This is a genomic window from Micromonospora sp. NPDC005305, from assembly GCF_040607315.1.
GTDB lineage: Bacteria > Actinomycetota > Actinomycetes > Mycobacteriales > Micromonosporaceae > Micromonospora.
Window position 1 is genome coordinate 1 of the sequence record NZ_JBEXGL010000026.1, and the last position, 56785, is coordinate 56785.

At 74.0% G+C, this 56785-nt stretch carries 56 protein-coding genes and 1 riboswitch (1 of these 57 cut by a window edge); of the genes, 50 read left to right on the forward strand and 6 right to left on the reverse strand.

Features of this window, described 5'->3' with window-relative positions; all coding sequences use genetic code 11:
• Positions 1 to 885 precede the first annotated feature (885 nt).
• The 9 genes from ABZS80_RS28850 to ABZS80_RS28890 all read left to right on the forward strand — a co-directional run bounded on the left by ABZS80_RS28850 (position 886) and on the right by ABZS80_RS28890 (position 9476).
• The gene (locus tag ABZS80_RS28850; protein ID WP_355060841.1) at positions 886 to 1503 is read left to right on the forward strand and encodes a hypothetical protein; all 618 of its coding nucleotides are present in this window, start codon (positions 886 to 888) and stop codon (positions 1501 to 1503) included.
• A 147-nt stretch (positions 1504 to 1650) separates the two neighbouring features.
• A complete protein-coding gene (locus ABZS80_RS28855; protein WP_355060728.1) occupies positions 1651 to 2112 on the forward strand; it encodes a DUF948 domain-containing protein in 462 nt (153 codons plus the stop codon).
• Positions 2113 to 2143: 31 nt separating this feature from the next.
• Complete coding sequence (locus tag ABZS80_RS28860) at positions 2144 to 2449, forward strand: hypothetical protein (protein WP_355060730.1); 306 nt, start codon at positions 2144 to 2146, stop codon at positions 2447 to 2449.
• Complete coding sequence (gene alaS, locus ABZS80_RS28865) at positions 2446 to 5124, forward strand: alanine--tRNA ligase (protein ID WP_355060732.1); 2679 nt, start codon at positions 2446 to 2448, stop codon at positions 5122 to 5124. Before ABZS80_RS28860 ends, alaS begins: the two co-directional genes overlap by 4 nt.
• Before the next feature lie 74 nt (positions 5125 to 5198).
• On the forward strand, positions 5199 to 5660 hold the full coding sequence (gene ruvX / locus ABZS80_RS28870) for a Holliday junction resolvase RuvX (protein WP_355060734.1): 462 nt from the start codon (positions 5199 to 5201) through the stop codon (positions 5658 to 5660).
• Positions 5657 to 6877 (forward strand): endolytic transglycosylase MltG, encoded by a 1221-nt coding sequence (mltG, locus tag ABZS80_RS28875; RefSeq protein WP_355060736.1) that lies wholly within the window; start codon positions 5657 to 5659, stop codon positions 6875 to 6877. The genes ruvX and mltG overlap by 4 nt, the downstream gene beginning before the upstream one ends.
• Positions 6877 to 7692, forward strand: coding sequence for a shikimate dehydrogenase (locus ABZS80_RS28880; RefSeq protein WP_355060738.1), 816 nt, complete (start codon positions 6877 to 6879; stop codon positions 7690 to 7692). The genes mltG and ABZS80_RS28880 overlap by 1 nt, the downstream gene beginning before the upstream one ends.
• Positions 7693 to 7791: 99 nt before the next feature.
• Entirely contained in the window at positions 7792 to 8970 is a 1179-nt protein-coding gene (aroC, locus tag ABZS80_RS28885; protein WP_355060740.1) for a chorismate synthase, read from the forward strand.
• Complete coding sequence (locus ABZS80_RS28890; protein ID WP_355060742.1) at positions 8967 to 9476, forward strand: shikimate kinase; 510 nt, start codon at positions 8967 to 8969, stop codon at positions 9474 to 9476. The genes aroC and ABZS80_RS28890 overlap by 4 nt, the downstream gene beginning before the upstream one ends.
• On the opposite strand, the gene ABZS80_RS28895 is transcribed toward ABZS80_RS28890, so the two are convergent.
• Together ABZS80_RS28895 and ABZS80_RS28900 are read right to left on the reverse strand one after the other, a co-directional pair.
• Positions 9466 to 10239, reverse strand: coding sequence for a cytochrome c oxidase assembly protein (locus tag ABZS80_RS28895; protein WP_355060744.1), 774 nt, complete (start codon positions 10237 to 10239; stop codon positions 9466 to 9468). The genes ABZS80_RS28890 and ABZS80_RS28895 overlap by 11 nt on opposite strands.
• Positions 10236 to 10760, reverse strand: a complete 525-nt coding sequence (locus ABZS80_RS28900; RefSeq protein WP_355060746.1) for a DUF2243 domain-containing protein — start codon at positions 10758 to 10760, stop codon at positions 10236 to 10238. The genes ABZS80_RS28895 and ABZS80_RS28900 overlap by 4 nt, the downstream gene beginning before the upstream one ends.
• 138 nt (positions 10761 to 10898) lie before the next feature.
• Here ABZS80_RS28900 and aroB point away from each other — a divergent pair, with 138 nt between their 5' ends.
• From aroB to nusB, 4 genes are read left to right on the forward strand one after another with little or no spacing between them, the layout of a single operon-like run.
• Positions 10899 to 11975, forward strand: coding sequence for a 3-dehydroquinate synthase (gene aroB / locus ABZS80_RS28905; RefSeq protein ID WP_355060748.1), 1077 nt, complete (start codon positions 10899 to 10901; stop codon positions 11973 to 11975).
• The gene (gene aroQ / locus ABZS80_RS28910) at positions 11972 to 12433 is read left to right on the forward strand and encodes a type II 3-dehydroquinate dehydratase (protein WP_355060750.1); all 462 of its coding nucleotides are present in this window, start codon (positions 11972 to 11974) and stop codon (positions 12431 to 12433) included. The genes aroB and aroQ overlap by 4 nt, the downstream gene beginning before the upstream one ends.
• Before the next feature lie 44 nt (positions 12434 to 12477).
• The gene (gene efp / locus ABZS80_RS28915) at positions 12478 to 13035 is read left to right on the forward strand and encodes an elongation factor P (protein ID WP_151461581.1); all 558 of its coding nucleotides are present in this window, start codon (positions 12478 to 12480) and stop codon (positions 13033 to 13035) included.
• Between the two features lie 23 nt (positions 13036 to 13058).
• Entirely contained in the window at positions 13059 to 13469 is a 411-nt protein-coding gene (gene nusB, locus ABZS80_RS28920) for a transcription antitermination factor NusB (RefSeq protein ID WP_210406048.1), read from the forward strand.
• Positions 13470 to 13526: 57 nt separating this feature from the next.
• Here the strand turns inward: nusB and ABZS80_RS28925 are convergent, their stop codons facing one another.
• A complete protein-coding gene (locus ABZS80_RS28925; RefSeq protein ID WP_013285505.1) occupies positions 13527 to 14015 on the reverse strand; it encodes a helix-turn-helix domain-containing protein in 489 nt (162 codons plus the stop codon).
• A 285-nt stretch (positions 14016 to 14300) separates the two neighbouring features.
• Here ABZS80_RS28925 and pyrR point away from each other — a divergent pair, with 285 nt between their 5' ends.
• From pyrR to ABZS80_RS29025, 20 genes are all read left to right on the forward strand, one after another.
• A complete protein-coding gene (pyrR, locus tag ABZS80_RS28930; RefSeq protein WP_151461582.1) occupies positions 14301 to 14882 on the forward strand; it encodes a bifunctional pyr operon transcriptional regulator/uracil phosphoribosyltransferase PyrR in 582 nt (193 codons plus the stop codon).
• Positions 14879 to 15805 (forward strand): aspartate carbamoyltransferase catalytic subunit, encoded by a 927-nt coding sequence (locus ABZS80_RS28935; protein ID WP_151461583.1) that lies wholly within the window; start codon positions 14879 to 14881, stop codon positions 15803 to 15805. The genes pyrR and ABZS80_RS28935 overlap by 4 nt, the downstream gene beginning before the upstream one ends.
• The gene (locus tag ABZS80_RS28940) at positions 15802 to 17133 is read left to right on the forward strand and encodes a dihydroorotase (RefSeq protein ID WP_355060753.1); all 1332 of its coding nucleotides are present in this window, start codon (positions 15802 to 15804) and stop codon (positions 17131 to 17133) included. The genes ABZS80_RS28935 and ABZS80_RS28940 overlap by 4 nt, the downstream gene beginning before the upstream one ends.
• Positions 17130 to 18302, forward strand: coding sequence for a glutamine-hydrolyzing carbamoyl-phosphate synthase small subunit (carA, locus tag ABZS80_RS28945; protein WP_355060755.1), 1173 nt, complete (start codon positions 17130 to 17132; stop codon positions 18300 to 18302). Before ABZS80_RS28940 ends, carA begins: the two co-directional genes overlap by 4 nt.
• Positions 18295 to 21642: a carbamoyl-phosphate synthase large subunit gene (gene carB / locus ABZS80_RS28950; protein ID WP_355060757.1), complete on the forward strand. Its 3348-nt coding sequence runs from the start codon at positions 18295 to 18297 to the stop codon at positions 21640 to 21642. Before carA ends, carB begins: the two co-directional genes overlap by 8 nt.
• A gap of 97 nt (positions 21643 to 21739) precedes the next feature.
• Entirely contained in the window at positions 21740 to 22756 is a 1017-nt protein-coding gene (locus ABZS80_RS28955; RefSeq protein WP_355060759.1) for a quinone-dependent dihydroorotate dehydrogenase, read from the forward strand.
• 91 nt (positions 22757 to 22847) lie between these two features.
• Entirely contained in the window at positions 22848 to 24122 is a 1275-nt protein-coding gene (locus ABZS80_RS28960; RefSeq protein WP_355060761.1) for an adenosylmethionine--8-amino-7-oxononanoate transaminase, read from the forward strand.
• A gap of 161 nt (positions 24123 to 24283) precedes the next feature.
• Positions 24284 to 25123 carry an orotidine-5'-phosphate decarboxylase gene (gene pyrF, locus ABZS80_RS28965; RefSeq protein ID WP_355060763.1) on the forward strand — a complete coding sequence of 280 codons (840 nt, stop codon included), beginning with the start codon at positions 24284 to 24286 and terminating at the stop codon, positions 25121 to 25123.
• Between the two features lie 175 nt (positions 25124 to 25298).
• Entirely contained in the window at positions 25299 to 25616 is a 318-nt protein-coding gene (gene mihF / locus ABZS80_RS28970) for an integration host factor, actinobacterial type (protein WP_013285515.1), read from the forward strand.
• A 25-nt stretch (positions 25617 to 25641) separates the two neighbouring features.
• Positions 25642 to 26175, forward strand: a complete 534-nt coding sequence (locus ABZS80_RS28975) for a guanylate kinase (protein ID WP_355060764.1) — start codon at positions 25642 to 25644, stop codon at positions 26173 to 26175.
• 63 nt (positions 26176 to 26238) lie between these two features.
• Positions 26239 to 26502, forward strand: coding sequence for a DNA-directed RNA polymerase subunit omega (gene rpoZ, locus ABZS80_RS28980; RefSeq protein ID WP_007075826.1), 264 nt, complete (start codon positions 26239 to 26241; stop codon positions 26500 to 26502).
• A gap of 15 nt (positions 26503 to 26517) precedes the next feature.
• On the forward strand, positions 26518 to 27726 hold the full coding sequence (gene coaBC, locus ABZS80_RS28985; protein WP_355060766.1) for a bifunctional phosphopantothenoylcysteine decarboxylase/phosphopantothenate--cysteine ligase CoaBC: 1209 nt from the start codon (positions 26518 to 26520) through the stop codon (positions 27724 to 27726).
• Positions 27727 to 27809: 83 nt separating this feature from the next.
• Positions 27810 to 29015 carry a methionine adenosyltransferase gene (metK, locus tag ABZS80_RS28990; protein WP_151461592.1) on the forward strand — a complete coding sequence of 402 codons (1206 nt, stop codon included), beginning with the start codon at positions 27810 to 27812 and terminating at the stop codon, positions 29013 to 29015.
• 59 nt (positions 29016 to 29074) lie between these two features.
• Positions 29075 to 31006: a primosomal protein N' gene (locus ABZS80_RS28995; protein WP_355060769.1), complete on the forward strand. Its 1932-nt coding sequence runs from the start codon at positions 29075 to 29077 to the stop codon at positions 31004 to 31006.
• 226 nt (positions 31007 to 31232) lie between these two features.
• Positions 31233 to 32216: an AAA family ATPase gene (locus ABZS80_RS29000; protein WP_355060771.1), complete on the forward strand. Its 984-nt coding sequence runs from the start codon at positions 31233 to 31235 to the stop codon at positions 32214 to 32216.
• Positions 32217 to 32299: 83 nt separating this feature from the next.
• Positions 32300 to 33574, forward strand: a complete 1275-nt coding sequence (locus tag ABZS80_RS29005; protein ID WP_355060773.1) for a cytochrome P450 — start codon at positions 32300 to 32302, stop codon at positions 33572 to 33574.
• A gap of 42 nt (positions 33575 to 33616) precedes the next feature.
• Positions 33617 to 34177, forward strand: a complete 561-nt coding sequence (gene def, locus ABZS80_RS29010; protein ID WP_355060775.1) for a peptide deformylase — start codon at positions 33617 to 33619, stop codon at positions 34175 to 34177.
• A gap of 5 nt (positions 34178 to 34182) precedes the next feature.
• On the forward strand, positions 34183 to 35109 hold the full coding sequence (gene fmt, locus ABZS80_RS29015) for a methionyl-tRNA formyltransferase (RefSeq protein ID WP_355060843.1): 927 nt from the start codon (positions 34183 to 34185) through the stop codon (positions 35107 to 35109).
• On the forward strand, positions 35106 to 36554 hold the full coding sequence (locus tag ABZS80_RS29020; protein ID WP_355060777.1) for a transcription antitermination factor NusB: 1449 nt from the start codon (positions 35106 to 35108) through the stop codon (positions 36552 to 36554). The genes fmt and ABZS80_RS29020 overlap by 4 nt, the downstream gene beginning before the upstream one ends.
• A gap of 219 nt (positions 36555 to 36773) precedes the next feature.
• Positions 36774 to 38495, forward strand: a complete 1722-nt coding sequence (locus ABZS80_RS29025) for a M28 family peptidase (protein ID WP_355060779.1) — start codon at positions 36774 to 36776, stop codon at positions 38493 to 38495.
• A gap of 43 nt (positions 38496 to 38538) precedes the next feature.
• Here the strand turns inward: ABZS80_RS29025 and ABZS80_RS29030 are convergent, their stop codons facing one another.
• The gene (locus ABZS80_RS29030) at positions 38539 to 39429 is read right to left on the reverse strand and encodes a septum formation family protein (protein ID WP_355060781.1); all 891 of its coding nucleotides are present in this window, start codon (positions 39427 to 39429) and stop codon (positions 38539 to 38541) included.
• 87 nt (positions 39430 to 39516) lie between these two features.
• The gene (locus tag ABZS80_RS29035; RefSeq protein ID WP_355060783.1) at positions 39517 to 40404 is read right to left on the reverse strand and encodes a septum formation family protein; all 888 of its coding nucleotides are present in this window, start codon (positions 40402 to 40404) and stop codon (positions 39517 to 39519) included.
• 259 nt (positions 40405 to 40663) lie between these two features.
• Here ABZS80_RS29035 and rpe point away from each other — a divergent pair, with 259 nt between their 5' ends.
• The 7 genes from rpe (at position 40664) to ribH (ending at position 46861) form a co-directional block, all read left to right on the forward strand.
• Positions 40664 to 41344 carry a ribulose-phosphate 3-epimerase gene (gene rpe, locus ABZS80_RS29040; protein ID WP_151461600.1) on the forward strand — a complete coding sequence of 227 codons (681 nt, stop codon included), beginning with the start codon at positions 40664 to 40666 and terminating at the stop codon, positions 41342 to 41344.
• A 2-nt stretch (positions 41345 to 41346) separates the two neighbouring features.
• Complete coding sequence (locus ABZS80_RS29045) at positions 41347 to 42303, forward strand: response regulator (protein ID WP_151461601.1); 957 nt, start codon at positions 41347 to 41349, stop codon at positions 42301 to 42303.
• An 82-nt stretch (positions 42304 to 42385) separates the two neighbouring features.
• Positions 42386 to 42557, forward strand: a riboswitch (FMN riboswitch).
• A gap of 169 nt (positions 42558 to 42726) precedes the next feature.
• The gene (gene ribD, locus ABZS80_RS29050) at positions 42727 to 43788 is read left to right on the forward strand and encodes a bifunctional diaminohydroxyphosphoribosylaminopyrimidine deaminase/5-amino-6-(5-phosphoribosylamino)uracil reductase RibD (RefSeq protein WP_355060786.1); all 1062 of its coding nucleotides are present in this window, start codon (positions 42727 to 42729) and stop codon (positions 43786 to 43788) included.
• A 1-nt stretch (position 43789) separates the two neighbouring features.
• Positions 43790 to 44401: a riboflavin synthase gene (locus ABZS80_RS29055; protein ID WP_355060788.1), complete on the forward strand. Its 612-nt coding sequence runs from the start codon at positions 43790 to 43792 to the stop codon at positions 44399 to 44401.
• Entirely contained in the window at positions 44398 to 45096 is a 699-nt protein-coding gene (gene pnuC, locus ABZS80_RS29060; RefSeq protein ID WP_355060790.1) for a nicotinamide riboside transporter PnuC, read from the forward strand. Before ABZS80_RS29055 ends, pnuC begins: the two co-directional genes overlap by 4 nt.
• Complete coding sequence (locus tag ABZS80_RS29065) at positions 45093 to 46361, forward strand: bifunctional 3,4-dihydroxy-2-butanone-4-phosphate synthase/GTP cyclohydrolase II (RefSeq protein ID WP_355060792.1); 1269 nt, start codon at positions 45093 to 45095, stop codon at positions 46359 to 46361. Before pnuC ends, ABZS80_RS29065 begins: the two co-directional genes overlap by 4 nt.
• Positions 46362 to 46363: 2 nt before the next feature.
• A complete protein-coding gene (ribH, locus tag ABZS80_RS29070) occupies positions 46364 to 46861 on the forward strand; it encodes a 6,7-dimethyl-8-ribityllumazine synthase (protein ID WP_355060794.1) in 498 nt (165 codons plus the stop codon).
• A gap of 348 nt (positions 46862 to 47209) precedes the next feature.
• Here the strand turns inward: ribH and ABZS80_RS29075 are convergent, their stop codons facing one another.
• Positions 47210 to 47977: a helix-turn-helix domain-containing protein gene (locus tag ABZS80_RS29075; protein ID WP_355060796.1), complete on the reverse strand. Its 768-nt coding sequence runs from the start codon at positions 47975 to 47977 to the stop codon at positions 47210 to 47212.
• 90 nt (positions 47978 to 48067) lie between these two features.
• On the opposite strand from ABZS80_RS29075, the gene ABZS80_RS29080 reads away from it, so the two are divergent.
• The 10 genes from ABZS80_RS29080 to pheT form a co-directional block, all read left to right on the forward strand.
• Positions 48068 to 48331, forward strand: coding sequence for a phosphoribosyl-ATP diphosphatase (locus ABZS80_RS29080; RefSeq protein WP_091263821.1), 264 nt, complete (start codon positions 48068 to 48070; stop codon positions 48329 to 48331).
• Positions 48332 to 48375: 44 nt separating this feature from the next.
• Positions 48376 to 49221, forward strand: coding sequence for an ATP phosphoribosyltransferase (gene hisG / locus ABZS80_RS29085; RefSeq protein WP_151461607.1), 846 nt, complete (start codon positions 48376 to 48378; stop codon positions 49219 to 49221).
• Positions 49218 to 50180: a DMT family transporter gene (locus ABZS80_RS29090; RefSeq protein WP_355060799.1), complete on the forward strand. Its 963-nt coding sequence runs from the start codon at positions 49218 to 49220 to the stop codon at positions 50178 to 50180. The genes hisG and ABZS80_RS29090 overlap by 4 nt, the downstream gene beginning before the upstream one ends.
• The gene (locus ABZS80_RS29095) at positions 50177 to 50650 is read left to right on the forward strand and encodes a PH domain-containing protein (protein ID WP_355060801.1); all 474 of its coding nucleotides are present in this window, start codon (positions 50177 to 50179) and stop codon (positions 50648 to 50650) included. Before ABZS80_RS29090 ends, ABZS80_RS29095 begins: the two co-directional genes overlap by 4 nt.
• Before the next feature lie 317 nt (positions 50651 to 50967).
• The gene (gene infC, locus ABZS80_RS29100; protein ID WP_151461609.1) at positions 50968 to 51618 is read left to right on the forward strand and encodes a translation initiation factor IF-3; all 651 of its coding nucleotides are present in this window, start codon (positions 50968 to 50970) and stop codon (positions 51616 to 51618) included.
• A 19-nt stretch (positions 51619 to 51637) separates the two neighbouring features.
• Entirely contained in the window at positions 51638 to 51832 is a 195-nt protein-coding gene (gene rpmI / locus ABZS80_RS29105; protein WP_151461610.1) for a 50S ribosomal protein L35, read from the forward strand.
• Between the two features lie 32 nt (positions 51833 to 51864).
• Positions 51865 to 52257 (forward strand): 50S ribosomal protein L20, encoded by a 393-nt coding sequence (gene rplT / locus ABZS80_RS29110; RefSeq protein WP_091263835.1) that lies wholly within the window; start codon positions 51865 to 51867, stop codon positions 52255 to 52257.
• Between the two features lie 32 nt (positions 52258 to 52289).
• The gene (locus ABZS80_RS29115; protein WP_355060803.1) at positions 52290 to 53174 is read left to right on the forward strand and encodes an RNA methyltransferase; all 885 of its coding nucleotides are present in this window, start codon (positions 52290 to 52292) and stop codon (positions 53172 to 53174) included.
• A gap of 171 nt (positions 53175 to 53345) precedes the next feature.
• The gene (gene pheS / locus ABZS80_RS29120) at positions 53346 to 54419 is read left to right on the forward strand and encodes a phenylalanine--tRNA ligase subunit alpha (protein ID WP_355060805.1); all 1074 of its coding nucleotides are present in this window, start codon (positions 53346 to 53348) and stop codon (positions 54417 to 54419) included.
• Between the two features lie 40 nt (positions 54420 to 54459).
• Positions 54460 to 56785 carry the 5' portion of a phenylalanine--tRNA ligase subunit beta gene (gene pheT, locus ABZS80_RS29125; RefSeq protein ID WP_355060807.1) on the forward strand. The gene runs 224 nt beyond the window's last position, so 2326 of the gene's 2550 nt are visible here — the first part of the coding sequence; its start codon is at positions 54460 to 54462; the stop codon falls past the right edge of the window.

Genomic DNA, 56785 nt, shown 5'->3' on the forward strand with positions numbered 1-56785 from the left:
GGCCGCGTCGGCGCGGCGGTGCCGCCCCTGCAGCCCGACCAGGCCGGCCCCGCTCGGGGCCCGGCCCGGCCCGGCGGCCCGGCCGCTCCCACCGACGGCGCCCGTGGCGCCGCCCGGCCGGACAGCGACCGCACCGGCGGCCTGCCGGCCGCTGGTCCCCGACCTGGCGGACGCCCGCCCACCGACGATCCCGCCCGCACCGGCGGTTTCCCGGCCGGTGGGGACCCGATCCGCACCGGCGGTTTCCCGGCCGGCGGGGACCCGACCCGCACCGGCGGTGTGCCGGTCGGCGGACGAGGCCGGGGCGGCGATCCCGGCCGCACCGGCGGTGTCCCCGCCGGTGACCCCGCACGGACCGGTGGCTTCCCCGCCGGGGGCGCCCCGGAGCGGTCCGGGCCCGACGCCGGCCGTCGCCCCGTTCCGCCGGGACGTCCCGGGGCGGGTCCGGCCGGCGGCGACGCGCGTGTTCCCGCCCGGGGCGCGGCCCGCCCGGACGGCGGAGTCCCCGCTGGCGAGCCGCGCGCCGCGGCCGGTGGCCCCCCGGTGGCCCGGGCCGCCGCCTCGGTGGCCCGCCCCGTGGCGCCGGACGAGCGGCCGGCCGGCCGGGCGAACCCGCCCGCGCCGGCGTCCACCCGGCCCGAAACCGGTGGCCCGAATGCCGTGCCGCCGGGACCGGGCGCGCCGGCGGTGGCCCGGGCGGCGGCGGTCGTACCCCCGGGGGAGCCCGCGGTGGCGCGGGCCGCCGCGGTCGTGCCCCCAGCGGAGGCGCGACCGGGACCGGAGGACGGCGCCGGACCGGCGCTGCGCCGGGCCGAGGCCGCGCCGGGGGACGCCGACGACGCGGTGGGCGGCCTGCGGGGCGCCCGCTCGGAACTGCGCCGGCAGATGCGCGAGCGGCAGCGGCTGCGGCTGGGCATCCTCGCCCTGGTCAGCGTGGTGCTGCTCGGCGCGCTGCCGCTCTACTTCGGGCTGCGCACGCTGAGCCACGACCCGGTCTTCGACACCCTCGACGCGTTGAGCGTGCCGTCCTGGGCGGCGACGAAGACGGTCGACAACGTCAGCGGCAGCCGGTGGTGCCTCCAGGACTGCCGGCTGCGGGAACGCACCGTCGAGTCGCAGAAGGCCTGGAAGGAGACCGCGCAGGCCTACGAGGCGGCGCTGTCCCGGGACGGCTGGCAGCGGTGGAAGGTGAGCCGCTGCCCGGAGCAGAAGGTCAAGGGCACCTACACCTGCTGGCGCCGGGACGAGCTCACCCTCGACCTCTGGGTGCGCGAGCCCACCTGCGTGCCGCCGCCCGTGGAGGGCGAGCCTGCGCCGTCTCCGCCGCCCGCGCCCGCAGCGGGGAAGTGCACCGGCTCGTTGGTGTCGGTGAAGGTGCGCAACGCGATCGACGACGAGCGGACCGGACCGCAGCCGACCACCGATCCGTCACTCACCGGCGAGGACCCGTACCCGACCCTCACCGACGACCCGCTCGGCGAGTCGGCACCCTCACCGTCGTGAGCCAGTTTCCATCACGGACGGTAGGGTCTGGGGCTGGCGGGCCCGCCTGCGCCCATTGACCCCGGCGGGTCAGCGTGGTGCGAAGTGGGTAGGACGGTCGCGCGTCACGGGGCGTCGGGCCCCGGACACTGCTCGAGGAGGACAGGCGTGAGTTTTGGAGAGGTCGCGGCGCTGATCGCGGCGATCGCGTTCGCGATGCTCGTGTTGATCCTGACGCTGCCCATCCTGCGGCTGCGGCACACCGTGGACGCCGCCACCCGCATGATCAACGACCTCAACGACCGCACCGCGCCGCTGCTCGGTGACGTGAACACCACGGTGAAGAACGTCAACACGGCGCTGGAGCAGGTGCAGACCTCCCTCGACGGGGTCAACCTCCAGCTGGCCAAGGTGGACACCATGACCACCCACGCGCAGAACGTCACCGCCAATGTGGCGAACCTGGCCGCCGTGGTCTCCGCCGCCGCCGCGAACCCGCTGGTCAAGGTCGCCGCGTTCGGCTACGGCGTGCGCAAGGCCGCCGCCGCGCGCCGGCACGCCGAGACCGAGCGCGAGGTGCGCGACACCATCAAGCAGCAGCGCCGGGCCGCCAGGCGCGGCAACGGCTGACCCGGCCGGCGAACAGCGGGAGGATGAGAGCATGAGGCGGTTGTTCTGGCTGGGCATCGGCCTGGCCGTGGGCGTGCTGGTGGTCCGCAAGGCCACCCGGACCGCGCAGGCGTACACGCCGGCGGGGATCGCCAGCGGGCTGTCCGAGTCGGCCGGCGGCCTCGTCGAGTCGGTCCGCGGCTTCGTGGACGACGTCCGGGCCGGGATGGCCGAGCGCGAGCACGAGATCCACGAGGCCTTCGCCCGCGGCGAGGCGTACGACGACCAGTTCGCCGAGCTGCGGGAGGACCCGCGGATCGGCGACCGAGAGATTTTCCCGGAGGAACACCAGCGATGAAGACGGCGGAGATCAAGCGGCGGTATCTCGCCCACTTCGAGGCCAACGGCCACGCCGTGGTGCCGTCCGCTCCGCTGCCCGCCATCAGCGACCCGAACCTGCTGTTCGTCAACGCCGGCATGGTGCAGTTCGTCCCCTACTTCCTGGGCCAGCAGAAGCCGCCGTACCAGCGGGCGGTCAGCGTGCAGAAGTGCATCCGGACGCCGGACATCGACGAGGTCGGCAAGACCAGCCGGCACGGCACGTTCTTCCAGATGAACGGCAACTTCTCCTTCGGCGACTACTTCAAGGACGGCGCCATCCCGCTGGCCTGGGACCTGGTCACCAAGCCGGTCGAGGCGGGCGGTTTCGGGCTGGACCCGGAGCGGATCTGGCCGACGGTCTACCTGGACGACGACGAGGCGTACCAGATCTGGCGGTCGGTCGGCGTGCCTGCCGAGCGGATCGTGCGCCGGGGCAAGGCCGACAACTTCTGGTCGATGGGCATCCCCGGCCCGTGCGGCCCCTGCTCCGAGCTGTTCTACGACCGCGGCCCGGAGTACGGCCGCGAGGGCGGTCCGGCGGTCGACGAGGACCGCTACATGGAGTTCTGGAACCTCGTCTTCATGCAGTTCGAGCGGGGGCCGGGCACCGGCAAGGAGGACTACCCGATCCTCGGCGAGCTGCCGGCGAAGAACATCGACACGGGCATGGGCCTGGAGCGGATGGCCTCCATCCTCCAGGGTGTCGACAACCTCTACGAGATCGACGAGGTCCGGCCGATCCTGGCCCGGGCCGCCGAGCTGACCGGCAAGCGCTACGGCGCGCACTCCGGCCACGTGGCCAGCGAGTCGCACCCGGACGACGTGCGGCTGCGGGTGATCGCCGACCACGTGCGTACGGCGTTGATGCTGATCGGCGACGGGGTGACCCCGTCGAACGAGGGCCGCGGCTACGTGCTGCGCCGGATCATGCGCCGGGCCATCCGCGCGGTCCGCCTCCTCGGCTACCAGGACCGGGCGCTGCCCGAGCTGCTGCCGGTGGCGCGGGACTGCATGGCCCCGTCCTACCCGGAGCTGGCCGAGGACTTCGGCCGGATCTCCCAGTACGCGTACGCCGAGGAGGACGCCTTCCTGGCCACCCTGCGGGCGGGCACCACGATCCTGGACACCGCCATCGCGGAGACCAAGTCGGCCGGGCAGGCGTCGATCTCCGGCGACAAGGCGTTCCAGCTGCACGACACGTACGGCTTCCCGATCGACCTGACCCTGGAGATCGCGGCGGAGCAGGGCCTGCAGGTCGACGCGGAGGGTTTCCGCCGGCTGATGGCCGACCAGCGCAGCCGGGCCAAGGCCGACGCCCAGGCGCGCAAGACCGGGCACACCGACGTGTCGGCGTACCGGTCGGTGCTCGACGGCGGCGGGGCGGTGGAGTTCACCGGCTACACCGAGCTGACCCGGGAGTCCCGGGTGCGCGCGCTGCTGGCCGGCGGCGCCGAGGTGGCCGCGGCGGTCGAGGGTGACACGATCGAGCTGGTGCTGGACACCACCCCGTTCTACGCGGAGGGCGGCGGCCAGCAGCCCGACCAGGGTCTGATCACGGTCGGCGGCGGCCAGCTCGAGGTCTTCGACGTGCAGCAGCCGGTGCCGGGGTTGATCGTGCACCGGGCCAAGGTGCGCCGCGGTGAGGTGCGCGCGGGTGAGACCGGCTACGCCGAGATCGACGTGTCGCGGCGGCGGGCCATCTCCCGTTCGCACACGGCCACCCACCTCGTGCACCAGACCATGCGCAACTTCCTCGGCGAGTCGGCCACCCAGGCGGGTTCGCTGAACGCGCCGGGCCGGCTCCGGTTCGACTTCAACACCCCGACCGGGGTGGCGCCGAGCGTGCTGCACGACGTGGAGCAGCAGGTCAACGAGGTGCTCCTGGCCGACCTGGAGGTGCACGCCTTCATCACCACGCAGGAGGAGGCACGCCGGATCGGCGCCATGGCGCTGTTCGGCGAGAAGTACGGCGAGCGGGTCCGGGTCGTCGAGGTCGGCGACTACGCCCGCGAGCTGTGCGGGGGCACGCACGTGGCCCGCTCGGCCCAGCTCGGCCTCGTCAAGATCCTCTCCGAGGCGTCGGTGGGTTCGGGCGTGCGCCGGATCGAGGCGCTGGTGGGCATGGACGCCTTCGGCTTCCTGGCCCGCGAGCACCTGCTGGTCTCCCGGCTGGCCGAGCTGTTCCGGGTGCCGGGCGACCAGGTCGCCGACCGGGTGGAGCAGACGGTCACCCAGCTGCGCGACGCGGAGAAGGAGCTGGAGAAGCTCCGCGCCCAGCTCGTGCTGGGTGGGGCCGCGGCCCTGGCGGCGCAGGCGAAGGACGTCCGCGGCGTCGCGTACGTGGGCACCGAGGCGCCCGAGGGCGCGGCCGGCAACGACGTGCGAACCCTGGCGCAGGAGATCCGGGGCCGGATCGACCCGGCCCGCCCGGCCGTGGTCGCGGTGGCCGCCCGGGCCAACGGGAAGGCGTCCCTCGTGGTGGCCGTGAACCAGGCCGCCCGCGGCCGGGGCCTGACCGCGAAGGACCTGGTGAAGGCGGCCTTCTCCGGCCGGGGCGGCGGCAGCGACGACCTCGCGCAGGGCGGCGGCCTGCCCGCCGCGGAGGCGCCGAACCTGCTGGCCACCGTGGAGAAGGCGATCGCCGACGTCTGATGTGCGCACCGATGGAAGCCAGGGCGGACCGCCGGGTCCGCCCTGGCCCGTACCGGGGGAAGGGTGTCCGGTAGATGGCTGAACTGTCCCGTGGTGTCCGGCTCGGCGTCGACGTCGGCCAGGTCCGCGTCGGGGTGGCTCGCTCCGATCCGCACGGCGTCCTGGCCACACCGCTGGTCACCCTGGCCCGCGACCTGACGACCGGGCCGGACGCGGTGCCCACCGACATCGCCGAGCTGGTCCGGCTGGCGGGCGAGCACGAGGCGGTCGAGGTCGTCGTCGGCCTGCCGGTCAACCTCGCCGGAAAGCATGGCCCCGCGGCGGCGAACGTCTCGGCGTACGCTGCCCGGTTGGCCGATGTAATGGGGTCGATTCCGGTGACGCTGACGGACGAGAGGATGTCGACCGTGGTCGCGAGTCGTAGGCTGGCCGAACGGGGCGTCCGGGGAAAGCGCCAACGGGCGGTGGTCGACCAGGCCGCCGCGGTGGAGATTCTGCAGAGCTGGCTGGACGCGCAGCGGAGGCGGACACAATGATCGACGATCTTGATCTGGGGTTCGACGAGGCGGATAGGGGGGAGAAGGGCCGGCACCGGCGCAGCGCCGTGCGCAAGCGCAACGGCGGTTCGGGTGGCGGCCGGGGCAAGACCATCTTCGCCCTGCTGATGGCGATCGTGCTGCTGGGCGGCATCGGCGGCGGCGCGTACGTCGGCTTCGACCGGATCCGCAACCACTTCGTCACCCCGGACTACGACGGCCCGGGCACGGGCGAGGTGCTGGTCGAGGTGAAGGCCGGCGACACCCTCACCGACATGGGGATCACCCTCTACGACGCCGGCGTGGTGAAGAGCACCAAGGCGTTCATCGAGGCCGCCGACGCGAACTCGCGCAGCAAGAACATCCAGGTCGGCCGGTACAAGGTCCGCAAGCAGATGAAGGCCGCGGACGTGATCACGCTGATGCTCGACCCGAAGAGCCGGGTGGTCAACGGGGTGACCATCCCCGAGGGCACGATCAGCCTGAACATCTACCAGATCCTCTCCAAGCAGACCAAGATCCCGGTCAAGGACTTCCAGACCGCCGCGAAGGATCCGGTCAAGCTGGGCGTGCCCGCCTTCTGGTTCAACCGGCAGGACGGCAAGAAGGGCCCGAAGAGCATCGAGGGTTTCCTCTACCCGTCCACCTACGAGATCCCGCCGAAGGCGACCGCCGAGCAGATCCTGTCGATGATGGTGGATCAGTTCATGACGGTGGCCCAGCAGCTCGACTTCGTCGACCGGACGCAGAAGGAGCGCAAGATCTCGCCGTACGAGGCGTTGATCACCGCCTCGATCGCCGAGGCCGAGTCGGTCAACGCGGTCGACCTGCCGAAGGTGTCGCGGGTGATCTACAACCGGGTCTACGCCGGCAAGATCGGCTGCAAGTGCCTGGGCATCGACAGCGGCATCAACTACTACTTCCGGCTGCAGGGCAAGGACCCGAAGGACTCCGACGACCTGCTGCAGAGCGAGATCAACGACCTGAAGAACCCGTACAACACGCACAACGTGGCCGGCCTGCCGATCACCCCGATCAGCAACCCGGGTGAGGCCGCGCTCAAGGGCGCCCTGGAGCCGCCGCCCGGCGACTGGATCTTCTTCATGACGATCGACCAGAAGGGCACGATGGGCTACGGCTCGAACGACGCCGACTTCCGTCAGCTGCAGAAGAAGATGTGCGACAACAAGGTGCTCACCGGGGAGAACTGCACCTGATGAAGGCCGCCGTCGTCGGCCGGCCGATCGCCCACTCGCTCTCCCCGGTGATCCACAACGCCGGGTACGCGGCGGCCGGGCTGACCGGGTGGTCGTACACCCGGATCGAGTGCGCGGCCGACGAACTGGCCGGCCTGGTCGCGGGCCTCGGCCCGGAGTGGGCCGGCCTGTCGGTCACCATGCCGGGCAAGGAGGCCGCGCTCGCGGTGGCCGGCGAGGCCTCGGCGGTCGCCGCCGCGGTCGGCGCCGCCAACACGCTGGTGCGCTGGCCGGACGGCACCTGGTACGCCGACAACACCGACGTCGCCGGCATGGTGGACGTGCTCACCGCCGCCGGGTGCGCGGCGGGCGCCACGGTCACCGTGCTCGGCGCGGGCGGCACCGCCCGGGCGGCCGTCGCGGCGGCGGCGCGGATCGGTGCGGCGGAGGTGACCGTGGTGGCGCGCCGCCCGGAGGCGGTGCGGGAGCTGGGGTCGACGGCTGAGGCGGTCGGCGTCCCGCTGGTCGGCGCTCCCTGGGACGGCGCCCCGGCGCACGCCCGGGCCGACCTCGTGGTCTCCACGGTGCCCAGGGGCGTGGCGGACCCGCTCGCCGACAACTTCGACTGGCGGCCCGGGACGGTCTTCTTCGACGTGGTCTACGACCCGTGGCCCACTCCGCTCGCTGCGGCGGCGGTCGCCGCCGGCTGCCGGGTGGTGTCCGGGCTGGACCTGCTGCTGGCCCAGGCGGTCGGCCAGTTCGAGCACTTCACCGGCGTGTCCGCGCCCCGGGAGGCGATGCGCGCCGCGCTGGCCGAGGCCCGCGCGGCGGCCTGACCGCGACTGCCCGCCCGGCGTGCGGACGGCCGCGTCCGCAGGGCGGGACGCGGCGGGCAGGACGATCTGTCGGACACCGGGCGTGACAGACTGACCGCTGTGTTGCGCTGGCTGACTGCAGGTGAATCGCACGGACCCGCCCTCGTCGCGCTGCTGGAGGGGGTGCCCGCCGGCATCGAGGTGACCACCGCGGAGATCTCCGGCGAGCTGGCCCGGCGCCGGCTCGGCTACGGCCGGGGCGCCCGGATGTCCTTCGAGCAGGACGAGATCGAGGTCATCGGTGGGCTCCGGCACGGCGTGACGCTGGGCAGCCCGGTGGCCATCCGGGTGGGCAACTCGGAGTGGCCGAAGTGGCGCACCGTGATGGCCGCCGACCCGGTCGACGCGGAGGAGCTGGCCGGGCAGGCCCGCAACGCCCCGCTCACCCGCCCCCGACCCGGCCACGCCGACCTGGCCGGCATGCAGAAGTACGGCCACACCGACGCCCGGCCGATCCTGGAACGGGCCAGCGCCCGGGAGACCGCCGCGCGGGTCGCCGTGGGCGCGGTCGCCAAGGCCCTGGTCAAGCAGGCCCTCGGCGTCGAGATCGTCTCCCACGTGGTGGAGCTGGGCCCGATCGGCGTCAAGCCCGGGCTGCGGCCGGCCCCGTCCGACGCCGCCCGGATCGACGCCGACCCGCTGCGCTGCCTCGACCCGGAGGCCAGCGCCCGGATGGTCGCCGAGGTCGACGCCGCCAAGAAGGCCGCCGACACGCTCGGCGGCGTGGTCGAGGTGCTGGCGTACGGGGTGCCGCCGGGCCTGGGCAGCCACGTGCAGTGGGACCGCAAGCTCGACGCCCGGCTGGCCACCGCGCTGATGTCGATCCAGGCCATCAAGGGTGTGGAGATCGGCGACGGCTGGACGCAGGCGCGCTCGCGCGGCTCGGAGGCGCACGACGAGATCCTGCCCACGGCCACCGGGGTGCGCCGGGTGACCGACCGGGCGGGCGGGCTGGAGGGCGGCATCACCACCGGCGAGCCGGTGCGGGTGAAGGCGGCCATGAAGCCGATCTCCTCGCTGAACCGGGCGCTGTCGACCGTCGACGTGCTGACCGGCGAGCCCGCCACCGCGATCAACCAGCGCTCGGACGTGTGCGCGGTGCCGGCCGCGGCCGTGGTGGCCGAGGCCATGGTGGCCCTGGTGCTGGCGGAGGCGGCGGTGGAGAAGTTCGGCGGCGACTCGGTCGCCGAGATGCGCCGCAACCTGTCCGGCTACCTCGACGCGCTGGTGATCAAATGAGCACCCGGCCGGTCTGCGTGCTGGTCGGGGCGCCCGGCTCCGGCAAGACCACGGTGGGGCGGGCGCTCGCCGCGGCGCTCGGCGTCGGGTTCCGGGACACCGACACCGACATCGAGCAGCTCGCCGGCAAGCCGATCCCGGAGATCTTCGTGGACGAGGGGGAGGAGCACTTCCGTACCCTCGAACGGGCCGCGGTGGCGGCGGGGCTGGCCTCGCACTCGGGCGTGCTCGCCCTCGGCGGCGGCGCGGTCCTCGCCGAGGACAACCGCGCCGCGCTGGTCGGGCACACCGTGGTGCACCTGTCGGTGGAGCTGACCGACGCCGTGAAGCGGGTCGGCCTGGGCGCCGGCCGGCCGCTGCTGGCGCTGAACCCGCGCGCCACGCTGCGGCACCTCATGGAGCAGCGCCGCCCGCTCTACGCCGAGGTCGCCACCGCGACGGTGTTGACCGACGGGCGGACCCCGGAGGAGATCGCCACCGAGATCGGGGCTCTGCTCAAGCCCTGACCGGCATGGGCCGGGGCGCACGCTCCGGCCGCCAGGTGACGAGCAGGGCGAGGGCCAGCAGGATCTCGGCCAGGTCGCCACCGTAGTACATCACCGTGGCGCCGGCCCGCAGCTCGTCCCCGGTCGCCGGCACGTCCACGAGCGCGCCGGCGTAGAGGAGTTGGGCGAGCACGGCGTGCGCCGCCACCCCCGCCCCGAGCACGACCAGCCGGACGGGGACCCGGGGCCGGTGCGGCCCGGGATCCGGTCCGGCGACCGACCAGGTGAACAGGTAGCCGCTGAGCACGAAGTGCAGCAGTACCAGCCCGTGCAGCGCCGGATGGGTGAGGGTGGCCCGGTACAGCGGGGTGAGGTACAGCAGCCACAGCCCGCCCGCGGTGAGCAGCAGCCCGGTCACCGGGTGGGCGAGCATCCGGAGGGCCGGGTGGCGCAGCAGCCGCAGCGCCGCGCGACCGACCCGCCGGTCCACCGTCCGCAGGGCCAGCGTGCCGGGCGCGCCGAGCACCAGGGCCAGCGGCGCCAGCATGCCGAGCAGCAGGTGCTGCGCCATGTGCCCGGGCAGGTCGGCGGCGGGGAGCAGCAGCCCGGCGGCGAGCAGCGCCGCGCCGAGGCCGAAGCTCGCCGTCCGCCGGTGGTCCCACCCGGGCCGGCCCGGGTCCCGCTGCCGCAGGGCCGCGGCCAGGTAGGCCCAGAACAGCACCGGGGGTACGAGCGCGGCGGCCGGGAAGCCGCCGGCCGCGTGTCCGGCGTGGGCGAGGCTCACCGCCGTTCCGGGGCGCGGACGTCGACGGCGGAGGCCCTCCGCTGCACGGCCCAGCCGATCAGGACGAGGACCACGCCGAGGGCGAGGAAGCCGAGGTCCCACCAGAGCTGGTGCGGGCCGGTGCGCACGTGGTGGATGCCGAGGATCTGGTGGTCGACGAGCCCCTCGACCAGGTTGAACAGGCCCCAGCCGACCAGCGCCCAGCCCCACAGCGCGGGGGAGCGCCACAGCCGGCCCCGGGACCGGGTGACCCGGGCGTAGAGCAGGGCCAGGCCGGTCAGCACCGCCACCCAGGTCACCGTGTGGAACAGCCCGTCCCAGAGCGTGTTCATCCTCAGCCCGGGCACCGTGTCCACCGGGTAGTACTTCACTCCGATCCGGTCGGTGTTCGTGCTGCTCAGCAGGTGGTGCCACTGGAGCACCTGGTGGAGCAGGATGCCGTCGACGAAGCCGCCGAGGCCCACGCCGAGGATCGTCGCCGGCACCCGGATGTCCGCGCCGTCGATGGTTGCTCGGGTCATGCCTGCACCTCCGCCGTCGGGGGTTTCGTCCCCACCGTTACTGCCCGCTCCTGCCCGGTCAAACGCCGGCGCAAGCGGATTGGCCACGGAGTGGACAGTCGCCGCCCCGGCGCCGCCCGCTCGACTAGGCTGCCCGCGATGGACGAGGTGACCCGGATTCCGGTCGGCGGCGACCGGCCGTACGACGTGCTGGTGGGACGCGACCTGCTCGACCCGCCGCCCCGGCTGCTGCCCGGCGCCGAGCGGGTGGCCTTCCTGCACGCGCCCCCGCTCAAAGGGCTGGCCGAGGAGCTGGCCGAGCGGGTGCGCGAAGCCGGCGTGGCCCCGCTGCTCATCGAGGTGCCGGACGCCGAGGCGGCCAAGCACGTCGACGTGGCCGCGGCCTGCTGGGACCGGCTCGGCGAGGCGGGCTTCACCCGCACCGACGCGGTGGTCGGGGTGGGTGGCGGCGCGGTCACCGACCTGGCCGGGTTCGTGGCGGCCAGCTGGCTGCGCGGGGTGCGCTGGGTGCCGGTGGCGACGTCCCTGCTCGGCATGGTCGACGCCGCCGTCGGCGGCAAGACCGGGATCAACACGGCGGCCGGCAAGAACCTGGTCGGCGCCTTCCACCCGCCGGCCGGAGTGATCTGCGACCTGGCGACGCTGGACAGCCTGCCGCGGGCCGACCTGGCCGCCGGGATGGCCGAGGTGGTCAAGTGCGGGTTCATCGCCGACCCGGTGATCCTCGACCTGGTGGAGCGGGACCCGGCCGCCGCGCTGGACCCGACCGGGCCGGTGGCCCGCGAGCTGATCGAGCGGGCGGTGCGGGTGAAGGCGGACGTGGTCTCCGGTGACCTGCGCGAGTCCGGGGTGCGTGAGGTGCTCAACTACGGGCACACGCTGGCCCACGCCATCGAGAAGGTGGAGGGCTACCACTGGCGGCACGGTCATGCCGTCGCGGTGGGCCTGGTCTACGCGGCCACCCTGGCGCGGCTGGCCGGGCGGCTGGACGCGGCCACCGCGGAGCGGCACCGGGCCGTGGTGGCGGCGCTCGGCCTGCCCACCGGCTACCGGGCCGACGCCTGGCCGGAGCTGCTGGCCGCCATGCGGGTGGACAAGAAGGCCCGGGGCAGCCGGCTGCGCTTCGTCGTGCTGGACGGCCTGGCCCGCCCGGCGATCCTGGAGGCGCCGTCGGACGAGCTGCTGGCGCGGGCGTACGAGGAGATCAGCTCGTGAGGGTCTACGTGCTCAACGGCCCGAACCTGGGCCGGCTCGGCACCCGCCAGGTCGACGTCTACGGGGTGACCAGCTACCCGGACCTGGTGACCATGTGCGAGGAGACCGGTCGCGAGCTGGGGCTGGACGTGGTGGTCCGGCAGACCGACGCCGAGCACGAGTTGCTGGGCTGGCTGCACGAGGCGGCCGACGAGGGTGCGGCCGTGGTGCTCAACCCGGCCGCCTGGTCGCACTACTCGATCGCGGTCCGGGACGCCTGCGCCCTGCTGCGCGGCCCGCTGGTCGAGGTACACATCTCCAACATCCACGCCCGGGAGGAGTTCCGGCACCACTCGGTGGTCTCCGCGGTGGCCACCGGGGTGATCTGCGGGCTGGGCGTGGACGGCTACCGGCTGGCCCTGCGGCACCTGGCCACGGCCGGCCCGACCAGCGCCGGGCAGTCGGTTCGACACAGCTAGTAGACTTCGTGGGTCTGTCCGCCAATTGAAGATCAAGGCAGGAAATGGCCTCCACCAACGACCTCAAGAACGGCCTGGTACTCAACCTCGACGGCGAGCTGTGGGCCGTCGTCGAGTTCCAGCACGTCAAGCCCGGTAAGGGCGGTGCGTTCGTGCGTACCACGCTGAAGAACGTGCTGTCCGGCAAGGTGGTCGACAAGACCTTCAACGCGGGCACCAAGGTCGAGACCGCCACCGTCGACAAGCGCACCATGCAGTACCTCTACGCCGACGGCGAGGACTACGTCTTCATGGACCTGGAGACGTTCGACCAGATCACCGTCCCCGGCGGCACCGTCGGCGAGGCGGCCAACTACCTCCTCCCCGAGGCCGAGGCCACCGTCGCCACCCACGAGGGGCTGCCGCTCTACATCGAGCTGCCCACCTCGGTCGTGCTCGAGATCACCTACACCGAGCCGGGTCTGCAGGGCGACCGGTCGACCGGCGGCAACAAGCCGGCCACCGTCGAGACCGGCGCCACCGTCCAGGTGCCGCTCTTCATCACCACCGGCGAGAAGATCAAGGTCGACACCCGCGACGGCCGTTACCTCGGCCGAGCCTGATGGCCGAGGGTCCCAAGCAGCAGATGCCGGCGCGCCGGAAGGCGCGCAAGCGGGCGCTGGACGTGCTCTTCGAGGCCGACCTGCGGGACCGGCCGCCCGTCGAGGTGCTCGCCGGCTACCTGGAGCGGATCGAGAAGCCCCGCCCCGAGCACGTCGGCTATGCGGTCGGCCTGGTCGAGGGCGTGGCCGCGCACCTGGACCGGATCGACGAGGTGATCGCCAGCTACGCCGAGGGCTGGACGCTGGACCGGATGCCGGCGGTCGACCGCAACCTGGCCCGGATCGCGGTCTACGAGCTGCTCTACGTCGATGAGATCGACGACGCGGTGGCGATCAGCGAGGCCGTCGAGCTGGCCCGGCAGATGTCGACCGACGACTCGCCGCGCTTCCTCAACGGCATCCTCGGCCGCATCGCCGAGTACGCCACCCGCTGAACCCCGGCACGACGAAGGGCCCACGCCGAACGGCGCGGGCCCTTCGTCGTGGGCGGGTCAGGACGCGAAGAACGCGCGGGGGTCGGCGACCAGCACACCGTGCTCGGTGAGCCGCTCGATCAGGCCCGACGGCGAGGCGTCGTAGACGATCGCGAGGGCGCGCAGGTCGTCGGCGCGGATGGAGAGCACCCGGCCGTTGTAGTCACCGCGCTGCTGCTGGATGGCCCGGGCGTACCGGGCGACGTAGGCCAGGTCCTCGGAGGCCTCGTCGTAGAGCCGCTCCAGGTCCAGAACGATCTTGCTGGTGGGCTCGTGGCGCACCCCGCTGCCGTCGGGCAGCAGCTCCGAGACGGGAACTCGGTAGAAGTCGGCCAGCTCCGCCAGGCGGGACACGGTGACGGCGCGGTCGCCGCGCTCGTACGAGCCGACCACCACGGCCTTCCACCGCCCGTTCGACTTCTCCTCCACCCCCTGCAGGGACAGGCCCTGCTGCTGGCGGATGGAGCGCAGGCGGGCGCCCAGCGACTTGGCGTATTCAGAGGGCATTCGGACACTCCCAGTGCTGCTCGGGGTTCTCCCAGCTATCGCTACGGAGCGTGACGGTACGGGGATTGCGACACGCGGTCAAGTGTTCGTGACGACCCCGGTCGGCCCGGTGTGCGGGTTGTCCGCATTTCTCCACGCTGACCCGCTGGTCAGTCCCGGCGGCGGCCGACCCGGTGACCGCTGGTAACGTGGCACGAAGCCCCGGTCCGGGCCCTCCGCGGCCCGCCGGAGCCAACCAGACGTCCTTTAACGACCCGTCCCGTGAGGCGGGGAAGGAGGTCCGCCGTGGCCTACCCACCGGCTGCCCACCCGTCGCCGCCGCGACAACCCTCGGTGAAGGTGATCCTCGCCGCCGCCGACGTGTCGCGGGTGGTCGACCGCATCGCCCACCAGATCCTGGAGAAGACCCAGGGCGCCGCCGACACCGTGCTGCTCGGCATCCCCACCCGCGGGGTCCCGCTCGCGAAGCGGCTCGCCGCCCGGATCAGCACCTTCGAGGACGTGACCGTCCCGGTCGGGGTGCTCGACATCACGCTCTACCGCGACGACCTGCGCCGGCACGCCACCCGCGCGGTCGGCCCCACCGACCTGCCCCCGGGCGGGATCGACGGCCGGCGGGTGATCCTCGTCGACGACGTGCTCTTCTCCGGCCGCACCGTGCGGGCCGCCCTGGACGCGCTCAGCGACGTCGGCCGCCCGGCCTCGGTGCAGCTCGCCGTCCTGGTCGACCGGGGGCACCGCCAGCTGCCGATCCGCGCCGACTACGTGGGCAAGAACATCCCCACCGCGCTCGCCGAGAGCGTCAAGGTCACCCTGGCCGAGACGGACGGTGCGGACGAGGTCCGGCTGCACGGAGGCGCCTCATGATCCGTCACCTGCTCTCCGGGGCCGACCTGGACGCGGCGACCGCCACCCGGATCCTGGACACCGCGGCCGAGATGGCCACCGTGGCCGGCCGGGAGGTCAAGAAGCTGCCCGCGCTGCGCGGCCGGACCGTGGTCAACCTCTTCTACGAGGACTCCACCCGGACCCGGATCTCGTTCGAGGCGGCCGCCAAGCGGCTCAGCGCCGACGTGATCAACTTTTCCGCCAAGGGCTCCAGCGTGGCCAAGGGCGAGAGCCTGAAGGACACGGCGCTCACCCTCCAGGCCATGGGCGCCGACGCGGTGGTCGTCCGGCATCCCGCCTCCGGGGCCCCGCACCGGCTGGCCAACTGGGTGGACGGCTCGGTGGTCAACGCCGGCGACGGCACCCACGAGCACCCCACCCAGGCGCTGCTCGACGCGTACACGATGCGGTCCCGGCTGGGTCGCCTCGACGGCCTGCACGTGGCGATCGTCGGCGACGTGCTGCACTCCCGGGTGGCCCGCTCCAACGTGCTGCTGCTCTCCACCCTCGGCGCGAAGGTCACCCTGGTCGGCCCGCCGACCCTCATCCCGGTCGACATCTCTCCCGCGCTGGCCCCCGGCACCGATGTCTCCTACGACCTCGACACCGTTCTTCCCGGTGTGGACGTGGTGATGATGCTGCGGGTGCAGCGGGAGCGGATGAACGACTCCTACTTCCCCTCCGCCCGCGAGTACGCCCGCCGCTACGGGCTGGACGGGCCGCGGATGCGCCGGCTGCCCGAGCACGCGATCGTCATGCACCCCGGGCCGATGAACCGGGGGATGGAGATCACGCCCGAGGTGGCCGACTCGCCCCGCTCCACCATCGTCGAACAGGTCGCCAACGGGGTCTCCGTGCGGATGGCCGTCCTCTACCTGCTGCTCGGAGGGAACAACCGGTGACCGCGTACCTGATCAGGAACGTGAGTGTGGTCGGTGGCACGCCGACCGACCTGCTGATCCGCGACGGCGTCGTGGCGGAGACCGGCGCCGGCCTGGCCGCGCCGGACGCCACGGTGCTCGACGCCACCGGCCTGGTGGCCCTGCCCGGCCTGGTCGACCTGCACACCCACCTGCGCGAGCCGGGCCGGGAGGACGCCGAGACCGTGGAGTCCGGCTCCCGGGCGGCGGCGCTGGGCGGCTACACGGCGGTCTGCGCCATGGCGAACACCTCGCCGGTGGCCGACACCGCCGGGGTGGTCGAGCAGGTCTGGCGGCTCGGCCGGGAGGCCGGGCTGGTCGACGTGCAGCCGATCGGCGCGGTCACCGTCGGCCTGGCCGGTGAGCGCCTGGCCGAGCTGGGCGCGATGGCCGACTCCGCGGCCCGGGTGCGGATCTTCTCCGACGACGGGCACTGCGTCGCCGACCCGAAGCTGATGCGCCGGGCCCTGGAGTACGTCAAGGCGTTCGACGGGGTGATCGCCCAGCACGCCGAGGAGCCCCGGCTCACCGAGGGCGCGCAGATGCACGAGGGCGAGGTCTCCACCCGGCTCGGGCTGACCGGCTGGCCGGCCGTCGCCGAGGAGGCGATCATCGCCCGCGACGTGCTGCTGGCCGAGCACGTGGGCAGCCGCCTGCACATCTGCCACGTCTCCACGGCGGGCAGCGTCGAGGTGCTGCGGCACGCCAAGGCGCGGGGGGTGAAGGTCACCGCCGAGGTGACCCCCCACCACCTGCTGCTCACCGACGAGGTCGTGAGCGGGAGGAGTGAGCTTGCGAGCCCCGCACTCGCGAACAACTGGAGCCCAGCCGGCCCCTACGACCCGGTCTACAAGGTCAACCCGCCGCTGCGCACCGCCGCCGACGTCGCCGCGCTGCGGGCGGCCCTGGCCGAGGGCGTGATCGACATCGTCGCCACCGACCACGCGCCGCACGCCGTGGAGGACAAGGAGTGCGAGTGGGCGTACGCCCGGCCGGGCATGCTCGGCCTGGAGACGGCGCTCTCCATCGCGCTGGACGTGCTCGGGCCGCAGTGGGACCTCATCGCCGAGCGGATGTCCCGCGTCCCGGCCCGGATCGCCGGGCTGGACTCCCACGGCCTCGACCCCGCCCCCGGCGTACCGGCCAACCTGATCCTGGTCGACCCGGCCGCCCGCCGCGTCGTCGAGCCCGCGGAGCTGGCCAGCCGCAGTCGCAACACCCCGTACGCCCGCATGACGCTGCCAGGTCGCATCGTGGCGACCTTCCTGCGCGGCGAGCCGACGGTCCTGGACGGAAAGGCTGTCAAGTGAAGAGGCGATCGGCGATTCTCGTCCTGGAGGACGGGCGCACGTTCCACGGCGAGGCGTACGGCAGCGTCGGGGAGACCTTCGGTGAGGCCGTCTTCAACACCGGCATGACCGGCTACCAGGAGACCCTCACCGACCCCTCCTACCACCGCCAGGTGGTGGTGCAGACCGCGCCGCACATCGGCAACACCGGCGTCAACGGCGAGGACGACGAGTCCGCCCGGATCTGGGTGGCCGGCTACGTGGTGCGCGACCCGGCCCGGATCGGCTCGAACTGGCGGGCCACCGGCGGGCTGGAGGACCGGCTCGCCGCCGAGGGCGTGGTCGGCATCAGCGGCGTGGACACCCGGGCGCTCACCCGGCACCTGCGCGAGCGCGGCGCCATGCGGGTCGGCATCTCCAGCATCGACGACGACCCGGTCGCCCTCCTCGACCGGGTCCGCCACGCGCCGCAGATGGTCGGCGCGGACCTGTCCGCCGAGGTGACCACCGCAGAGCCGTACGTGGTGCAGGCGCAGGGCGAGCACCGGTTCACCGTGGCGGCGCTGGACCTGGGCATCAAGCGCAACGTGCCGCGCCGGCTCGCCGCCCGCGGCGTGACCACCCACGTGCTGCCCGCCGGCTCCCGCATCGAGGACCTGCTGGCCACCGGCGCGGACGCGGTCTTCTTCTCGCCCGGGCCGGGCGACCCGGCCACCGCCGACGGGCCGGTCGCCCTGGCGCGGGAGGTGCTGGGCCGGCGGATCCCGCTGTTCGGCATCTGCTTCGGCAGCCAGATCCTCGGCCGGGCGCTCGGCTTCGGCACCTACAAGCTCGGCTACGGCCACCGCGGCATCAACCAGCCGGTGCTCGACCGGGCCACCGGCAAGGTCGAGGTGACCAGCCACAACCACGGCTTCGCGGTCGAGGTGCCGGGCGCGGCGCACGGCGCCGTCGTCCCCGACCAGGTGATCGACACCGAGTTCGGCGGCGTCCAGGTGTCCCATGTCTGCCTCAATGACAACGTGGTCGAGGGGCTGCGGGCCAAGGACGTGCCCGCCTTCACCGTCCAGTACCACCCGGAGGCGGCGGCCGGCCCGCACGACGCGGACTACCTCTTCGACCGTTTCGCCGAGCTGATCGAGGGCCGCAGCCCCGACCGGAAGCAGAGTGAGGGGCGCAAGGATGCCTAAGCGGACCGACCTCAAGCACGTCCTGGTGATCGGCTCCGGCCCGATCGTGATCGGTCAGGCCTGCGAGTTCGACTACTCCGGCACGCAGGCCTGCCGGGTGCTGCGCAGCGAGGGGATCCGGGTCAGCCTGGTCAACTCCAACCCGGCGACGATCATGACCGACCCGGAGTTCGCCGACGCCACCTACGTCGAGCCGATCACCCCGGAGTTCGTCGAGCTGGTCATCGCCAAGGAACGCCCCGACGCGCTGCTGCCCACCCTGGGCGGGCAGACCGCGCTGAACACCGCGGTCGCCCTGCACGAGGCCGGCGTCCTGGAGAAGTACGGCGTCGAGCTGATCGGCGCCAACATCGACGCCATCAACCGGGGCGAGGACCGGCAGCTGTTCAAGGACATCGTGGCCAAGGCCGGCGTACGCCTCGGCCTGGACGACCCGTCGTCGCTGGTGCCCCGCTCCCGGGTGTGCCACTCGATGGACGAGGTCCGCGAGACCGTCGGCGAGCTGGGCCTGCCGGTGGTGATCCGGCCGTCGTTCACCATGGGCGGCCTCGGCTCCGGCATGGCGCACACCGACGAGGACCTGACCCGCATCGCCGGGGCCGGCCTGGCCGCCAGCCCGGTGCACGAGGTGCTCATCGAGGAGAGCGTGCTCGGCTGGAAGGAGTACGAGCTCGAACTCATGCGCGACCGCCACGACAACGTGGTGGTGGTCTGCTCGATCGAGAACCTCGACCCGATGGGCGTGCACACCGGCGACAGCGTCACCGTGGCCCCGGCCATGACGCTGACCGACCGGGAGTACCAGCGCCTGCGTGACCTGGGCATCGCGGTGCTCCGCGAGGTCGGGGTCGACACCGGCGGCTGCAACATCCAGTTCGCGGTGAACCCGGCCGACGGCCGGATCGTCGTGATCGAGATGAACCCGCGGGTGTCCCGCTCCTCGGCCCTCGCGTCGAAGGCGACCGGCTTCCCGATCGCCAAGATCGCCGCGAAGCTGGCCATCGGCTACACCCTCGACGAGATCCCCAACGACATCACCCTGAAGACCCCGGCGGCGTTCGAGCCGACCCTGGACTACGTGGTGGTCAAGATCCCCCGGTTCGCGTTCGAGAAGTTCCCCGGCGCCGACCCGGAGCTGACCACGACCATGAAGTCGGTCGGCGAGGCGATGAGCCTCGGGCGCAACTTCACCGAGGCGCTGAACAAGGCGATGCGCTCGATGGAAACCAGATCATCGGGTTTCTGGACCACCCCGGACCCGGAGGGGGCCACCCGGGAGAACACCCTCGCCGCGCTGCGCATGCCGCACGACGGCCGGATCTACACGGTCGAGCGGGCGCTGCGGCTGGGCGCGTCCATCGCCGAGGTGACCGAGGCGTCCGGCGGGATCGACCCCTGGTTCCTGGACCAGATCGCCGCGCTCGTGGAGCTGCGGGCCGAGATCGTGGACGCCCCGGTGCTCGACGCCCAGCTGCTGCGCCGCGCCAAGCGGGCCGGCCTCTCCGACCGGCAGCTCGCCGCGCTGCGCCCTGAGCTGGCGGCCGAGGACGGCGTCCGCACCCTGCGCCACCGGCTCGGGGTCCGGCCGGTCTACAAGACGGTGGACACCTGCGCGGCCGAGTTCGAGGCGACCACGCCGTACCACTACTCGACGTACGACCAGGAGACCGAGGTCGGGCCCTCGGACCGGCCCAAGGTGCTCATCCTGGGCTCCGGGCCGAACCGGATCGGGCAGGGCATCGAGTTCGACTACTCCTGCGTGCACGCCGTGCAGGCGCTGCGGGAGGTCGGCTACGAGACCGTCATGGTCAACTGCAACCCGGAGACCGTCTCGACCGACTACGACACCGCCGACCGGCTCTACTTCGAGCCGCTCACCTTCGAGGACGTGCTGGAGGTCTGGCACGCCGAGGACACCACCGGCAAGGCGGCCGGTGGCCCCGGCGTGGTCGGGGTGATCGTGCAGCTCGGCGGGCAGACGCCGCTCGGCCTGGCGAAGCGGCTCAAGAACGCGGGCGTGCCGATCGTCGGCACCTCGCCGGAGTCGATCCACCTGGCCGAGGAGCGCGGCGCGTTCGGCGCGGTGCTGTCCCGGGCCGGGCTGCGCGCCCCGGCGCACGGCATGGCCACCTCGTACGACGAGGCCAAGGGAATCGCCGACGAGATCGGGTACCCGGTGCTGGTCCGCCCGTCGTACGTGCTCGGCGGCCGGGGCATGGAGATCGTCTACGACGACTCCACCCTGCGCGACTACATCGGCCGGGCCACCGACATCTCGCCGGACCACCCGGTCCTCGTGGACCGTTTCCTCGACGACGCCATCGAGATCGACGTGGACGCCCTGGTCGACGCCGACGGGGCGGTCTACCTGGGCGGCGTGATGGAGCACATCGAGGAGGCCGGCATCCACTCCGGCGACTCCTCCTGCGCGCTGCCGCCGATCACCCTGGCCGGCTCGCACCTGGCCCAGGTGCGCCGCTACACCGAGGAGATCGCCCGCGGGGTCGGGGTGAAGGGCCTGCTCAACGTCCAGTACGCGCTCCAGAACGACATGCTGTACGTGCTGGAGGCCAACCCGCGTGCCTCCCGGACGGTCCCGTTCGTCTCCAAGGCCACGGCGGTGCCGCTGGCCAAGGCGGCGGCCCGGATCGCGCTCGGCGCCACCATCGCCGAACTGCGCGCCGAGGGGATGCTGCCGCCCACCGGGGACGGCGGGACGATGCCCGCCGACGCCCCCATCGCCGTCAAGGAGGCGGTGCTGCCGTTCAAGCGGTTCCGCACCCCGTCCGGCAAGGGCATCGACGTGCTGCTCGGCCCGGAGATGAAGTCCACCGGCGAGGTGATGGGCATCGACACCAACTTCGGGCACGCCTTCGCCAAGTCGCAGTCCGCCGCGTACGGGTCGCTGCCGACCGCCGGGAAGATCTTCGTCTCGGTGGCCAACCGGGACAAGCGCGGCATGATCTTCCCGATCAAGCGCCTGGCCGATCTGGGCTTCGAGATCGTGGCCACCACCGGCACGGCCGAGGTGCTGCGCCGGCACGGCATCGCCTGCGAGCAGATCCGCAAGCACTACGAGTCGGGCGAGGGCGAGGACGCCGTCTCGCTGATCCTCGGCGGCGACGTGGCGCTGGTGGTGAACACGCCGCAGGGCTCCGGCGCGAGCGCCCGCTCCGACGGCTACGAGATCCGCAGCGCCGCCGTCACGGCGGACATCCCCTGCGTCACCACGGTGCCCGGCGCGGCAGCCGCCGTGATGGGCATCGAGGCGCGCATCCGGGGCGACATGCGGGTCCGTCCCCTCCAGGAACTCCACGCCGCCCTCCGGGCCGGCGAGTGACCGCCCCGCGGTCGTTGATCATGAAGTTGTTGTCCGGCGCGTCGGCGTGTCGTGACAACAACTTCATGATCAACGCGGTCGGGCGGGGGAGGCGGGGGTGATCTTCGAGAAGGTGGTGCGGCCCCGGTTGTTCCGGATCGGGGGTGGAGACGCCGAGGCCGCCCATGAATGGACGCTGGAGCGGCTCGGCGGGGTGGCCGGGCGGCCGGGCGTTCTCGCGGCGCTGCGGGCGCGGTACGCGGTGCGCGCGCCGCGGACCGTGTTCGGGGTGGAGTTCCCGAATCCGGTCGGGCTCGCGGCCGGGATGGACAAGAACGGGGTGGCGCTGCCGGCCTGGCCGGCGCTGGGCTTCGGCTTCGTCGAGGTCGGCACCGTCACCGCGCACGCCCAGCCGGGCAACCCCCGACCCCGGCTGTTCCGGCTGCGCGACAGCGAGGCCGTGGTCAACCGGATGGGCTTCAACAACGCAGGCGCGGACGCCCTCGCGGCCCGGCTGGCGGCGCTGCCGCGTCCGCTCGGCGTCCCGCTCGGCATCTCGCTCGGCAAGTCCAAGGTGACCCCGCTGGACGAGGCCGTCGAGGACTACCTGGCCTCCCACCGGGCGCTGAAAGGGCACGGGGACTACTTCGCGGTCAACGTGTCCTCACCGAACACCCCGGGGCTGCGGTCCCTTCAGGACCGGTCCCACCTGGACGCGCTGCTCGCGGCGCTCGTGGGGGAGAAGCCGGTGCTCGTGAAGATCGCCCCCGACCTCACCGAGGCAGCCGTCGCCGAGCTGCTGGAGGTCTGCCTCGACCGCGGCGCGGCCGGGGTGATCGCCACCAACACCACCCTGGCCCGCGACGGGCTCGCCCCGGCCGACCGGGCGCGCGGCGCGGAGGCCGGCGGGCTCTCCGGCCGCCCGCTGACCGCCCGCGCCCGCGACGTGGTGGCCTTCGTGCACCGGGAGACCGGCGGCCGGCTGCCGGTGATCGGGGTGGGGGGCATCCTCGACCCGGACGACGCGACCCGGATGTTCGACGCCGGCGCGAGCCTCGTCCAGCTCTACACCGGTTTCATCTACCGGGGCCCGGCCCTGGTCCGGTCGGTGGCCCGGGCGGCCGCCCGGCGCTGACCCGCGCCGGACGACGACTCCAGGTCGCGGCGCGGCGGCGGTCGCGCCGCGCTGGAGTTGCCGGACCGCGCCGACACCACGAAGGAGAACCGTGACGCCCGAGGAGATCCTCGCCGCCGACCGCCGGCACGTCTGGCACCCGTACGCGGCCCTGCCGCCGGCCAACCCACCGTACGTCGTGGACAGTGCCGAGGGCGTGCGGCTGCGGCTGGCCGACGGCCGGGAGCTGGTCGACGGGATGTCGTCCTGGTGGGCGGCGATCCACGGCTACCGGCACCCGGTGCTGGACGCCGCCGTCACCGACCAGCTCGGCCGGATGAGCCACGTCATGTTCGGCGGCCTCACCCACGAGCCCGCGGTGCGCCTGGCGCGGACCCTCGTGGAGCTGGCCCCGGACGGCCTGGAGCACGTCTTCCTGGCCGACTCCGGCTCGGTCAGCGTCGAGGTGGCCGTGAAGATGTGCCTGCAGTACCAGCGGGCCCTGGGGCGGCCGGAACGCCGCCGGCTGGGCACCTGGCGCGGCGGCTACCACGGCGACACGTTCCACCCCATGAGCGTCTGCGACCCGGAGGGCGGCATGCACCACCTCTGGGGCGACGTGCTGCCCCGGCAGGTGTTCGCGCCGGTGCCACCGTCCGGTTTCGACACCCCACCCGACCCGGCGTACGAGGCGGCGCTGGTGGACGCGGTGGAGCGGCACGCCGGCGAGCTGGCCGCGGTGATCGTCGAGCCGGTGGTGCAGGGTGCCGGCGGGATGCGCTTCCACCACCCGCACTACCTCCGGGTGCTGCGCGAGGTGACCCGCGCGCACGGGATCCTGCTGGTCTTCGACGAGATCGCCACCGGCTTCGGCCGGACCGGCACCATGTTCGCGGCCGAGCACGCCGGGGTCGCCCCGGACGTGCTGTGCGTCGGCAAGGCGCTCACCGGTGGATACCTCACCCTGGCCGCGGCGCTCTGCACCCCCGAGGTGGCCCGGGCCATCTCCGCCGACGGGGTGCTGGCGCACGGCCCCACCTTCATGGGCAACCCGCTCGCCTGCGCGGTCGCCAACGCCTCCCTGGACCTGCTGCGGGCCGGGGACTGGGCCGCCCGGGTGGCGGGCATCGAAGAGGGGCTGCGGGCCGGCCTGGCGCCGCTGCGCGACGCCCCCGGGGTGGCCGACGTGCGGGTGCTCGGCGCGATCGGCGTGGTGCAGCTCGACCACGAGGTGGACCTGCCCCGGGCCACCGCCGCCGCGGTGGCGCAGGGCGTCTGGCTGCGCCCGTTCCGGGACCTCGTGTACACCATGCCGCCGTACGTCTGCGACGACGCGGACGTGGCCCGGATCGCGGCCGGCGTGGCCGCGGCCGTCAAAGCCGGCTGAGCGTAAGGAAGGGCCCCTCCTTAACGCCTCCGGTAGAGGAGGGGGCCCCTCCTAACGGCCCTCGGGAACGGGGCGAGGGCCCGGACGGCACCACCGGCGGCGGGACGACGTCGCCGGACAACGACGCGGCCCGCTGCCGCGCCAGGAGAGGGAGAGACGCGATGGAGACCTTCGGCGCCCGCCTGCACCGGGCCGTGGCCGAGCGGGGACCGCTCTGCGTGGGGATCGACCCGCATCCCGGGCTGCTGGCCCGCTGGGGACTGACCGACGACGTGGACGGCCTGAACCGGTTCTGCCGGACGGTGGTGGAGGCCATCGGCGACCGGGTGGCCGTGGTCAAGCCCCAGTCGGCGTTCTTCGAGCGTTTCGGGGCGCGCGGGGTCGGAATTCTTGAGTCAACTATCCGACAGTTGCGAAATGCGGGCTCGCTCGTTGTCCTTGACGTCAAGCGCGGCGACATCGGCTCGACGGTCAGCGCGTACGCCTCGGCGTACCTTGATCCATCCAGCCCGCTGTATGTCGACGCGGTCACCGCGAGCCCCTACCTGGGGGTCGGTTCGCTCGCGCCGATGTTCGAGCTGGCGGCCGCGCACGGCGGCGGCGTCTTCGTCCTGGCGCTCACCTCGAATCCCGAGGGAGCCGCCGTGCAGCGCGCCGTCGGGGCCGACGGGCGCACCGTGGCGCAGACCGTGATCGACGAGATTTCCCAGCTCAACCGGGGTGCCGAGCCGCTGGGCAGCTTCGGGCTCGTGGTCGGCGCGACGATCGGTGACACCGGTCACGACCTCACCGCCGTGAACGGTCCGCTGCTCGCCCCGGGGCTCGGCGCGCAGGGCGCGACGGCCGCCGACCTGCGTGTCGTCTTCGGCTCCGCCCTGCCCTCGGTGCTGCCGTCGTACTCCCGGGAGGTGCTGGGCGCGGGGCCGGACCAGGCCGCGCTGCGCGCCGCCACCGACCGGGTGCTGGCCGAGTGCCGGGCCGCCCTGGCCACGCGTGACTGACTGACGGCTCGGTCACTTTCCGTTGATCTTCGCGCGCCCACGTTGCCGAAAACGCCGTTGACCGCTAGTTTTCCCCGCGCTGGGAACCACTGACCCCTTTGGTTGCCAGCGACACCACGTTTCACAGCTGCGGTGGTGCGCCCCGCCCGCCGTACTAGGGACCTGAGGAGAACTGGTGCCGCTCCCGTCACTGACCCCCGAACAGCGCGCTGCCGCGCTGGAGAAGGCCGCGGAGATCCGCAAGGCCCGTGCTGAGCTGAAGGAGCAGCTCAAGCAGGGCAAGACCACCCTCGCCACCGTCCTCGAGCGGGCCGAGTCCGACGACGTCGTGGGCAAGCTGAAGGTTTCGGCCGTGCTCCAGGCGATGCCGGGCATCGGCAAGATCCGAGCCACCCAGATCATGGAGAAGCTCAAGATCGCTGACAGCCGTCGGCTGCGTGGCCTGGGCGAGCAGCAGCGCAAGGCGCTGCTTGGAGAGTTCGCCGCCAACTGAACGGCCCACCGTGTAGAAACAAGCGGTGAGCACGGATGACGAGGCGCGCCCGGCGGCTCGGCTCACTGTCCTGGCCGGACCTTCGGGGGCCGGCCGGGAGAGTGTCGTCGAGCTGGTCCGGGCGCGCTTTCCGTCCGTGTGGGTGCCGGTGGCCGCAACCACCCGGCCGGCCTGCCCCGGCGAGGTGGACGGCGTCGACCGGCTCTTCGTCGGCGCGGGCGACTTCGACCGGATGGTCGCGGCCGACGAGCTGCTGGAGTGGAGCCGGATCGGGCCCCACCGGCGCGGGGTGCCGCGCGCGGGCGTGCGGTCCCGGCTCGCCGAGGGGCGACCCGTGCTGCTTCCGCTGGACCTGCCCGGCGCGCTCGCCGTCCGGGCCGTGGCGCCGGACGCGCGGCTGGTGCTGCTCACCCCGCCCGCGTACCGGCCGGACCCCGCCGTCGCGGCCGCCTTCGCACACGCCGTCGTACACGACCGGACCGAGCGCGCGGCCGAGGAGCTGGTAGGCTTGCTCGGTTCTTCCTTCCTGGCTCCGGCCCGACCGCGCCCGAGCGGTTGAGAGGCCACCGCTCCTGAGAGGCCACCGCCCCCGGGCGGTGCACAACGACGCAGAGGTTAATTCGTGGGATCCATCGCCAACCCCGAAGGCATCACCAACCCGCCGATCGACGAGCTCCTCGAGAAGACCACCTCGAAGTACGCGCTGGTCATCTTCGCCGCCAAGCGCGCGCGCCAGGTCAACGCCTACTACAGCCAGCTCGGTGAGGGCCTGCTGGAGTACGTCGGCCCGCTGGTGGAGACCACCCCCCAGGAGAAGCCGCTCTCCATCGCCATGCGCGAGATCAACGCGGGTCTGCTCACCGCCGAGCCGACCGACCAGCCGTAAGCCCCGCCCGCGCCGATGGCCGCCGAGATCGTCCTCGGGGTCGGTGGCGGCATCGCCGCCTACAAGGCGTGTGAGCTGCTCCGGCTCCTCACCGAGTCGGGTCACCGGGTCCGGGTCGTGCCGACCGCGTCGGCGCTCCGTTTCGTCGGGGCGCCGACCTGGGCCGCGCTCTCCGGCCAGCCGGTCGCCGACGACGTCTGGTCCGACGTGCACGAGGTGCCGCACGTCCGCCTCGGGCAGCACGCCGACCTGGTCGTGGTGGCGCCCACCACCGCCGACCTGCTCGCCAAGGCCGCCCACGGCCTCGCCGACGACCTGCTCACCAACACCCTGCTGACCGCGCGCTGCCCGGTGGTGCTCGCGCCGGCCATGCACACCGAGATGTGGGAGCACCCGGCCACCGTCGCCAACGTGGCCACCCTGCGGTCCCGCGGCGTCCTGGTGATCGAGCCCGCGGTCGGCCGGCTCACCGGCAAGGACACCGGCAAGGGCCGGCTGCCCGACCCGGCCGAGATCTTCGCGGTCGCCCGCCGGGCCCTGGCCCGCGGCGGCGCCGCCCCCGCCGACCTGGCCGGGCGGCACGTGGTGGTCACCGCCGGCGGCACCCGGGAGCCGCTCGACCCGGTCCGCTTCCTCGGCAACCGCTCCTCCGGCAAGCAGGGCTACGCGTTCGCCCGCGCCGCCGTGGCCCGGGGCGCCCGGGTCACCCTGGTCTCGGCCAACGTCGCGCTCGCCGATCCGGCCGGGGCGGACCTGGTCCGGGTGGGCAGCACCGAGGAGCTGCGCAAGGCGACCCTGGAGGCGGCCGCCGACGCGGACGCCGTGGTGATGGCCGCCGCGCCCGCCGATTTCCGCCCGGCGACGTACGCGCCCGGTAAGATCAAGAAGTCGGACGACGGCAGCGCGCCCACGATCGAGCTGGTCACCAACCCGGACATCGCGGCCGAGCTGGGCCGGCGCCGGCGACCGGAGCAGGTGCTGGTGGTCTTCGCCGCGGAGACCGGCGACGCCGAGGCCAACGGCCGGGCCAAGCTCGCCCGCAAGCGCGCCGACCTCATCGTGATCAACGAGGTCGGGGTGGACAAGGTCTTCGGGGCCGAGACCAACGCCGCCACCGTGATCGGGGCGGACGGGTCGGTGCACCGGATGCCCGAGCAGCCCAAGGAGGACCTGGCCGACGCCGTCTGGGACCTCGTGGCCGCCCGGTTGCCGGGGCGGTCCTGACGGTTGGTCACTCTCCGGTTCGCCGGGTCACCCTGGGAGCACGGTGACTAAACTGCCGCCGAGCGACCTTTAAAAGTCTTCACATGCTTAGGAGTGCCGTGACACGTCTCTTCACGTCCGAATCGGTCACGGAAGGCCACCCGGACAAGATCGCCGACCAGATCAGTGACGGCATTCTCGACGCACTGCTCGCGCAGGACCCGCACAGCCGCGTGGCGGTCGAGACCCTGATCACCACCGGCCAGGTGCACGTCGCCGGCGAGGTGACCACGAAGGCGTACGCCGACATCCCCACCATCGTGCGGGACACCATCCTGTCGATCGGCTACGACTCGTCGAAGAAGGGCTTCGACGGCGCCTCCTGCGGCGTGAGCGTCTCCATCGGCGCCCAGTCGCCGGACATCGCGCAGGGCGTCGACAACGCGTTCGAGCTGCGCACCGGATCGTCGGAGAGCGCGTTGGACGCGCAGGGCGCCGGCGACCAGGGCATGATGTTCGGCTTTGCCTGCTCCGAGACGCCCGAGCTGATGCCGCTGCCGATCGCGCTCGCCCACCGGCTGGCCCGCCGGCTCGCCCAGGTCCGCAAGGACGGCACGATCCCCTACCTGCGGCCCGACGGCAAGACCCAGGTGACGATCGAGTACGACGGGCTGCGCCCGGCGCGGCTCAACACCGTCGTGGTCTCCAGCCAGCACGCGGCCGACATCTCGCTCGAATCGCTGCTCACGCCGGACGTCCGCGACCACGTCATCACCCCGGAGCTGGAGGGCCTCGGCCTGGACACCGAGGGCTACCGGTTGCTGGTCAACCCGACCGGGCGCTTCGAGATCGGCGGCCCGATGGGCGACGCCGGCCTCACCGGCCGGAAGATCATCGTCGACACCTACGGCGGCTACGCCCGCCACGGCGGCGGCGCGTTCTCCGGCAAGGACCCGTCCAAGGTGGACCGCTCGGCGGCGTACGCGATGCGCTGGGTCGCCAAGAACGTGGTCGCCGCCGGCCTGGCCGAGCGCTGCGAGGCGCAGGTCGCGTACGCCATCGGCAAGGCCCACCCGGTGAGCCTCTTCATCGAGACCTTCGGCACCGAGACCGTGCCGGTCGCCTCGATCGAGAAGGCCGTCGCCGAGGTCTTCGACCTGCGCCCCGCCGCGATCATCCGGGACCTCAACCTGCTCCGCCCGATCTACCAGCAGACCGCTGCCTACGGTCACTTCGGCCGCGAGCTGCCGGACCTGACCTGGGAGAGCACCGACCGGGCCGCCGACCTCAAGTCGGCCGCGGGAGCCTGACCGGCGCCAGGCGCGGCGACCGGCGACCCGCCGAGGGGTCGCCGGTCGCTCGCGTCTGCGTGGACGTGCCCCTGCCGCACCTCGACCGGCCCTTCGACTACCTCGTCCCCGACACCCTGGACGCCGACGCCCGGCCCGGGGTGCGGGTGAAGGTCCGCTTCGCCGGGCAGCTCGTCGACGGCTGGCTGCTGGAGCGCGTCGCGGAGTCCGCGCACCCGAAGCTGGCGTACCTGGAGAAGGTCGTCTCCCCGGTGCCGGTGCTGGCGCCGGAGGTGGCCGCGCTGGCCCGCGCGGTCGCCGACCGCTACGCCGGCAGCCTCGCCGACGTGCTTCGGCTCGCCGTCCCACCCCGGCACGCCCGGGTCGAGAAGGACGTCACGGCGACCGACACGGCCGACACGGACGACACCCCGGGCGAGGTGGCCGACCCCACGCCGGTCGACCCGCGGGGCTGGCGCGACTACCCGGCCGGGCCGGCCCTCCTGCGCGCCCTCACCGCCGGCCGGGCGCCCCGGGCCGTCTGGTCCGCGCTGCCCGGCGAGGACTGGGCCGACCGGTACGCCGACGCCGTGGCGGCCACCGTGGCCGGCGGCCGGGGCGCGGTGGTCGTGGTGGCCGACGCCCGGGACCTGGACCGGCTCGACGCGGCCCTGACCGCCGTCCTCGGGCCGGGACGGCACGCCTGCCTCTCCGCGGCGGCCGGGCCGGCCCGCCGCTACCGCGCCTTCCTCGCGGCCCGGCGCGGCGACGTGCCCGTGGTGATCGGCACCCGGGCGGCCATGTTCGCCCCGGTCGAGCGGCTCGGCCTGGTCGCCGTCTGGGACGACGGGGACGACCTGCACGCCGAGCCGAGGGCGCCCTACCCGCACGCCCGGGAGGTGCTGCTCACCCGCGCCCAGCTCGGGGGGACCGCCGCCCTCGTGGGCGGCTACGCCCGCACCGCCGAGGCCCAACTGCTGGTGGAGACCGGCTGGGCCCGCGAGGTGGCCGCCGACCGGGCGACCGTGCGGGCCCGCATGCCGGCGATCGCGCCGACCGGGGACGACCCGCACCTGGCCCGGGACCCGGGGGCCGCCACCGCCCGGCTGCCCAGCCTGGCCTGGACGACCGCCCGGGACGCGCTCCGCGCCGACCTGCCGGTGCTGGTGCAGGTGCCCCGCCGCGGCTACCTGCCCTCGGTGGCCTGCGCCGAGTGCCGGGCCCCGGCCCGCTGCCCGCACTGCGCCGGACCGCTGGGCCTGCCGTCGGCCGACGGGGTGCCCGCCTGCCGCTGGTGCGGGCGGGTCGCCGCCGCGTACGCCTGCCCGGAGTGCGGGGGGCGGCGGCTGCGCGCGTCGGTCACCGGCGCCCGGCGGACCGCCGAGGAGCTGGGCCGGGCGTTTCCCGGGGTGCCGGTGCGCACCTCGGGGCGGGAGGAGGTGCTCGCGGCCGTGCCGGCCGGCGCCGGTCTGGTGATCGCCACCCCGGGCGCGGAGCCGGTGGCCGAGGGCGGCTACGGGGGGGTGCTGCTGCTCGACTCGTGGGCCCTGCTCACCCGGGCCGACCTGCGGGCCGGGGAGGAGGCGCTGCGCCGCTGGCTGGCCGCCGCCGCGCTGGCCCGGCCCGGTCCGGCCGGCGGCCGGGTGGTGGTGGTCGCCGACGGCGCGCTCGCGCCTGTGCAGGCGCTGCTGCGCTGGGACTCGGCCTGGTTCGCCACCCGGGAACTGGCCGAGCGCCGCGAGCTGGGCTTCCCGCCGGCGGTGCGGATGGCCAGCGTCACCGGCGTGGCCGACGCGGTGGCCGACCTGCTGGCCGGCACCCGGCTGCCGGACGGCGCCGAGGTGCTCGGCCCGGTGCCGGCCGACGAGGGGCGGGAGCGGATGCTGGTCCGGGTGCCCCGGGCCCGGGCCGCCGCCCTGGCCGGGGCGCTGCACGCGGCCGCCGGGCAGCGCAGCGCCCGCAAGGCGGCGGACCCGGTCCGGCTCCAGATCGACCCGCTCAGCCTGTTCTGAGCGCGCCGGCCGCCCGTGACGTGCCGCACCCGGGCCGTCGCGTACGGTCGTGAGCAGCGGTTTGTCGCACACCTCGTGCGGCAAATGGGTGGAGAACGCGTGATAGCGTTGCCCGTCATGCCCAGGCGCACGACGGCTCACGGTCGCGGCGCGGCGAAGCGGGAGCGCGTCGAGCCGACGCGGATTCGATGATGTCAATCAGCCGGTGATCAGGGGTGGACCAGTCGTGACCGTTCGTCAGTCGATCGTCTTCAACGGTGACCTCGGCAGCGGCAAGAGCACCGTTTCCGTCGAGATCGCCAAGCGGCTGGGGCTGCGCCGGGTGAGCGTCGGCGACCTCTACCGCCAGATGGCGCAGGAGCGGCAGATGACCGCCCTCCAGCTCAACCTGCACGCCGAGCTGGACCAGGCCGTCGACGGCTACGTCGACCAGCTCCAGCGGGACATCGCCGCCTCCGGCGAGAGCCTCGTCATGGACTCCCGGCTGGCCTGGCACTTCTTCACCGACGCGCTCAAGGTGCACATGATCACCGAGCCGACCGAGGCGGCCCGGCGGGTGCTGGCCCGCCCGTCCGGCCCGGCGGAGAGCTACACCTCCATGGAGGAGGCGAAGGCCAAGCTCCGCGAGCGCAGCGAGAGCGAGCGCAACCGGTTCATCGTGCGCTACGGCGTCGACAAGGCCCGCCTGCGCAACTACGACCTGGTCTGCGACACCACCCGGGCCACCCCCGAGCAGGTGATCCAGCACGTGATCGACGTCTACGAGGGGCGGCTCGGCGCGGAGGTGCTGCGCGACGGCCAGCCGCTGCTGCTGCTCGACCCGGCCCGGGTCTACCCGACCGAGGACATCGCCACCCTGCGCGGGCTGTGGGACTCGGAGTTCGTCGGCGAGGTGGCCGGGTCCGGCGACGAGGCCCTGGAGCCGCTGACCATCGGCTACACCGGCGAGTACTTCTTCGTGGTCGACGGCCACCGCCGGCTCAGCGCCGCCCTGCAGAGCGGCTTCCCGCTGGTCCCCGCCCGGCTGGTCGCCGAGGTCGACGAGCCGGTGGTCGGCGGGCTGAGCGCGGTCGACTTCTTCGCCGCCCAGGCCCGGCCCAGCCTGATCCACGACTGGGAGGCCGCGCACGGCCTCGCGCTGCCGCTGCCCGAGCACGCCCTGCTGGGCGGGGACGCGGTGCTGGCCGGGGAGCCGGGCACCGGCGCCTGACCGGCCGCGGGCGCGGCGAGGGGATCGCCCGATCCGGCGGACCGGAGCATGATGAAGGTCTCCGATGCCTGGGGAGGCCGACCGTGGATGCTGCTGACGCCCTCGCGCTGCTGATGTCGCCCTCGGGTCGGGTCGACCCGTACCCGACGTACGAGCGGCTGCGCGCGCACGGCACGGTGGTCCAGGCCGGGCCGGTCTTCTACGTGGTGACCGGCTACACCGAGGCCGACGCGATCCTCCGCGACGCCCGGTTCGGGGTGATGGACGACGACCTGCGCGACCAGCTCCTGCCCGGCTGGCGGGAGAGCCCCGCGGTCCTGTCGATCTCCCGGTCGATGCTGCGCACCAACCCGCCCGACCACAGCCGGATGCGCCGGCTGGCGGCGGGGGCCTTCACCCCGCGCCGCATCGCCGCCATGCGCGAGGTGGTCGAGGCGCAGGCCGACCGACTGATCGACGGGATGCTGGAGCGCGGCCGGGACGGCGCGCCGGTCGACTTCATGGCCGAGTTCGCGTACCCGCTGCCGGTGGGGGTGATCTGCGCGCTGCTCGGGGTGCCGGCGGCCGACCGGCCGTTGTTCCGGCGCTGGGCCACCGACCTGACCGGCGTGCTGGAGCCCGAGATCACCCCCGAGGAGCTGGCCGTGGCCGACCGGGGCGCGGGTGAGTTGCGCGACTACTTCACCCAGCTGGTGGCGGCCCGCCGGCGCGCCCCGGCCGACGACCTGACCACCGCGCTGGTCCAGGCGCACGACACCGACGGTGACCGGCTTTCGGGCGACGAGCTGCTGGCGAACCTGATCGTGCTGCTGGTGGCCGGCTTCGAGACGACCACCAACCTGCTCGGCAACGGCCTGGTGGTGCTTCTCGACCATCCCCGCGACGCGGCGGCGCTGCGCGAGCACCCCGAGTTCGCGCCCGGCTACGTCGAGGAGCTGCTGCGCTACGACTCCCCGGTGCAGCTCACCTCCCGGATGAGCACCGAGCCGGCCCGGCACGGCGGCGTGGACCTGCCGGCCGGGAGCTGGCTCATCGTGATGCTCGGCGCGGCCAACCGGGACCCGGGCCGCTATCCGGAGCCGGAGCGGTTCGACCCGTGGCGCCCGCAGGTGCACCCCCTGTCCTTCGGCGCCGGCCCGCACTACTGCCTCGGCGCGGGCCTGGCCCGGCTGGAGGCGCAGGTGGCGTTCCCGCTGCTGTTGCGCCGGCTGCCCGGCCTCGCCCTGGCCGGGCGCGGGGAGCGGCGGGTCCGGCTCACCCTGCGCGGATACGCCACCCTGCCGGTCACCGTGGGTGACGGGGCGTCGTCGGTCACCGATCGCGGTACGCCGGCCGGGGCGACCGGATCGACTCCGTAGACTGGTACGGCACAACCCGTCCCAGACAAGGAGCCACTCCGCGTGACCGTCCAGCCCATCCGTCTGTTCGGCGATCCGGTTCTGCGCACGCCGGCCGACCCGGTCGTCGACTTCGACGTCGAGCTGCGCAAGCTGATCGCCGACCTGACCGACACGATGCGCGAGCAGAGCGGCGCCGGCCTGGCCGCGCCGCAGCTCGGGGTGGGCCTGCGGGTGTTCACCTTCGACGTCGACGACGTCCTGGGGCACCTGGTCAACCCGGTGCTGGAGTTTCCCGACGAGGAGGAGCAGGACGGCCCGGAGGGCTGCCTGTCCATCCCGGGGCTCTACTTCGACACGAAGCGCCGGCAGAACGTCATCGCCAAGGGCTTCAACGGCTACGGCGACCCGCTGCAGATCGTCGGCACCGGCCTGATGGCCCGCTGCGTGCAGCACGAGACCGACCACCTCGACGGGGTGCTCTTCGTCGACCGGCTCGACCCGGCCGGTCGCAAGGAGGCCATGAAGGCGATCCGCCAGGCCGAGTGGTACGACGAGGCCGCCCCGCCCACCGTCAAGCTCAGCCCGCACGCCGCCGCCAACCCGTTCGGCCTGGGGCGGTGACCCGGATGCGCCTGGTCTTCGCCGGCACGCCGGCCGTCGCGGTCCCCGCGCTGGACGCGATCGCCGCCTCCGCCCACGACCTGCTCGCCGTGGTCACCCGCCCCGACGCGCCCGCCGGCCGGGGGAGGGGCCTGCACCGCTCCCCGGTCGGTGCCTGGGCCGACGCGCACGGCGTCGAGGTGCTCACCCCGGCCCGGCCGCGCGAGCCCGAGTTCCTGGACCGGCTCCGCGAGCTGGCTCCGGACTGCGTGCCGGTGGTCGCCTACGGCGCGCTGGTGCCGCCGGCGGCGCTGGAGATCCCGCGGCTCGGCTGGATCAACCTGCACTTCTCGCTGCTGCCGGCCTGGCGCGGCGCGGCGCCCGTGCAGCACGCCGTGCTGCACGGCGACGAGCTGACCGGGGCCAGCGTCTTCCAGCTGGAGGAAGGGCTGGACACCGGCCCGGTCTACGGCACCGTCACCGACGAGGTGCGGCCCGCCGACACCTCCGGCGACCTGCTGGAGCGGCTCGCCCACTCCGGCGCCGGGCTGCTGGTCGCGGTGCTCGACGCGCTGGCGGCCGGCACCGCCCGGGCCGAGCCGCAGCCGGCCGACGGGGTCTCCCTGGCGCCGAAGCTGACCGTCGAGGACGCCCGCGTCCGCTGGGCCGACCCGGCCTTCGCGGTGGACCGCCGGATCCGCGCCTGCACCCCGGCCCCCGGCCCGTGGACCACGTTCCGGGGCGACCGGGTCAAGCTCGGCCCGGTCAGCGCGGTGGCCAACGGCCCGGAGCTGAAGCCGGGCGAGCTGCTGGTGGAGAAGTCGCGGGTGCTGGCCGGCACGGGCACCGTCCCGGTGCAGCTCGGCGAGGTGCGCGCGGCCGGCAAGAAGGCCATGTCGGCCGGCGACTGGGCGCGCGGCGTCCGGGTCGCCGCCGGCGAGGTGCTCGCATGACCGGGCCGTCCGGGCCCCGGGGCGACCGCTCGCGCGAGGGGCGCTTCGGCGCCGACCGGCGCGGTGGCGTCCGGCGGCCGGTCCGGCCGTCCGTCGACCTGCCCCGGCACGTCGCGTTCCAGGCGATCGCGGCGGTGCACCGGGACGACGCGTACGCCAACCTCGTGCTGCCGGCCATGCTGCGCGACGAGGGGTTGTTTGGCCGGGACGCCGCCTTCGCCACCGAGCTGACCTACGGCACGCTCCGGCACACCGGCACCCTGGACGCGATCATCACGGATGCGGCCGGCCGGGACGTGCAGCGGATCGACCCGCCGGTGCGCGACGCGCTGCGGCTCGGGACGTACCAGCTCCTGCACACCCGGGTGCCGGCGCACGCGGCCGTCTCGTCCACCGTGGACCTCGTCCGGACCGTGGGCCCCGCGGCCACGGGCTTCGCCAACGCGGTGCTCCGCGAGGTGGCGAGCCGCGACGTCGACGGCTGGGTGGCGAAGCTCGCCCCGTCCGAGGAGACCGACCCGATCGGCCACCTCGCGCTGGCGTACAGCCACCCGCAGTGGATCGTGCGGGCCTTCGCCGAGGCGCTCGGCGGTGACCTGCGCGAGACGGCCCGGCTGCTCATGGAGGACAACGAGCGCCCGCCGGTGCACCTGTGCGCCCGGCCCGGGCTGGCCGACCCGGTGGCGCTGGCCGACGAGGTCGGCGGGGCGCCCGGCGCCTTCTCGCCCTACGCGGTCTACCTTTCCGGCGGCGCGCCGGGTGAGCTGGCGGCGGTGGCCGAGGGGCGCGCGCACGTCCAGGACGAGGGCTCCCAGCTGGTGGCGAACGCCCTCGCGGTGGCGCCGCTGGACGGCCCGGACGGCCGCTGGCTCGACCTGTGCGCCGGCCCGGGCGGCAAGGCCGGCCTGCTCGGCGCCCTGGCCGCGGAGCGCGGCGCCCGGCTCACCGCGGTCGAGGTCGCCGAGCACCGGGCCCGGCTGGTCGAGCAGGCCACCCGGGGCCTGCCGGTCGCCGTGCTGCACACCGACGGGCGCACGGTCGGGGCCGATCCGAAGCTGCCGGAGGGGCACTTCGACCGGGTTCTGGTCGACGCCCCGTGCACCGGCCTCGGCTCGCTGCGCCGGCGGCCGGAGTCCCGCTGGCGCCGCCAGCCGTCGGACCTGCCGCCGCTGACCCGGTTGCAGCGGGAGTTGCTCACCGCCGCGCTGCGCGCCGTCCGGCCGGGCGGCCTGGTCGCCTACGTGACCTGCTCGCCGCACACCGTGGAGACGCATGTGACGGTGACCGAGGCGTCCCGCCGGTGCGGCTTCCCGGTCGACTTCGTCGACGCCCGCCCGCTGCTGCCCGCCGGCATGCCGGGGCTGGGGGACGGCCCCACGGTCCAGCTGTGGCCGCACCGGCACGGCACGGACGCCATGTTCCTGGCGGTGCTGCGCAGGGGCTGAGCGCGGGCCCGGCCGACGGGCCGAATGTCCAGAGGTGGACCACAAAAGCGGGACCGGCGACGCCGGTCCCGCTTTGTGTCATGTGACATCTCCGTTGACTCTTACATCGATACATGTAACTGTCCGAGCACCGGTCCGCCGACGCGGAGGCTCCCACCGGGGCCCACGGGTCGCGCCCACCCCGCCAGCACGTCCCGCCGACCCCCACGAGGAGTCCCCATGAGACGCAGAACGCCGACCGCGGGCCTCGCGCTCGCCCTCTTCGCCGCCGTGACGGCGACCCTGGCCGCCCCCGCCCCGGCGAGCGCCGCCCCCGCGCTCGCCGCCGCCGCGCCGGACATCTCGGTCACCAACGTCCAGGCCCACCTCACCCAGCTCAACAGCATCGCGAGCAGCAACGGCGGCAACCGGCGGGCCGGCTCGGCCGGCTACACCGCCTCCGTCAGCTACGTGAAGGCCAAGCTCCAGGCCGCCGGCTACACGGTCTCCGAGCAGGTCTGCACGACCTGCACCTACCGGTCGAACAACCTCATCGCCGAGTGGCCGCAGGGCCCGGCCGACCAGGTCGTCATGTTCGGCGCGCACCTGGACAGCGTCTCCGCCGGCCCGGGCATCAACGACAACGGCTCCGGCTCGGCCACCCTGCTGGAGAACGCGCTGGTCCTGGCCGGTCAGAACCCGAGCATGACCAAGCGGGTGCGGTTCGCCTGGTGGACCGACGAGGAGCAGGGCCTCAACGGCTCGGAGTTCTACGTCAACTCGCTCAGCGCCACCCAGAAGGGCTACCTCAAGGGCTACTACAACTTCGACATGGTGGGCTCGACCAACGGCGGCTACTTCATCAACCGGCTCACCTCCACCACCGCCGCGCCGCTGAAGGCGTACTGGGACTCGCTGAACCTCCAGCCCGAGGAGAACGTCGAGGGCCAGGGCCGCTCCGACGACTACTCCTTCCAGCAGGCCGGCATCCCCACCTCCGGCTACGCGGCCGGCGCCAGCGCGCGCAAGACCAGCGCCCAGGTGAGCAAGTGGGGCGGCACCGTCAACTCGGCGTACGACCCCTGCTACCACCGCTCCTGCGACACCACCGCCAACATCAGCGCGACGGTGCTCAACCGCAGCGCCGACGGTGTGGCGTACGCGATCTGGCAGCTCGCGGTCGGTGGCGGCACCCCGACCAACGACTTCTCCGTCGCGGTGAGCCCCACCTCCGGCAGCGTCGCCCGGGGCGGCTCCACCACCGCGACGGTCAGCACCGCCACCACCAGCGGCAGCGCCCAGACGGTGAGCCTGTCGGCCACCGGCGCCCCGAGCGGGGTGACGGTGAGCTTCAGCCCGCCCTCGGTCACCTCGGGCGGCTCGGCCACCATGACGGTCAGCGCCTCCGCATCGGCGACCACCGGCACCTTCACCATCACGGTCAACGCGACCGGCTCGGTCACCCGCACCACCGCCTACAGCCTCACGGTGACCGGCACCGGCGGCTGCGCCGGCGGCCAGCTCATCGGCAACAGCAGCTTCGAGTCGGGCAGCACGCCGTGGACGGCCACCTCCGGCGTCATCACGAACTCGACGAGCCAGGCGGCCCGGACGGGCTCCTACAAGGCGTGGCTCGACGGCTACGGCAGCACCCACACCGACACGCTGTCGCAGTCGGTGAGCATCCCGGCCGGTTGCGCCAGCTACACGCTGTCCTTCTGGCTGCACATCGACACGGCGGAGACCACGACGAGCACCGCGTACGACAAGCTGACCGTGCAGGTCGGCACGACCACGCTCGCGACGTACTCGAACCTCAACAAGGCGAGCGGCTACACCCAGCGCAGCTTCAACCTGGCGGCGTACGCCGGGCAGACCGTCACGCTGAAGTGGACCGGGGTGGAGGACGCCTCGCTCCAGACCAGCTTCGTCGTCGACGACGTGACGCTGCAGGTCGGCTGAGCAACCCGGGCGGGGTGGACCTGCGGGTCCGCCCCGCTCCCGCTCAGGTGACCGGCAGCGCCCGGCTGCCGCCGCCCTTGAGCGAGCGGGTCAGCGTCCGGTCCGAGACCCAGAGGAAGCACTGCACGCCGCGGTCGCCGTCCTGCCACTCCTCCTCGTAGGGGTGGTAGATGATCGTGCCGGCCCGGTAGACCATGTCGCTGTTGTCGGGCACCTTGACGTATTTCGCGATCAGCCCGCGGCAGCCCTTGTGCGCCCGGAGCGTGGTGCGCTGGAACTCGGCGTAGCTGAGGTCGGGGAACCGGAAGACCCCGACGAACTCGGCGTGGTGCTTGGCGGTGCAGGCGACCGGCCGCATCTCCTCCACCTCGCCCTTGCTGAGCTTCGGGTTGAAGCACCCCAGCGCCAGGGGCGAGCCCGCCTTCAGGGCGTTGCGCAGGCTGCCGCGTCGCGCCACGATGCTGCCGTCGTCCAGGCTGGCGACCTCGGCGGCGTCGCACCGGAACCAGCGGGCCCCGCCGGTCCAGGCCGGGGCCGACGGGAAGACCACCGACAGCCGCAGCCGCCCCGAGCGCCACTCGGCGCCGACGGCCTTGTTGACCTGCTTCGCGCATTCGGCGTGCGCGGTCCGGGCGCCGGTCGACCCGGCCCGCGGGGGAGCGCCGCGCCCGGCGTCCGGGCCGGTCAGGGTGCCCACGTACAGCGTCTCGGCGCGGTGCGCGGCGGCGCAGTCCACCGGGTTCCAGCCGCTGAGGTAGCCGACGTCCTGGACCGTGGGGTGGCAGGCGCCGGACTGGGGCAGGAAGGCCACGGGGGCGCCGAAGGCGGGCCAGTCGTCGGCCAGGTCGCGGTCGACCCCGGCCGGCGCGCCGCAGCCGCCGAGCGCCAACACCGCCGTGACACCCACGGCGACCGCCGCCCACCATCGCCGCATCCCGACCGACCTCCCCGTCGTCCGTGGTCGCCCGACCGGCGCGGAGCACCGGGTACGCCTCGGCGGTGCAGCATACGACACCGGGGCTCAGCTGACCGGCAGTCCCTCCGGGCCGGCCCCGCGCACCGACCGGGTCAGCTTCCGGTCGTCGCTCCACAGGAAACAGCGCACCCCCCGGTCGCCCTCCTCCCACTCCCGCTGCGACGGCGGGTAGAAGATCGAACCGGCCCGGTACGGCAGGTCGGCGTTGTTCGGCACCGCGGCGAAGGCGGCGATCAGCGCCATGCAGCGGCGGTGCACCTCGGGGGCGGCCCGGGTGAAGTCCGCCCAGCTCATGTCCCGTTCCTCGAACACGCCGACGAACTCGGCGCGGTGCGGCTCGGTGCAGAGCACCGGGGCCATGTAGTTCAGGTTGTCGCCGATCAGCTTCGGGTCGAAACAGCGGTGCACCAGTGGGCTGTCGCCCACCATGGCGCCGCGCAGGCTGCCCACCCGGTTGATGGGCCGGGTGTTGTCGATGCTGTCGGTCTCAGCGAGGTCGCAGCGGAACCAGCGGGCGCCGCTCACCCAGGCGGTGACCGGGGGCAGCGCGATGTTCAAGGTGAGCCGGGCGGAGTGCCAGTCCCCGCCGATCACCTCCCGGGCCCGCTGGTCGCACTCGGCGCGGGCGGTGCGCAGCCCGGGCGAGCCCGGTTCCGGCCGCGCGCCCTCCGCCGCCGGCCCGGTGAAGGTGCCCACGTGCACCGTCTCGGCCAGATGGCTGCCCGCACAGTCGACCGTCTCGTAGGTGGCGGCCTGCACCACGGCGGTGAGCCGGGACAGGCAGGCGTCCGTGGCGGGGACGAACAGGCGCGGCGCCGGCAGCGCGGCCCAGTCGTCGGTGAGGTCCCCGTCGGCCCGTTGCGGTGGGACGCAGCCGGTCAGGGCCACCGTCGCCGTGCCGGCCAGCGCCAGCGCCAGGAGCCACCGTCGCATCGTCCGCCCTTCCCGGGAGATGACAGCCGGTCGCCGCGGCGCGTGCGGCGTTCCCCGCGACCGGGCGTGCAGCATACGTGACAGTCCCTGTAGGAGTTTCGTCCTGTTTCGATCGTTCGGCCAGCCGCGGATGACTTTTCGTGTCGTCTTTCCGCGCCGGACCGGCCGATTCTGCACGGCGGGTCACGTCGGGGTCACAGCGGGCTCCCGGCGGTGCCGCGCTGCGGACGCCGGGTGAGCGCCTTCGTACACTGGCCCCGTGACCGTACCGCCGCTGATCGTCGCGCCCAGCATCCTGGCCGCCGACTTCGCCCGCCTCGCCGACGAGGTCCGCGCCGTCGAGCACGCCGCGGACTGGTTGCACGTGGACGTCATGGACAACCACTTCGTGCCGAACCTGACCATCGGGCTGCCGGTGGTGCAGAGCCTGCGGGCGGCCACCCAGCTTCCGTTCGACGTGCACCTCATGATCGAGGACCCGCGGCGCTGGGCGCCCGGGTACGCCGACGCCGGGGCGTACAACGTGACGTTCCACGCCGAGGCGTGCGACGACCCGGTGGCGCTGGCCAAGGACCTGCGCTCGGCCGGCGCGAAGGCGGGGCTGGCGATCGACCGGGACACCCCGATCGAGCCGTACCTGGACCTGCTGCCGAGCTTCGACACGCTGCTGATCATGACGATCAAGGCCGGCTTCGGCGGCCAGCGGTTCATCCCCCAACTGCTCGACAAGGTGCGCGCCGCCCGGCGGCACGTCGCGAGCGGCCACCTGGAGCTGCGCATCGAGGTGGACGGCGGGATCGCCGCGGACACCATCGAACAGGCCGCCGCGGCGGGCGCCGACGCCTTCGTGGCCGGCACCGCGGTCTACGGGGCCGACGACCCGGCCGAGGCGGTCCGCCGGCTGCGCGGCCTGGCGGAACGCGCAGCGACCGGGGTCTGACCATGGACCCGGCCGGCGACCGACCCGACGTGATCCTGGTCGTCGACGACGACGAGGACATCGCCCGCTTCGTCGAGTTCAACCTGCGGTTGCACGGCTTCGAGGTGCTGCACGCCGGCGACGGCCAGGAGGCCCTGGAGGTCATCGAGCGGCACCGGCCGGACCTGGCCGTGGTCGACCTCATGATGCCGCGGATCGACGGGCTGGAGCTGACCCGCCGGCTGCGCGCCGACCCGATGACCTCCGCCCTGCCGGTGATCATGCTGACCGCCAAGGGGATGACCTCCGACAAGGTCAACGGCCTCAGCGCGGGCGCCGACGACTACCTGGTCAAGCCCTTCGACACCGCCGAGCTGGTCGCCCGGGTCAGCTCCACGCTGCGCCGCAACAAGGAGTTCCGGGAGGTCTCCCCGCTGACCGGGCTGCCCGGCAACAGCCGGATCCGGCGGGAGATCAGCGACCGGGTGCGCAGCGGCGTCGACTACGCCGTCGGCTACATCGACATCGACCGGTTCAAGAGCGTCAACGACCGCTACGGCTTCGTCCGCGGCGACGAGTTCATCTCGGCGCTCGCCCGCAGCCTGCACCGGGCGGTGGTCTCGATCGGCCTGCCGCCGGCCTTCCTCGGCCACGTCGGCGGCGACGACTTCGTCATCGTGTGCACCCCGTCCCAGGTGCGGCCCCTGACCAGCCGGGCCGTGGTCGACTTCGAGAAGGCCGCCGACGCCCTCTACGACCCGACCGACCGGGAGCGCGGCTTCGTCGAGCTGAAGGACCGGCGGGGCAACATCCGCCGCGCCGCCCTGGTCACCCTCTCCATCGGCGTCTCCCTCTCCGACGCCGGCAAACGCTTCACCGACCCCCTCGAGGCGATCGCCGTGGCCTCCGAGATGAAAACGGTCGCCAAGAGCCAACCCGGGTCGTACGTCGCGGTCGACCGCCGGCGGGGCGTGACGTGACGATCCGACCCGTGCTGTGAAGTAGCTCGCCTCTGTGGCGCGACCCGCCTCGCGACGTGTAAGACTTCCGGTGTAACCCACCACGCGCTGGCGGGGCTCGGTGAAATTCCGAACCGGCGGTGATCCACGGTCCGACCGTGGTAAGCCCGCGACCCGGACGGCTTCGGCCGGACGGTGGACCTGGTGAGAATCCGGGGCCGACGGTTGGGTGCGGCTCGTCCGCCCCCAGAAAGTCCGGATGGGAGACAGCGCGCGGGACGGGGAGAGCCCTGCCGGGCGCTGAGCACCCTCAGCCGCCGCGTGGGCTCCCCGGGGCCGGCTGTGCCGTCCCCGGATCTCCGCCGCCGCGTGTCCGCGGCACCCGTGCCGTTCTGTCCCCGACCCGCCCGCGCGCGACCGGCGAGCGAGAGGGCAGGGCTGGCGATGGCGAGCGTCTCCGTGGACGAGGCGATGCGTCGTGCCATCGCGCTGGCCGCCCGCGGCCTCGGCGCCACCAGCCCCAACCCCGTGGTCGGCTGCGTCCTGCTCGACGCCGACGGCGAGGTCGTCGGCGAGGGCTTCCACGCCTACGCGGGCGGTCCGCACGCCGAGATCGTCGCGCTGGCCCAGGCCGGCCGGCGCGCCCGCGGCGGCACCGCCGTCGTCACCCTGGAACCGTGCGACCACACCGGCCGCACCGGCCCCTGCAGCCACGCCCTCATCGCGGCCGGCGTCGCCCGCGTGGTGGTCGCCGTCCCGGACCCCAACCCGGTCGCCTCCGGCGGCGCGGCCACCCTGCGCGCCGCCGGCGTCCAGGTCGACCTGGGGGTACGCGGCGACGAGGCCGAGGCCGGCAACATCGCCTGGCTCACCTCGATGCGCCGTGGCTGGCCGTACCTCATCTGGAAGTACGCGGCCACCCTCGACGGGCGCTCCGCGGCGGCCGACGGCACCAGCATGTGGATCACCTCCGAGGCGGCCCGGATCGACGTGCACGCCCTGCGCGGCACCGTCGACGCGGTCATCGCCGGGGTGGGCACCGTGCTCGCCGACGACCCCCGGCTCACCGCCCGCAACCTGCGCGACGGCACCCTGGCCATCCGGCAGCCGCTGCGGGTGGTGGTGGACAGCTCGGGGCGTACCCCCGCCGAGGCCCGGGTCCGCGACGGCGCCGCCCGGACCTGGGTGGCCACCGCCGCGGAGGTCGGCGCCGGCCCGGACGGCCGGGTCGACCTCGCGGCGCTGCTCGCGGAGCTGCACCACCGCGGCGTGCGGGCCGCGCTGCTGGAGGGCGGCCCCACCCTGGCCGGCGCGTTCCTCGCCGCCGGCCTGGTCGACAAGGTCGTCGGGTACGTCGCGCCGAAGCTGCTCGGCGCCGGCCCGACCGCGCTGCTGGACGCCGGCGTGACCACCATCGCCGACGCCATCGACCTGGAACTCACCGACGTTACGCAGGTCGGCCCCGACCTGCGGATCACCGCGCTGCCCCGGAAGAGGGAGGCCTGACATGTTCACCGGCATCGTCGAGGAACTGGGCGAGATCGTCCGGACCACGGAGACCGGGGGTGACTCGGCGCTGGTCGCGGTCCGCGGCCCGCTGGTCACCTCGGACGCCCGACACGGCGACTCCATCGCGGTCAACGGGGTCTGTCTCACCGTGGTCGACGTCGACGGCGGGATCTTCACCGCCGACGTGATGGGGGAGACGCTGCGCCGCACCGCGCTCGGCGCGCTGCGCCCCGGCGACCCGGTCAACCTGGAGCGGGCCGCCGCGTTGAACAGCCGCCTCGGCGGTCACCTGGTGCAGGGGCACGTCGACGGGGTCGGCGAGGTGCTGTCCCGGGAGCCGGCCGCGCAGTGGGAGACGGTCCGCTTCCGGCTGCCCGCCGGGCTGTCCCGCTACGTGGTGGAGAAGGGCTCGATCACCGTCGACGGCATCTCGCTGACCGTCGCGGAGGTCGGCGACGACTGGTTCTCGGTCGGGCTGATCCCCACCACCCTGAAGCTCACCACCCTCGGCGCCAAGGGCGTCGGCGACCCGGTGAACCTCGAGGTGGACGTGCTGGCCAAGTACGTCGAGCGGCTGCTCGGCGACCGCGCGGCCGGAGGTGTCCGGTGACGGGCCCGCTCGGCTGGCTGCTCGACGCCCAGGTGCACGTGGCCGGCTCGCCGGTGCTGGTCCGGGAGATCGTCGGCAACGTCTTCGGCCTCGCCTCCGCGCTGCTCGGGCTGCGCCGGGTGGTCTGGGCCTGGCCGGTCGGCATGATCGGCAACGCGCTGCTGTTCACCGTCTTCCTCGGCGGGGTGTTCGCCACTCCGCAGGCGCACGACCTCTACGGCCAGGCCGGCCGGCAGGTCTTCTTCTTCGCGGTCAGCGTCTACGGCTGGTGGCGCTGGTCACGCAACCGACGCTCCGGCGGCGGCGAGCACCCGGCGGTCACCCCGCGCTGGGCCACCTGGCGGGAGCGGCTCGGCCTGCTCGCCGCCGCGGCGGTCGGCACCGCGGCCGCGTACCCGGTGCTGGCCGCGCTCGGCTCCTGGGGGCCGCTGCCGGACGCCTGGATCCTGGTCGGCAGCCTGCTGGCCACCTACGGCATGGCCCGCGGCTGGGTGGAGTTCTGGCTGATCTGGATCGCCGTCGACGCGGTCGGCGTGCCGCTGCTGCTCCAGGGCGGCTTCTACCCGTCGGCCGCCATGTACCTGGTCTACGGCGGGTTCTGCCTCGCCGGCCTGTACGCCTGGTGGCGCACCTCCCGCGCGACCCCGCCCTCCCGCACCCCGATCCCGCCGACGTACTCGGAGGCCGTGGCATGAGCAGCACCTTCGGCAGCATCGAGCAGGCGGTGGCGGACATCGCCGCCGGCCGGCCCGTCGTGGTGGTCGACGACGAGGACCGGGAGAACGAGGGCGACCTGATCTTCGCGGCCGAGCTGGCCACTCCGGAGCTGGTCGCGTTCATGGTCCGCTACACCTCCGGCTACATCTGCGTGCCGCTCACCGAGAGCGAGTGCGACCGGCTGGACCTGCCGCCCATGCACCACACCAACCAGGACCGGCGGGGCACCGCGTACACGGTGACCGTGGACGCGCGGGAGGGGGTCAGCACCGGCATCTCCGCGGCCGACCGCTCGCACACCATCCGGCTGCTCGCCGCCGCGTCGACCGGCCCGACCGACCTGGCCCGCCCCGGGCACGTGGTGCCGCTGCGCGCCCGCCAGGGCGGGGTGCTGCGCCGCCCCGGGCACACCGAGGCGGCCGTGGACCTGACCCGGCTGGCCGGGCTGCGCCCCGCCGGGGTGCTCTGCGAGCTGGTCAACGACGACGGCACCATGATGCGCCTGCCCGACCTGGAGAAGTTCTGCGCCGAGCACGGGCTGACCCTGATCACCATCGCCGACCTGATCGCCTACCGGCGGCGCACCGAGAAGCAGGTCGAGCAGGTCGCCGAGGCGCGGATGCCCACCCCGTACGGGGTGTTCCGGGCGCTCGGCTACCGCGCCGAGCACGACACCGCCGAGCACGTGGCGCTCGTCATGGGCGACCTGGGTGACGGGCGGGAGGTGCTCGTGCGGGTGCACTCCGAGTGCCTCACCGGGGACGTGTTCGGGTCGCTGCGCTGCGACTGCGGCCCGCAGTTGCAGGCCGCGCTGGCCCGGGTGGCCCAGGAGGGGCGCGGCGTGGTGCTCTACGTCCGCGGGCACGAGGGGCGGGGCATCGGCCTGCTGCACAAGCTCCAGGCGTACCAGCTCCAGGACCAGGGCCGGGACACCGTGGACGCCAACCTCGACCTGGGGCTGCCAGCCGACGCGCGGGACTACGGGACCGGCGCGCAGATCCTCTACGACCTCGGCGTCCGCTCCATGCGGCTGCTGACCAACAACCCGGCCAAGCGGGCCGGCCTGGAGGGCTACGGCCTCACGGTGAGCGGCCGGGAGGGGCTGCCGGTGCGGTCCAACCCGGAGAACGTGCGATACCTGCGGACCAAGCGGGACCGGATGGGCCACCTCCTGGAGGGGCTGGACGAGGTGACCGAGGCGCCGATGGGCCGCCCGGTCGCCGGCGACGAGATCGGAGCGTAGACATGGCGGGATTCGGCGAACCGGGTGTGACCGCGGTGGACGCCAGCGGGCTGACCGTCGGCATCGTGGCCGCACGCTGGCACGGCGACCTCACCGACCACATGGTCGACCGGGCGGTGGCCGCCGCCGAGGCGTCCGGCGCACAGTCCGTGGTGGCCCGGGTGGCGGGCTCGGTCGAGCTGCCCGTGGTGGCCCAGGCGATGGCGCGCCGGTACGACGTGGTGGTCGCCCTCGGCGTGGTGGTGCGGGGCTCCACCGCGCACTTCGACTACGTCTGCCAGTCGGTCACCGAGGGGCTGACCCGGGTGGCGCTGGACGAGGGCAAGCCGGTGGCCCACGGGGTGCTCACCGTGGAGACCATCGAGCAGGCCCGGGACCGGGCCGGGCTGCCCGGCTCGGCGGAGGACAAGGGCTGGGCGGCCACGGTGGCGGCGCTGGACGCCGCGCTGGCCATCCGTGGCCTGGACGCCGCGAGCGGCCACCGCGTCGGCTTCGCCTGACCCGGCCGCACGCCGCTCGGCCTGGCGCTGTCGGCCCGGCCACGGGTCCTCACCGCCTTTCGAGCTGATGTCACCAACGACTCGCCGCCACCCCGCCGGACAGCCTTGACACCTCGCACCGCCCGGGCGTCGGGGTGCCGGCGCCGCCCGTGCCGAGTCGTTACCGACGTCAGGTCGAAAGGCACACCCCGGGCTACCGCCCGGCTTCGGAAGCCCGCCGCTGCTGCCCCTGGCCTCCGCTCCGGCTGCCGGCTGAGCCCATCCTGCGGTGAACGGCGGTGGCCGTCCGGCGCCGGGCGGGCCGCTGAGCTGAACGGATTGCCGGTGGTCGAGGTCGAGCGGGTGGTCCTAACCGGTGGTGGTGTCGGCGGCGGCCCCGACCGGCGCCGCGCCGGTCGCACGCGCAGAGCCTGGCACGGGCCGTGCAATCGGCTCGGGTCCGGCGGTCGGGACGGTGAGCCGGCGGCCGGTGAGCAGGTAGCCGGCGACGGCCGTCAGCAGCACCCCGATCGCGGCATAGAGCAGTCGGTAGTCGACCAGGCCGACCACCAGGGCGCCCGACCCGATCGCCACGGCCTGCGGTCCGCTGGCCAGGGCGTCCAGCGCGGCCGCGACGCGTCGGTCCCCGTTCCCTTCGGCGACGGTGGGGCCGTCGACCTCGGGCACGCCCCAGGCCATCAGCCGTACCGGCCGGGAGCCGGGCGGGCGGGCCGCTGGGTCGCCGAGCCGGTCCAGGTGGCGGGCGAACAGCGCGCGCAGCTCCTCCTGGAGCTCCTGGAGTTCGTCGGCGGTGTACCAGCTGACGAACTGGGTGAAGTAGCCGGCGTCCCGCCACTCGGGGGACTGCTGCCGGCGGGCCGCCATCCAGTCCCAGAGCTTGCGGTACTCCAGGTCGAGCAGGACCCGGGCGGCCGCGTCGCCGGCGCGTGCCAGCTCGGGGCCCTCCTCGCCGTTGCCCCAGCGGTGGCCGTCGGTGACCCAGCCGCCACGGCCGTTGCCGCCGCCGGCCTCGGTGACGAACCCGTACCGGGCGAGCTGGCGCAGGTGCCAGGAGCAGTTGGCGGGACTTTCGCCGACCCGCTCGGCCACCTCGGTGGCGGTCAGCGGGCCGTGCACGCCAGCGAGACGTCCACCATGTGGTCGGCGGCCCGCCGCGCCGGACCCGGGGGGAGGCGTCACCCGGGGCGGCTGGAAGAATCGCCTTCCGTGAAGACGTTCGAGGAGTTGTTCGCCGAGCTGCAGGCCAAGGCCGCCGCCGGCGCCCCGGGCTCGGGCACGGTCGCCGCCCTGGAGAAGGGCGTGCACTTCATCGGCAAGAAGGTCGTCGAGGAGGCGGCCGAGTCGTGGATGGCGGCCGAGCACGAGGGCCCGGAGCGGGCCGCGGAGGAGATCTCCCAGCTGCTCTACCAGGCTCAGGTGCTCATGCTGGCCACCGGTCTCGAGCTGAAGGACGTCTACCGACATCTGTGAGTGCCCCGCCCGCTGATCACCTCGTCGATCGAAGGAGCACTCCCATGCTGCGTGTCGCCGTACCCAACAAGGGCGCCCTGGCCGAGTCGGCCGCCGGGATGCTGCGCGAGGCGGGCTACCGCCAGCGCACCGACCCGAAGGACCTGGTCTGCCGGGACGAGCCCAACGACATCGAATTCTTCTACCTGCGTCCCAAGGACATCGCCACCTACGTCGGCTCCGGCGACCTGGACGTCGGCATCACCGGCCGGGACCTGCTGGTCGACTCCGGCGCGCCGGCCGAGGAGGTCGTCGACCTCAACTTCGGCCGGGCCACCTTCCGGTTCGCCGCCCGCCCCGACGACGTGGACTCGGTCCAGCAGCTCGGCGGGCACCGGATCGCCACCGCGTACCCGGGGCTGGTCGAGCGGCACCTGGCCGAGCTGGGCGTCAAGGCGGAGGTGATCCGGCTGGACGGTGCGGTGGAGAACGCCATCCGGCTGGGCGTGGCCGACGTGGTTGCCGACGTGGTGGAGACCGGGGCCACCCTGCGCCAGGCCGGTCTCGTGGTCTTCGGCGAGCCGCTGCTGCGCTCCTCGGCGGTGGTGGTCCGCCGGGCCGGCGCCGCCGGCAGCGCCCAGCAGGAGCAGCTGCTGCGCCGGCTGCACGGCGTGCTGGTCGCCCGCCGTTACGTGATGCTCGCCTACGACGTGCCGGCCGGCCTGCTGGACCGGGCCAGCTCGCTCACCCCGGGCATCGAGTCGCCGACCGTCTCCCCGCTGCACCGGGAGGGCTGGGTGGCCGTGCAGGCCATGGTGCTCCGCGACGACGTGCACCGGATCATGGACGAGCTCTACGAGCTGGGCGCCCGGGCCATCCTGGTCACCAACATCCACGCCTGCCGGCTGTGAGGCCGCTGCCGGTCCCGGCCGCCCTGGCCGTGGTGGTCCTGGGCGGGGTGGCCTCGGCCGCGCAGGGCGTGGTCAACGCCGAGCTGGGGGAGCGGGCCGGCGATCCCCTCGTGGGCGCCATGGTCAACAACCTCGGCGGTTGCCTGATCGTGCTGCTCGGGCTGGTCGCCGTCCCGTCCATGCGCGCCGGGCTGGCCGGCCTGCGCCACTCCGGCCTGCCCTGGTGGGCCTACCTGGGCGGGCTGGGCGGCGCCGCCATCGTGGTGATCGGCCCGTTCGTGGTGCCGGCGCTCGGGGTGGCGGTCTTCACGATCGCCCAGGTGGCGGGCGGCAGCCTCGGCGGGCTGGCCGTCGACCGGGTCGGCCTGGCCGCGACCGGCCGGCTGGCGCTCACCCTGCCCCGGGTCGTCGGGGCGCTGCTCGGGATCGCCGCGGTGACCATGGCCCAGCTCGGCCGGCCGGTCGGCGACCTGGCGGTCGGTCTGGTGCTGCTCTCGGTGGCCGGCGGCCTGGCGGTGGCGCTGCAGTCCGCGCTCAACGGGCGGGTCGCCGCGGCGGTCGGTCCGGCCGCCGGGCTGGCGGTGAACTTCGCGGTCAGCACCTCGGTGATCGCCGCGGTGGCGGCGCTGGCCGGGGCGCTGGCCACCCGCCCGAGCTGGCCCAGCCAGTGGTGGCTCTACGTCGGTGGTCTGTTCGGGGTCGGCATCGTGCTCGCCCTGCTGGTCGGCGTCCGCGCCGCCGGGGTGCTGCGCACCGGCCTGGCGCTGGTGGCCGGGCAGCTCGGCGGGGCCCTGGTGCTCGACGTGGTGGTGCCCGGCGGCGCCGGGGTGCGGCTGCCGGTGCTGGCCGGCGCGGTGCTCACCGGGGCGGCGGTGGTCGTGGCCGGTGCGCGGCGGCGCCGCCCGGTCCGTGTGGCGGCGGAACGTGAGCCCGAGCCGGATGGCAGACTGGTTTCGTGAGCGATTCAGTGGTGACCGTGCGGCCGCGGCGGGTCCGGGTGGTCTGCTGGGCGTCGGCCGTCACGCTGCTGGTGGTGTTCAGCCTGGTGGCCACCTCCCTGACCGGCGCGACGGGCGACGGCTACGGCAGCTTCCAGCGGGGCGACCAGCTCGCCATGGTGGGGCTGGGCGTCTTCGGGGCCCTGGGCTTCCTGGTCTTCACCCGCCCCCGGGTGGTGGCCGACGCCCGGGGTGTCCGGGTCCGCAACGTGATCGGCTCGTACGAGCTGCCCTGGGAGGTGATCCGCGGGGTCCGGTTCGACCGCGGCGCCCCGTGGGCCAGCCTGGAGCTGCACGACGACGACCTGCTGCCGATGGTCGCCCTCCAGGCCGCCGACAAGGAGCGCGCCGTCGAGGCGGTCCGCGCGCTGCGCCGGCTGCACCAGGCCCACCTCGCCGCCCTCGTCGGCGACCCGGCCGCCCCGCGCTGACCGCCCCGCCCCGGTTTGGGGCCGGCTGGTCCAAGGGTGTAGTGTTGCGGAGTCGACCAGACCGCCCTGTGGGCGGTCCTGAAGCGGAGCGCCTGCTCCCACCCGAGTCGCCCCCGTAGGTGGCCGGGTCCCGGTCTCCCGGTTCCGGGCACGTCCCGGTTCCGGATGCGCGATCCTGTGATCGTGCCGACCGGTCGAGTAGGCCCTGGCATGCGCCGGGGCCTTCTGCTTTCCGGGTCGGCTCCCGACCGGGAGCCCGCGGAGTCGGCACCACGCAAGACTCGACTCGAGGAGGCCCCATCAGCGTCGAACCACGCGTGAACGAGCAGATCCGGGCACGTGAGGTCCGACTGGTCGGCCCTGAGGGTGAGCAGGTGGGCATCGTCCCGCTGGAGCGCGCCCTGCAGCTGGCCGCGGACGTCGACCTGGACCTGGTCGAGGTTGCGCCGATGGCGCGCCCGCCGGTGTGCAAGCTCATGGACTTCGGCAAGTTCAAGTACGAGAGCGCACTGAAGGCGCGCGAAGCGCGGCGTAACCAGCAGCAGACCGTCATCAAGGAGATGAAGCTCCGGCCGAAGATCGACCCGCACGACTACGAGACCAAGAAGGGTCACGTGGTGCGGTTCCTCAAGGCGGGCGACAAGGTCAAGGTGACGATCATGTTCCGCGGTCGCGAGCAGAGCCGCCCGGAGCTGGGTTACCGGCTCCTGCGCCGGCTCGAGTCCGAGATCACGGACCTGGGATACGTCGAGGCCGCGCCGAAGCAGGACGGCCGCAACATGATCATGGTTCTCGCTCCGCACCGGGCCGTGAAGGCCTCCGCGGTCGCCGCCACGGCGTCCCGCGGTGGGCCCCGGGACCGGGCCGCGGAGGAGTCGGCCGCCCCGGCAGGTGGCGAGACCCCGGAGGCCGGCGAGACCGCAGCAGCCGGCGAGACCGGCCCGACCGCTGACACCAGCGGCCAGTAACAGGGAGAAGACGTTCCACATGCCGAAGATGAAGAGCCACACGGGTACGGGCAAGCGGGTCAAGGTCACCGGCACGGGCAAGATCGTCGCCCAGCAGGCCGGCCTCCGCCACAAGCTGGAGAAGAAGCCCTCCACCCAGACCCGCCGGCTGACCGGCACGGTCGAGCTGGCCAAGGCCGACACCAAGCGCATCAAGAAGCTGCTCGGCCGCTGACGCGCGCCACCTGAACCGAAGAAGGAGTTGAGATGGCACGCGTCAAGCGGGCTGTGAATGCCCAGAAGAAGCGTCGTACCCTGCTGGAGACCGCGAGCGGCTACCGCGGTCAGCGCTCCCGGCTCTACCGCAAGGCCAAGGAGCAGGTGCTGCACTCGATGCAGTACTCCTACCGGGACCGTCGCGACCGCAAGGGCGACTTCCGGCAGCTCTGGATCCAGCGGATCAACGCCGGCGCCCGGGCCAACGGCCTGACCTACAACCGGCTCATCCAGGGCCTGCGCCTGGCCGGCATCGAGGTCGACCGCAAGATCCTGGCCGACCTGGCCGTCAACGACGCCGCGGCGTTCGCCGCGATCGTCGAGCTGGCCCGCGCCGCCGTGGCGGCCGAGGGCACCGGTGGCGCCGCGGCCCAGGCCGCCTGATCCACCCGCACCAGCAGATCGAGGCGTCTCCCATGCCGTCAGCACCGCACGGGAGGCGCCTCGACGCTGTTCCCGGCCCGTTCACCCCGCGTACCCCGCGGGTGGTCGCCGCCCGCCGGCTCCAGCGCCGACGGGACCGGGAGGCCACCGGCCGGTTCCTGGCCGAGGGGCCGCAGGCCGTCCGCGAGGCGCTCGCCCGCGCCGGCACCGTGGTCGAGCTGTTCGGCACCCCGGCCGCCCTGGACCGGCACGCCGACCTCGCCGCGCTCGCGGCCCGCGCCGACGTGCCCGTCTCCGAGGTCACCGACGAGGCGCTCGCCGCGCTCGCCGAGACCGTCGCCCCGCAGGGCCTGGTCGCCGTCTGCCGGCACCTCGACGTACCCCTGGACGCCGCCCTGGCGCGCGGACCGCGCCTGGTCGCGGTGCTCGCGGAGATCCGTGACCCCGGCAACGCCGGGACCGTGCTGCGCACCGCCGACGCGGCCGGCGCGGGCGCGGTGATCTTCGCCGGCGACGCCGTCGACCCCTACAACGGCAAGTGCGTGCGGGCCTCCGCCGGCAGCCTCTTCCACGTCGACGTGGTCCGTGCCACCGACCCGGTCACGGTGGTCGCGGCGCTGCGGTCCGCCGGGCTCACCGTCCTGGCCACGACCGGGTACGGCGACAGCGACCTCGACGACCTCGCCGACGCCGGCCGGCTGGCCGCCCCGACGGCCTGGCTCTTCGGTTCCGAGGCGCACGGGCTGCCCGAGGAGCTGACCGCCGCGGCCGACGCCCGGGTCCGGGTGCCGCTGCACGGGCGCGCGGAGAGCCTGAACCTGGCTGCGGCCGCGGCCGTCTGCCTGTACGCTTCAGCCAGAGCACTGCGCCGACCCGCGGGTCCGCGCGGCCACACAGCAGGGGAGTCAGCCGGATGATGAACGCGCCTCGGCGTTCGTTTAGCCAGCCCGCCGGTGTCGGCGGGCGGCGGGCCTGACCCTTCCTCCTGCGCGATCTCCCACCGGCGGGCTGCGGCGAAGCCGCGCGTCCGTAGACTCGCCTAGCCGCCCGTGAGGGCCGGCGCCGCCGTGAGGGAGTGCCCGTACGCCATGAGCTACCGCAACGATCCGTACGACCCGAAGCAGGTCGCCCTGCTCGACCCGGACGCCCTGGCCGCGGCCGTGGCCGACGCCGAGAAGGCGTTCGCCGCCGCCGCCGACCCGGACGCGCTGACCGCGCTGCGCCCCGCGCACCTGGGGGACCGGTCCCCGGTGTCGCTGGCCCGCCGGGAGATCGGCGCGCTGCCGCCGGCCGCGAAGTCCGACGCCGGCAAGCGGGTCAACGAGGCCCGCCGTGCCATCGAGGCCGCGTACGCGGCCCGGCAGGAGATCCTGGAGCGCGAGCAGGCCGAGCGGGTGCTGGTCGAGGAGCGGGTCGACGTGACCCTGCCCTACGACCGCCGGCCGCGCGGCGCCCGCCACCCGCTGAGCACCCTCATGGAGCAGATCAGCGACCTGTTCATCGGGATGGGCTACGAGGTGGCCGAGGGCCCCGAGGTCGAGCTGGAGTGGACCAACTTCGACGCGCTCAACATCCCCGCCGACCACCCGGCGCGCGGCCTCATGGACACCTTCCACATCGCACCGCCGGCCGGCGCGGACAGCTCGGGCCTGGTGCTGCGCACCCACACCTCGCCGGTGCAGGCCCGCACCATGCTGACCCGCAAGCCGCCCATCTACGTGGTGGTGCCCGGCCGGGTCTACCGCACCGACGAGCTGGACGCCACCCACGCCCCGGTCTTCCACCAGGTCGAGGGCCTCGTGGTCGACAAGGGCATCACGATGGCGCACCTGCGCGGCACGCTGGACCACTTCGCCCGGGCCATGTTCGGTGCGGGCGCGAAGACCCGGTTCCGGCCGCACTACTTCCCGTTCACCGAGCCGTCCGCCGAGTTCGACGTCTGGTTCCCGGAGCACCGGGACGGTCCGCAGTGGGTCGAGTGGGGCGGCTGCGGCATGGTGAACCCGCGGGTGCTGCGCGCCTGCGGCATCGACCCGGAGGTCTACTCCGGATTCGCCTTCGGCATGGGCATCGACCGGACCGTGATGTTCCGGCACGGGGTCAGCGACATGCGGGACATGGCCGAGGGCGACGTGCGGTTCACCCGCGCGTTCGGGGTCTGACGGTGCGGGCACGAGTTACGGAGACGGTGGTTTAACAGTCATGCGAGTTTCTGTCAGTTGGCTGCGGGAGCACGTCGACCTCCCGGCCGACCTGCCCACCGGCGACCTGGAGCAGGCGCTGGTCGACCTCGGCATCGAGGTCGACTCGGTGGTGGACCTGCGGGAGACCGTCACCGGGCCGCTGGTGGTCGGTGAGGTCCTGGAGATCGAGGAGCTGACCGGCTTCAAGAAGCCGATCCGGTTCTGCCGCGTGGACGTCGGCGCCGCCAACGGCACCGGCGAGCCGCAGGAGATCGTCTGCGGGGCGCGCAACTTCGCCCAGGGCGACCGCGTCGTGGTGATCCTCCCCGGCGGCGTGCTGCCCGGCGGCTTCCACATCGGCGCCCGCAGGACCTACGGGCGCAACTCGAACGGCATGATCTGCTCCGCCAAGGAGCTGGGCCTGGGCGACGACCACTCGGGCATCATCGTGCTGCCCGAGGACACCCAGGCCAAGCCCGGCGACGACGCGCGCCCGGTCGTCGGCCTCGACGACGTCGTGGTCGAGCTGGAGATCACCCCGGATCGCGGGTACGCGCTCAGCGTCCGGGGCATCGCCCGGGAGCTGTCGCACGCCCTCGGGGTGCCGTTCCGCGACCCGGCCGACATCCCCGCCCCGGGCGGGACGGCCGAGCCCGCGTACCCGGTCGACGTGCGCGACACCGTCGGCTGCGACCGGTTCGCCGCGCGGATGGTCCGCGGCGTCGACCCGACCGCGCAGACCCCCGGCTGGATGTCCCGGCGGCTCACCGTGGCCGGTGTCCGCAGCATCTCGCTGCCGGTCGACATCACCAACTACCTGATGCTCGAACTCGGCCAGCCGATGCACGCGTTCGACGCCGACCGGATCAGCGGCCCGCTGGTGGTCCGCCGGGCCGAGCCGGGGGAGAAGCTGACCACGCTGGACGGTGTCACCCGCACGCTGGTCGCCGAGGACATGGTGATCTGCGACGACACCGGGCCGATCTCGCTCGCCGCCGTGATGGGCGGCGAGACCAGCGAGGTCGTCGCCTCCACCACCGACGTGCTCTTCGAGGCGGCGCACTGGGACCCGGCCATGGTCGGGCGCACCGCGCGGCGGCACCGGCTGTTCAGCGAGGCGGCCAAGCGCTGGGAGCGGGGCGTGGACCCGGCGCTGCCGCTGGTCGCGCTGGAGAAGGCGGTCCGGCTGCTCACCGAACATGCCGGCGGCACCGTCGGCGCCGAGATCCTCGACCTCGACCACGTCCGGCCGCGTACCCCGGTGACCCTGCCCGTGGACCTGCCGTCGCGGCGGGTCGGCGTGGCGTACCCGCCGGAGCGGGTGGTGGAGCTGCTGGAGCAGGTGGGCTGCGCGGTCACCCACGGCGCCGACCGGCTCGGCGACGACCCGGGCGAGACCGGCGTGGCCGCCGCGGCCGGCGGCGACGTGCTGAGCGTGACCCCGCCGACCTGGCGGCCCGACCTCACCGACCCGGCGGACCTGGTCGAGGAGGTGGTCCGCCTCGACGGCTACGACCGGGTGCCGTCGGTGCTGCCCACCGCACCCCCCGGCCGCGGACTCACCGCGTCGCAGCAGCGCCGGCGGGCCGTCGCCCGGTCGCTCGCCGAGCGCGGGTACGTCGAGGTCCTGGCGCACCCGTTCGTCGCCGCCGACCTGGCCGACCAGCTCGGCCTGCCGGCCGACGACCCGCGCCGCCGCGCCGTGCGGGTGGCCAACCCGCTGTCCGAGGAGGAGCCGCTGCTGCGCACCACGCTGCTCGGCCCGCTGCTCGGCATCCTGAAGCGCAACGTGGGCCGGGGCCAGCGGGACGTGGCGATCTACGAGATCGGCGTGGTGTTCCACCCGCGTCCCGGCGCCGGCGCCCCGCCCGCCATGGGCGTGGACCGGCGCCCCACCGACGAGGAGTTCGCCCGCGCCGACGCGGTGGTCCCGGACCAGCCGCGACACGTCGCCGTGGCCCTCACCGGCGAGATGGAGCCCGCCGGCTGGTGGGGCGCGGGCCGTCCGGCCGGCTGGGCGGACGCCGTCGAGGCCGGCCGGACGGTGCTCGCCGCCGCCGGCATCCCGGCCGACCGGGTCACCGTCCGGGCCGCCGAGCGGGCGCCCTGGCACCCCGGCCGCTGCGCCGAGCTGCTGGTCGACGACACGGTGGTCGGTTACGCCGGTGAGCTGCACCCGAACGTGGTGGCGACGCTGGAGCTGCCCCGGCGGACCAGCGCCATGGAGCTGAACCTGGACGCGCTGCCCGAGGCGCCGGTGGTGTCCGGTCCGGCCGTGTCGACCTTCCCGCCCGCCCTCATCGACGTGGCGCTCGTGGTGGACGAGTCGGTGCCGGCCGCCGAGG

Bases quoted from the DNA above. Each gene is read 5' to 3' on its own strand.
- efp (WP_151461581.1), top strand. From the start codon at position 12,478: ATGGCCTCCACCAACGACCTCAAGAACGGCCTGGTACTCAACCTCGAC.
- nusB (WP_210406048.1), top strand. From the start codon at position 13,059: ATGCCGGCGCGCCGGAAGGCGCGCAAGCGGGCGCTGGACGTGCTCTTC.
- ABZS80_RS29020 (WP_355060777.1), top strand. From the start codon at position 35,106: ATGACCGGGCCGTCCGGGCCCCGGGGCGACCGCTCGCGCGAGGGGCGC.
- alaS (WP_355060732.1), top strand. From the start codon at position 2,446: ATGAAGACGGCGGAGATCAAGCGGCGGTATCTCGCCCACTTCGAGGCC.
- ABZS80_RS29030 (WP_355060781.1), bottom strand. From the start codon at position 39,429: ATGCGGCGATGGTGGGCGGCGGTCGCCGTGGGTGTCACGGCGGTGTTG.
- ruvX (WP_355060734.1), top strand. From the start codon at position 5,199: ATGGCTGAACTGTCCCGTGGTGTCCGGCTCGGCGTCGACGTCGGCCAG.
- coaBC (WP_355060766.1), top strand. From the start codon at position 26,518: ATGGCCGCCGAGATCGTCCTCGGGGTCGGTGGCGGCATCGCCGCCTAC.
- mltG (WP_355060736.1), top strand. From the start codon at position 5,657: ATGATCGACGATCTTGATCTGGGGTTCGACGAGGCGGATAGGGGGGAG.
- ABZS80_RS29115 (WP_355060803.1), top strand. From the start codon at position 52,290: ATGCCGTCAGCACCGCACGGGAGGCGCCTCGACGCTGTTCCCGGCCCG.
- ABZS80_RS28925 (WP_013285505.1), bottom strand. From the start codon at position 14,015: ATGCCCTCTGAATACGCCAAGTCGCTGGGCGCCCGCCTGCGCTCCATC.
- metK (WP_151461592.1), top strand. From the start codon at position 27,810: ATGCTTAGGAGTGCCGTGACACGTCTCTTCACGTCCGAATCGGTCACG.
- pyrF (WP_355060763.1), top strand. From the start codon at position 24,284: ATGGAGACCTTCGGCGCCCGCCTGCACCGGGCCGTGGCCGAGCGGGGA.
- ABZS80_RS29055 (WP_355060788.1), top strand. From the start codon at position 43,790: ATGTTCACCGGCATCGTCGAGGAACTGGGCGAGATCGTCCGGACCACG.
- carB (WP_355060757.1), top strand. From the start codon at position 18,295: ATGCCTAAGCGGACCGACCTCAAGCACGTCCTGGTGATCGGCTCCGGC.
- ABZS80_RS29035 (WP_355060783.1), bottom strand. From the start codon at position 40,404: ATGCGACGGTGGCTCCTGGCGCTGGCGCTGGCCGGCACGGCGACGGTG.
- hisG (WP_151461607.1), top strand. From the start codon at position 48,376: ATGCTGCGTGTCGCCGTACCCAACAAGGGCGCCCTGGCCGAGTCGGCC.
- rplT (WP_091263835.1), top strand. From the start codon at position 51,865: ATGGCACGCGTCAAGCGGGCTGTGAATGCCCAGAAGAAGCGTCGTACC.
- pheS (WP_355060805.1), top strand. From the start codon at position 53,346: ATGAGCTACCGCAACGATCCGTACGACCCGAAGCAGGTCGCCCTGCTC.
- ABZS80_RS29045 (WP_151461601.1), top strand. From the start codon at position 41,347: ATGGACCCGGCCGGCGACCGACCCGACGTGATCCTGGTCGTCGACGAC.
- aroB (WP_355060748.1), top strand. From the start codon at position 10,899: ATGGACGAGGTGACCCGGATTCCGGTCGGCGGCGACCGGCCGTACGAC.
- ABZS80_RS28850 (WP_355060841.1), top strand. From the start codon at position 886: ATGCGCGAGCGGCAGCGGCTGCGGCTGGGCATCCTCGCCCTGGTCAGC.
- ABZS80_RS28880 (WP_355060738.1), top strand. From the start codon at position 6,877: ATGAAGGCCGCCGTCGTCGGCCGGCCGATCGCCCACTCGCTCTCCCCG.
- ABZS80_RS29025 (WP_355060779.1), top strand. From the start codon at position 36,774: ATGAGACGCAGAACGCCGACCGCGGGCCTCGCGCTCGCCCTCTTCGCC.
- ribD (WP_355060786.1), top strand. From the start codon at position 42,727: ATGGCGAGCGTCTCCGTGGACGAGGCGATGCGTCGTGCCATCGCGCTG.
- ABZS80_RS28890 (WP_355060742.1), top strand. From the start codon at position 8,967: ATGAGCACCCGGCCGGTCTGCGTGCTGGTCGGGGCGCCCGGCTCCGGC.
- fmt (WP_355060843.1), top strand. From the start codon at position 34,183: ATGCGCCTGGTCTTCGCCGGCACGCCGGCCGTCGCGGTCCCCGCGCTG.
- rpmI (WP_151461610.1), top strand. From the start codon at position 51,638: ATGCCGAAGATGAAGAGCCACACGGGTACGGGCAAGCGGGTCAAGGTC.
- ABZS80_RS28900 (WP_355060746.1), bottom strand. From the start codon at position 10,760: ATGACCCGAGCAACCATCGACGGCGCGGACATCCGGGTGCCGGCGACG.
- ribH (WP_355060794.1), top strand. From the start codon at position 46,364: ATGGCGGGATTCGGCGAACCGGGTGTGACCGCGGTGGACGCCAGCGGG.
- ABZS80_RS29065 (WP_355060792.1), top strand. From the start codon at position 45,093: ATGAGCAGCACCTTCGGCAGCATCGAGCAGGCGGTGGCGGACATCGCC.
- ABZS80_RS28935 (WP_151461583.1), top strand. From the start codon at position 14,879: ATGATCCGTCACCTGCTCTCCGGGGCCGACCTGGACGCGGCGACCGCC.
- ABZS80_RS28860 (WP_355060730.1), top strand. From the start codon at position 2,144: ATGAGGCGGTTGTTCTGGCTGGGCATCGGCCTGGCCGTGGGCGTGCTG.